The following is a 55,514-nucleotide window of genomic DNA, read 5'->3' as shown; positions in this document are numbered from 1 at the left end:
GATGCTTGCCTTCACGGCAGCGGTGTTTCTCGGCGTGCTTTATTTCGTCCTGCGGCGCCGGGTTGCGCTGCCGCTGATCCGCATGACCGGCATCGTCAACCGTTTGGCCAAGCAGGACTATGCCGTCGAAGTGCCGCCCGACCGCCGCCGTGATGAAATCGGTGAGATGAACGACGCCATACAGATCTTCCGCGAGAACGGCCTGGAGCGCAACCGGCTGGACGCCGAGCGCAAGCGGGACCTGGAGACGAAGGATCTCATCCTGCAGATGATGCACCGCCTGCAGGCCTGCTACGCTCAGAACGAGCTTGCCGAAGTGGTCGCGCTGTTCGTGCCGCAGATCTTTCCGGGCATCGCCGGATGCCTCTATACGATGAACGAGAGCAGGACGGCGCTAACGGAAGTCAGCCGGTGGCTGGAGCCGGCCCATACCGAGCTTTCTTTCTCCGCTTCGGCCTGCTGGGGGCTTCGGCGCGGCCGGCCGCATGTCAGTCATGTCGCGGATAATGATATTCCCTGCCAGCATTTGGATGGTTCCGGCGTGCCCGGCCTTTGCGTTCCCTTGACAGCGCTCGGCGAGGCGATCGGCCTGCTTTATTTCGAAGATCGATCGAAGGACGCGACCGCGGCCGACGCGCCGCGGCTTTACCTGGAACTGATTGCCGAAAATATCGGCCTTGCCATCGCAAACCTGCAGCTGCGCGACAGGCTGATCAATCTTGCCGTGCGCGACGCGCTGACGGGTCTGCTCAACAGGCGCTCGCTGGATGAGATGCTGAACAATCTTTACCGGGATCATTCAGCCCGCACGGTCATCTGCATGATGATCGACATCGATCACTTCAAACGCTTCAACGACGAGTTCGGCCACGATGCCGGCGACGAAGTGCTGCGCCATGTCGGGCAGATCGTCGCCGATACGGTTGCCGAGACCGGCACGGTCTATCGTTTCGGCGGAGAGGAACTGACGGTCATCGCCACCGACATGGCCGACGAAGCGGGCTTCGTGCTCGCCGAGCGACTGCGCGCGCGCGTCTTCGCCACACCGTTTTCCTATCGCGCACGCATCGTCGGACCGCTCTCCGTTTCCGTTGGCATCGCCTCATCCCCGGCTTCCGGACCTGCCAAGACACTGATCAATCGTGCCGACGGCGCTTTGCTGAAGGCCAAGCTCGACGGACGCAACAGGACGGTGGCGGCCTTTGCGATGGAACCAGAGGAGGAATTGAAGAGAGGGCAGAGCTGATTTTAAAGGGCGCGAATATCACGCCGAAATCCGGTTTTGCCGCCTTGTCGAATGCGCGTCTCGATTGTAGCTTGAGGCCGGAAATCGCATAAATGGAGGGCGCGATTTATGGGAATGACGCGGAATGCTTCGGATAGCGAGACCCTGCAGTCGGTAGGCTTCGATCCGGCCCTTCACCGCAAGTTTGCGGCTGGCATCGAATCCGGCTTGCTGCGTGATCTGCATGTCGTACTCGCCGCTCGTTCCCAGCAGATCTTCATGGAGTATTACGGCGTCGGTTCCGATGAAAATTGGGGCACGCCGCTCGACAGCGTCGCATTCGATGCGGACACGCTGCACGATCTCCGCTCGGTGACCAAGAGCATAGTCAGCCTCCTTTACGGCATCGCGCTGGACAAGGGATTGGTGCCGCCGCTGGATGCACCTCTTTACGAGCAATTTCCGGACTATAACGATCTCGCCAAGGATGCCGTACGCGCCAAGATCACCATCGGGCATGCACTGACGATGACGCTGGGGATGGAGTGGGACGAGGATCGTCCCTACACCGACCCGTTGAACAGCGAAATAGCCATGGAAAACGCGCCGGATCGCTATCGCTTCGTTCTGGAGCGCCCGATGGTCGCAGAGCCGGGAACACGTTGGATTTATTCCGGCGGCAGTGTCGCATTGGTCGGCGCCATCATCGAGCGGGGCACCGGCCAGCGCTTGCCTGATTTCGCGCGAACCGCCCTCTTCGAGCCGCTGGATATTACAAAGTTCCACTGGTCGACGGGATATGACGGCGTGGCGTCGCCCGCGTCCGGATTGCGCCTGACGGCCCCAGATTTGCTGAAGGTCGGCATGCTGCTTCTGCAAAATGGTGTCTGGAACGGCCAGAGGATCGTTTCGGAAGAATGGATCGCGCGATCCTTCACGCCGGCCATTTCGACCGGCGACGGTTTGCACTATGGCATGCTGTGGTTTTGCGGGGATGCGCCCGCGCCGGCGTTTGCCAATCCACGCCCTTGGCATGCGGGCTTCGGGAACGGCGGTCAAAGGCTCTGGCTGATGCCCGATGCGGGAATTGCCGCCGTCATCTATTCCGGCAAATATAATGCATGGGATGCCTGGATAACGCCCACGCGTGTCTGGCGCGAGATCATCCTCGCCAACTTCCTGAAAGCCTGAAGAGTGGTTTCGCCAAAAGACAGGTTTCCCGAGCTTTTGACGGAGCGGCTGCGGCTTCGCGAAGCAAGCATGGAGGATCGCGGCGACTTCCATGCGTTGATTTCGATTCCGGAAGTCACGCGGTTCTCGAACTGGGTCGATGCGCCGAAAATGCCGCAGATCGAGCGCTCCTTGCGATGGATGATCAAAATCTTTCCCAAAGGAACAGGCTGTTCATGGATTATCGAAGATCGGGTTTCCGGCCAGTTGCTCGGCGCGATCCGCTTCAACAGTATCGACCGGCGCGCCAGGTGTGCCGAACTCGGATACGAGCTGCATCCCTCCGCCTGGGGCAAAGGACTCATGAGTGAGGCGGCAAAGGCCGTCGTTCGATGCGGCTTTGACGTTTTTTCCCTCAATCGCATCGAAGCCTGGACGCTGCCGGGAAACACCGCCTCCGATCGGGTTCTTGAAAAGGCAGGGTTCCAATATGAGGGCACGCTGCGCCAGAAGGCGCGGTTCAAAGAGGCCTTCCATGATTTCCGCATGTTCGGCTGCCTGGCGGGCGACCGGTAGAGATCGTCCTGTCAGAATAGCCTAGCCGGTTTCGCTCGCTCTATCGGCCGTGAATTGGCCGATTGGATCAATCGATTGGCCGCAGCCAGCCACGATAGTGAACGACCGGGCCGATGAACGGCAAAGCGATCGACACGTCGAAATGAAATCGATCGTTCTGCGCCCACTCATGAGCCGTGCTTCGGGGTGCAAGAAGGAGCGGCAGCCGGATGCGGAGGAACGACCAGCGCCGTATCTCCATGCTGAGCCTGTTGCCGCGCGGCAGAAGGTCGAATGCGAAGCGGAAGGGGCCGAAGCGCTCGACAAGCCGTTCGTTTTCCTCGCTCAGACGGCTGGAGAAACACTGACCGGAAAAATCCCGGGTCCATTGCTCGATCCCATTGCGTTCCTCAAAGGATACATGCAGCGCGTGTTTTCCAGCTGCGGGGAAGCCGAACAATTTCGCGGTCAGCCGGGCAGCAAGCGATCGCCCACGGATCACGACAGCCTCGCCCTTGGCGCCGCCATCTCCGAAGACGTCGTGCATGGTGCGCACTGGCTCGGACAGATGCGCGAACGCGGAACCCATGACACGCTGATAGAGCGGCGTGTAGAGCGCTTCCGTTGTTTCCTCGCCGATCGTCATATCGCGAAACAAGGTTCGAAAATCATCGAGGGACAGAAGCCCGCCTGCATGACGGGCGCCGGGCGAAAGCCGGTTATCGCGCAGCGCGCGGGCCAGCAATTGCGCCGGAAGGGTGGGAATTTCCACGCCGTCGCCGTTTTCGGCGATGAGCGTCCAGCGACGGGCTTGCATGGCGCCTTGCGCGATCCCCTTGATGTCGATGGTTACAGCAGAGCGCGCCGTGCCAAGCTTCGCCGTCGTGCTCTGCAGTGGCAGCAGAAAGCGGCCGATCTTCCTGAGCGATGTCAGCCAACCCCAGGCGACCGGCCAGGACAGCAGCCAGAGCGCCAGCGTCTGAAATGCAAATTCAGGCCCGGCCCGAAAAATGACGCTGGGGCGCCCGATAGCGCTATCGACCAGCAGATCGTGATCCGGCACATCGGCAAGCGCCACCAGCCGGCGCAGAGGGCGGTGGCCGGCGACCACATAGGTCTCGCACCTTAGCATGTGCCAGCCGGTCGCGTCCTGCCAGCGCCGTCCGCGCCAGAGCCGCACCGGCTTGCCGACGTAGCTCAGGATCGCCGCTGCGACTGAGGCGCCGGCGGTCGCGCGATTGGATGCACTGATCGACATGTCGATCGAGCGGACCGCCTGCATGCCCTTGCCGAGCTCCGTCACGACGGCACTCGACAAAGCCGGCACGCTCGATGCGCCGGAGATCACAGTGACGCCCTGAGCCTTGGCCTGTGCGTCGAGCGACCCGATCGCGCCGACGAAATCGCGCGCGTCGGCAAGATCGATGTAATGGACACCCGCCTTTATGCAGGCCCGCGCGACGCGGTCGTCGCTTTGCTGGAAGGGACCGGCCGCATCGATGAGCAGGAATGGCTTGTGCTCGTCGAGGATCGCAGCCATATCGCCGTTGCGGTCGGCCCGGAGCGCCCGAGCGTTGGGCAATTGAGCGGCGAGCGCCTTTGCCGCCTCAAGGTTACGCCCGGCAACCAGCACGTCGAAACCGTCGCCGGCAAGGCGCCGGGACAGGCGCGCGCCGAAGCCGCCATAACCGCCGAGAACGAGGATCTTTCTCAAAGAATGCGGCTCGCCTGTTCAGGTGTCGGCACCCAGCATGTCTCGCGCTTGCCGAAGATGCGGTAGCGATTGCGGGCAAGCCAATGATAGATCGGGTCGCGCAGCATGCCGGGTACAAGGCGCAAGAGGGAAATTGCCTTCCAGGGCCAGCCGAGGCCGGCATAGATCGAAAGCACCGCGTCGCTGTCTCGCAGCACCTTTGCCCCATCGACGATGATCCGGCTGTCCGGATTGGCGGGGTCTATCCCGCAGCGGCGATAAAGAGCAGCGCCGGTTTCATTCTGCATGGAGGCGAGGCGGAAGCGGCCGATGCGGTCGTGGCGAAGCACGAACTGAGCGTTGGCGGTACAGAGGACGCACATGGCGTCGAAGACGATGATCGGCCCTTGGGATTCGCTGATATTGCTTTTGCACATGCTGGCGTCGCGTTTTTCCGCCCCCGGTTTGTTCGCAGCTTTGTCCGGTTGAGCGGCCGTCGTCAATTGCCCGTTTCGGGGTGCTGCCATGCCAAACCAACACAAGAGCGTGAGGTTTGTGTCGCAGAGAGCAGGTTGTGGAGAGGGGCGGGACAAACAGGACCATCGAGCTGCCCCGCCGGCATGCGGCCCGATCTTGATGACCGGGCCGAATTTCCGTCAGAAAAGGGGCTTAGCGATAGCGCCAGCCGCCGTGCCACCGCTCGCGATGTAGCCAGTAGCGATGCCCGTCCCAGTAGCCGCGGCCGGGATAAAAGATACCCACCACCGGACCAGCCGGTACGACAACGACCGGCCGTCCATTCGGGCGGCAATAGCCGTAGGGGCCGCGATGGAAGCCGATGCCGCATCCGTCGCGAGCCTCGGCCGGCGAGATCGCGGCGAAGCAGGCAGTCGCTGCAAAAGCCAGCAAGATGATCTTTTTCATGATGTCCTCATTCGTCCTAGAAGAGCTTGACGCTGTTATCCCTTCAGCGCTTAAACGGCCGAGATCGGTAAATCCGTCGCTGCGTTTCGATCATTTTGCATTCACATGAGGAAAACAGGCATTTGCAGTGCGCAAGCCTACAAGCCACGCCGAGGAGCTGTGCCTGCTGCGGGATCAGGGCTGGATTTCAAAGATTTGGGATGCGGCCGGACTGTGACGGACATGTCTTTTCCGCGGGTGCCACCTTTTTTCCGATCATCGGCATACGCCGTATCAAAGTGCGCAGGACGGCCAGGATCGCCTTATACTGCTCTCCAGGACACAGGCGGCCATCGGAATCATAGGCAAAGAGCAGACGGCGCCGCGCGAATGCATGCGCCAGCCACAGGGCGAAGGCGACGCCGACGCCCCAGCCCATCAGCGTGTCGCTTGCCCAATGGGCGCCGACCCATTGGCGCGACAGGCAGATCAGGACGCCGACAGGCATGAAGACGGGGCGAAGGCGGGGGAAGACGAGCGCCAGCGACATCGCCATGGCGCCGGCCGTTGCCGAGTGTCCGGAAGGAAAGGATGCGAAGTCGGCGTGAAAGGCAAAGGGTTGAAAATAAAAGGCGCCATTCGTCTGCAGCAGTTCCGGTCTGGCGCGGCCGATAATGTTCTTGGCGAGCGAAGCGACAATGCCGCCGCCGGCGACGGCCAGGAAGACGAATGCCGTGGCAGTGGCGATGAGATCTGTGCCGGTTCGCACCGATTTGCGCAATTTGTGTGCGGGCGCGAGGATGGCGAACATCAGCAGGGCGCCGCTGAACGAAAGCACGAGCAACCCCGTGCCGAGGCTGCTGATCCATTTCGCCATTCCGCGCAGCTGCTCGGGGAACGACTTCATCCAGAGGCCGAGAGGGTAGTCTGAAGTCACCATCACGAGCAATGATAGGACAAGGAAGATGGCGATGATGGCGATAGGGCGTTCGAGAAATGCACGATTTTCGGGAGGCGCGACGGCAGGCGCTCTGAAGAAGCATCGAAGGCCGCCGGTTACGCGTCTGCGACAGGTTTTCGCAGAATGCCCCAGCGCTTCTTTCATGACCTCCTGTTTCCGCTGCCATGCCTGCATGAAGCCGACTTCCCATTGCTGTCGATCATTCGCTCATGGAGCCGGGCTCACCAATCGCCTTCAGCTCCGCTTCCCTTGGAAAAAGCTGCTACAACAACACGCTGACAGCCGCCTGAAGGCCGCGCGGCGCTGAAAAAGACTTTGTCGCCAACGAGGTAGCGGCGGAATTTCGCAGTCGCCCTCGCAAAGCGAGGGGAGGATTGCCTCAACCGCCTTTTTTAGCGACAATCAAGGCAGCGTTCGGTGGGAGGAGCCAGATGCACGAATATTCCGCGCATGCGGATCAGGTCTATGCGTCCGCGCAATCGGCGGCGGCAAGTTCTTCGGTAGTGGCTTCCTGGCGGCGCTGCATGACCATGCATCGTCTCGCGCCGGAGGATCAGCGTTTGCCGATGCGCCTGGCCGGTCAGGAGTTCCAGGTGGCATTGGAGCGGTCGCAGCGGCTGGTTGCCGAAGCTTCGAACGAACTGGATCGTCTTTTCCTTGCGGTCGGCAAGGCCGGTTGCTGCCTGCTGCTGACCGATCGTGACGGCATCGCGCTCGAACGCCGTGGTGCTGCCGGCGACGACAAGGAATTCCACGATCTGGGCCTATGGACCGGCTCCGTCTGGACCGAGGCTAGCATCGGCACCAATGGTATCGGCACGGCGCTTGCCGACGAGCGGGCCGTGGCGATCTTTCGCGATCAGCACTTCTTTTCCTCCAACATCAATCTCAGCTGCACGACCGCTCCGATCCGCGATCATCGCGGCCAGCTTGCCGGCGCTCTCGACATTTCCTCCTGCCGCGACGATATCAACGACGCGACCCTGGCGATCCTGTCGCAGACCGTGCGGGACGCGGCGGTGCGCATCGAGCTCAATCTCTTCCGCGGCGCCTTTGCAGGCGCCCGCTTCGTCATGGTGCCGACGGATACGGCTTCCACTTCTGCGCTGCTCGCGGTCGATCGCAACGATCTCGTGCTCGGTGCGACACGGGCAGCCCGTCTTGCCCTGCGGCTCGACGATCACCGTATCGCTGCGGGAATTCCCGCGTCCGATATTCTGCGCGAGCAGGGCGCCGGGAGTGAGGATCTCCTGGAGGCAGAACGTGCCGCCCTGCTCAGGGCGCTTTCCCGCGCCAATGGCAATGTCTCCCAGGCAGCCGCGGCGCTCGGCATGAGCCGCTCGACGCTGCATCGAAAGATGAACCGGCTCAATCTGCACTGAATTGCCGATAGAGGTACATTCCCAGGGGCACGTGTCGCAGAGTTGCGACACTGTGCGCCGCAGCACGTAAGGTCGCCCCTATCGCCGGTGGCCATATGCACGCAGACTTTTCCCATTGGGTTCGTTGACCGGACCCGCCGACCAAGGGAGGATGGCATGCTGCATCAGAAGATCGTCGAATCTCCGTTCAAGCTGAAATATGGCAACTATATCGGCGGCGAGTGGCGCGAGCCGATCGCCGGCAGGTATTTCGACAACCTCACGCCGATCACCGGCGCCAAGATCTGCGAGATACCGCGTTCCGACGAAAAGGATATCAACGCCGCCCTCGATGCCGCCCATGCGGCAAAGGATAAATGGGGCCGGACCTCCGTCACCGAGCGTTCCAACATCCTGATGAAGATCGCCCAGCGCATGGAAGACAAGCTGGAAGTGCTGGCGCAGGCGGAAAGCTGGGACAATGGCAAGCCGATCCGCGAAACCATGGCGGCCGACATCCCGCTCGCCATCGATCACTTCCGCTACTTCGCTTCGTGCATCCGCGCCCAGGAGGGCTCGATCGGCGAAATCGATCACGATACCGTCGCCTACCACTTCCATGAGCCGCTCGGCGTCGTCGGGCAGATCATTCCCTGGAACTTCCCGATCCTGATGGCGGCCTGGAAGCTTGCGCCGGCGCTCGCAGCCGGCAATTGCGTCGTCATCAAGCCGGCCGAGCAGACACCCGCCTCGCTGCTGGTCTGGGCGGAGCTCATCGGCGATCTTCTGCCGGCGGGTGTGCTCAACATCGTCAACGGCTTCGGCCTGGAGGCCGGTAAGCCGCTGGCGACCAGCCCGCGTATCGCCAAGATCGCCTTTACCGGCGAGACGACGACGGGCCGGCTCATCATGCAATATGCCAGTCAGAACCTGATCCCCGTGACGCTCGAACTCGGCGGCAAATCGCCGAACATTTTCTTTGCCGATGTCGCTGCCGAGGACGATGATTTCTTCGACAAGGCGCTCGAAGGCTTTGCGATGTTCGCGCTTAACCAGGGCGAAGTCTGCACATGCCCCAGCCGCGCGCTGATCCAGGAATCGGTCTACGACCGCTTCATGGAGCGGGCCGTCAAACGCGTGGAAGCCATCAAGCAGGGTAATCCGCTCGACCCCGCAACCATGATCGGCGCCCAGGCTTCGAGCGAGCAGATGGAGAAAATCCTCTCCTATCTCGATATCGGCAGGCAGGAAGGCGCCGAAGTGCTGACGGGCGGCGCGCGCTCTGATCTCGGTGGCGAATTGTCGAGCGGCTACTACATCAAGCCGACCATCTTCAGGGGCCACAACAAGATGCGTGTGTTCCAGGAGGAAATCTTCGGCCCTGTCGTATCGGTGACCACCTTCAAGGACGAGAAGGAAGCACTCGAAATCGCCAACGATACGCTCTACGGCCTTGGCGCCGGCGTTTGGACCCGCGACGGTAACCGCGCCTATCGCTTCGGCCGCGAAATCCAGGCCGGACGCGTCTGGACGAATTGCTATCATGCCTATCCGGCGCATGCGGCCTTCGGCGGCTACAAGCAGTCGGGCATCGGGCGCGAGACGCACAAGATGATGCTCGATCACTATCAGCAGACCAAGAATATGCTGGTCAGCTACAGCCCGAAAGCGCTCGGCTTCTTCTGAGACCTCCCAACGAAGCCATTGAGGCTCCCAGCGGCAGCTGGGGGCCTTCAGGTATTCGCATATCGAGGAGGGAGGATCATCATGGACGATAGTGGATCGGAGCCTCGGGTGCTTGCGACCGGCAAGGCGCTCGAGCTCATCCGCGAGATACAGAAGGAGCATCCCGATATCCTTTTTCATCAGTCGGGCGGGTGCTGCGACGGCTCGTCGCCGATGTGCTATCCGGCTGATGAGTTCATGATCGGCGATAATGACGTGAAACTCGGCGAGATCGGCGGCGTGCCCGTCTATATCAGCGGTAGCCAGTTCGAGGCGTGGAAGCATACGCAGCTCATCATCGATGTCGTGCCGGGGCGTGGCGGCATGTTCTCGCTCGACAATGGGCGGGAGAGGCGGTTTCTCACACGGTCGCGCCTTTTTGGCGGCGGCGAAGCCTGTACAATCCCGGACATCAGCCATCCGCCGAGGCAGTAAGCAGGGTCATAAACGGCGTGTAGTATTCTCTTAATACCCCCGCCGCCCGGCGTTTTGCTAGAGTGTCGTCTGTTGGTTTTGAGGGAGGAAGACAATGCCGGCAGCAAAGATCCTGATGATCACGGGTGATTTAACCGAAAACTACGAAACCATGGTGCCGTTCCAGACGCTGCTTGCCTGTGGTTATACGGTCCATGCCGTTTGCCCGGGCAAGAATGCCGGCGAGACAGTGGCAACGGCCATCCATGATTTCGAAGGCGATCAGACCTATTCCGAGAAGCGCGGCCATAATTTTGCGTTGAACGCCACCTTCGCCAGCATCCGCGCCGAGGATTACGACGCGCTCGTCATTCCGGGCGGCCGGGCGCCGGAATATCTGCGCCTGAACCCCGACGTCATCAATGCCGTTCAGCACTTCTTCGAGGCAGACAAGCCGGTTGCCGCCATTTGCCACGGGGCGCAATTGCTGACCGCAGCTGGTGTCCTCAAGGGGCGCACCTGCTCGGCCTATCCCGCCTGCCGCCCGGAAGTGGAGCTCGCCGGCGGCATATATGCCGATATCGCCATCAACGACGCCGTCGCCGACGGCAATCTCGTGACAGCGCCGGCCTGGCCGGCGCATCCGGCATGGCTGCGCCACTTCATGGCCGTGCTCGATGCCAACGCTTTGTCGGAAGCCAACGCCGCCTGAAACTGAAGGGGACACGCATGTGCGAATTGTTCATCAAGGCCGATGCCAGGCCATGGGAAAGCACCACGCGCTCCCTGCGCATCGACGGCATGGTGACCAGCGTGAGATTGGAAAACTTCTTCTGGTCGAAGCTGGAGGAAATCGCCCGGCGCGACGGTATGAACGTGGTGCAGCTGATTACGAAGCTGCACCATGAATCAATCGATGCCGGCCATGATCTCGGTAATTTTACCTCGTTCCTGCGTGTCTGCTGCGCGCGCTATCTCGACCTGCAGCTTGCCGGCGACATTTCGAGCGATCTTTCCCAGCCCATTGCCGGTGTCGACGCGCCTGCCATTCTTGGACGGGAACGGCTGAAATATCATTGATCGCATCGCGAGGCCGGCGTCCGCGTTGCAGGGCACTTGCTAAGTGCCGAGTGTCGATCGGACGTCGGATTGGCTTTGCGCTGGGATGCAACTTATGGAGAAGTCATCATGGACATTTATATCCTGGGTTATCCAAGCTTTAACTAACCTCTGGTAGTGCTGATCGTATAGACTATCGCATGAGGCATAGAGCTTTGCGCCAGGTCTCCATGAAGGGGAGGTTGAGCGTTGCGAGGATTCGCTATGACTTCCATCCCCAACACGCCGTCAGTGGCGTTGGTCATCCTTCAACGGCTGACGCCACCGGCACTGCGGCACCGCAGCGGGCACAATCGGGCACCGACAGCTTAATTGCGGTGGCAACCGGTCAGGCAAATATGGTGAGCGTCTCCAGGCAACCGACCCCTGCGCAGTCGAAAGTCTCCGAGGCCATGTTCAGCATGAGCGGGAATAGTATTGCGAAACAGAAGCTCGATCTTATCGAGCGCACGGGCAAGGCTCTTGGCATCGAGCGGAGCAGTTATGCGTCCATGGATGATTTTGTCGCGGCGATGAAAAAAGCCTTTGGCGAGATAAAGGTACAGCCGGGCGGAATGGGGGCTATCCACGGGCTGGAAAAGGAACTTGGTCTCGACAAGCTCGGTCTATCGCTTGAGGACGTCATCAACAGCGCCACGGATGGTGGCGACAATGACAAGGTGACCCGCGCGTTCGAAAAGCGGTCGCATAAGGACAAAGATAAGAAAGACGATACCGAGACGGACGATGGCAGCAAGACAACGCAGGAGGTGGTGGTCGATCAAGTTGCCGCTGGCCTATATGGTCTCCTGTCCTTTAGCTGATTTAAAGCGACCCGCTTGTCCTGTGGTATTTGAGGCAACCAGCCTACCTCTAATAAGTTCGGCGACCGCACCCGCGGCGGTTTCCATGTAGCTTAGATCGCGATGAAGCAGCACGACGGCAAACGAACCGTCGAGAAGCAGCATGATCTGGCGTGCGGGCGGTAAAGCATTATCGCTTGCTCCAGCCTCCGTAAGCACCGAGCCTAGCCAGTCCTCGACACGCTCGCCTGGCTGCGGGAAGGCCGCAATCCTTGGCCTTCCCGCGCGCTCCTGTCGGAGAATTCCTCGCACCCTTGAAAGCTTAGTCCCGCGTGGCAAGCGATCAGCGGATCAGCGACCGACCATTATCCGAATTCCCGAATTGTAAAATCGAAAATTGCGGCTTAATTCCTTTATTCGACGATCTTACATACCACATCGGATATGTATCGGCTTGCGCCGGCTGGGGGATAATGCATGCATCTTGGTGATTATGCCGCGCTCGGGCATTCGGAGTTGCGCGTCAGCCCGCTTGCCCTCGGAACCATGACTTTCGATGAGGATTTTGCCTGGCATTCGCGCGACAAGGCTGAGGTGATTCTTGATCGCTACCTTGATCTCGGCGGCAATTATATCGACACTGGCAACGGCGACGTAAAAGCGGGTGGCCAGACGGTTGTCGGCAATTACTTTGCGCAGAACTCGATCAGGCGCGATCGGCTTGTCATTGCTGCCAGGTTCAACGCGGATCGGAACGGCCAAGCATCTGGCCGCAAAGCCGTGATAAATGGCTTCGAACAGGCCCTGCGGCGGCTTCGTACGGACTATCTTGACCTCTATTGGCTGAACAATTGGGACATACAGGCTCCGCTGGAGGAGATACTCGCGGCGCTGCATGATCTCGTCCAATCGGGAAAACTGCGCTATTTCGGCATCTCCGATGCACCGGCCTGGAAGGTGGCGCATGCACATCTGCTCGCACAATCCAACGGCTGGCCGCCGTTCATCGGTCTGCAGATTGAATATTCGCTCGCCGCGCGCCTGTTTGAGGTCGAGCTCATTCCGATGGCGCGGGGATTGGGGCTCGGCGTCGTATCGCATTCGCCGTTAAACGGCGGGCTCATCAGCGGCAAGTATACGCGCACAGACAATGCACGGCTGAGGTCGGGTCAGGCTGCGCAATTGGCGCAGACGCCCGGCGAGGAGGATTTCGAAATCGTCGATGCCCTGATCCGCGTCGCCGGCGAGCTTGGCACCAGCACTGCTCGCGTCGCCCTTGCCTGGGCTATGGCGCGTCCGGCCGTGTCGTCCACCGTTATCGGCGTGCGGAGCATGGAGCAGCTTGACGAGGATATTGGTGCACTCGATGTCTGCCTATCGACAGAGCAGACGGTGACCCTCGATGCGCTAACGATCCCGAGTCATTCGCTTGCCCCATCGCTATTACTGCGCGACGCCGCTCCTGCCAGCGCGTGGATAACGCCCCGGTAAGCGGTCGGCCTTTGATCATTTGCCAATGCCGTCCCTGCCTGCTCACGCGACGGCTTCGCTTATCGATCATTCCTCCTATCTGAGTTGCCAATATCGAGACGAGGAATGGCATGAGCGGGAGGCACGTCGCCGCCACTGAATGTGAACGGGAACGCCCTATCCGGGCCGGTCCTGGCCTCAAAAAGGCTGTTTTCTACTAGTAGTCATGTTCGTTTCTGCTCTACACGCGCAGGCGTTGCCGCCCTACTTCATTGTCATGGCTTCGGGGAATGCCCGCGCTGCTTCTTTTGAAAAAGCTCAAGGAGACAGGAAATGGACAAAAACCGTGTCAAAGGCGCAGTCAGGCAAACAACCGGAAAGCTGAGCCGGAACGCGCTTCGTTGACGCCATGCGGCGGGCAAACACTTGTTCTTGCGACTTGTCGAGGCTTCCGATGCTTTTCCTGGCCAAGCTTTCATCGCTGATGACATCACCGGATCGAGGTGCGACCTGCGCGGCGATCCGGTGCCTGATTGCTTATGCCGAAGGACTCGAAGATTGCCGCATCGAGGTCATCGCCTCGGAGGGGGCCATCGTCCTGTCCGGGGTTGCGCCCTCCGATCAGGCACGTCAGCGAGCCATTGCGATTGCCGGCGAATATGCTGGGACCCGCATCATCAACAACATCGTTATCCAGGCTAATCGCGGATCTTCCATCGAGACCGGGATCGGCTCGTCGAGTTCCCCTGCGCCGTCCGGGCTGACCGCGGCGCTTAAACCGCCGAAGGAGGTGACATGAAAAAGACCATCATTGCGGCCGCGGCCATTGCCGTGGCGTTCGGTTCCGCGGCTTCCGCCGCCAGCAGCCAGCAACACCATCCGAAAAGGCAATCGGCGCAAGTCGCCTCCGAGCCCAGGCAACGCCTTGGAACGCTTTCTTGCGAAGTGGCAGGCGGCGTCGGCATGATCATCGGTTCCAACAAGCAGGTCAGCTGCACCTTCAAACAGCGAACCGGCAAGGTCGAACGCTATACGGGCGCGATCGGCAAGCTCGGGATCGACATCGGCGTGACCCGCAAGACCTATCTGAGCTGGATCGTCATCAACACCGCACCCACGCGCGTCGGCGATGGTGCCCTGGCTGGCACCTATGTCGGTGCATCCGCGGGTGCTTCCGTTGGCCTCGGTCTTGGAGCCAATGCGCTGGTCGGCGGCAATTCCAAGAATTTTGCGCTGCAGCCGCTGAGCGGCGAAGCGGGAACCGGCCTGAATGTCGCAGCCGGCGTTTCCCGCCTGCAATTGCGTCCGGCTAGCTGACGCGGCGATAGCGCTGCCGTATGGAAGCACGCCGTCAACATGATGTCCTCGCTGCGCGGTCGCGTACGCGGGTCATTCGTCAACCGGACGCGACCTGAAGCTGGTCGCGTCCGGAACTATTTTACTTCACTTCAAGCAATGTCGAAGCGGTCGGCGTTCATCACCTTGGTCCAGGCCGCAACGAAGTCCTGCACGAACTTCTTCTCGGCGTCGGATTGGCCGTAGAGTTCGGCGAGCGCGCGCAGCTGCGAGTTTGAGCCGAAAACAAGATCGACCCGTGTGGCGGTCCACTTGACGTCGCCGCTTGCGCGATCCCGTCCCTCGAAGACGTCCTTGGCATCGGAAACGGCCTTCCACTCCGTGCCCATGTCGAGCAGGTTCACGAAGAAGTCGTTCGTCAGTGCTTCCGGGCGCTTGGTGAAGACGCCATGCTGGCTCTGGCCGACATTGGCGTTCAGCGCACGCAGGCCGCCGACGAGAACCGTCATTTCCGGAGCCGTCAGTGTCAATAGCTGTGCCTTGTCGATCAGCAGCTCCTCGGAAGAGACGCTATAGGCTTTCTGCTGATAGTTGCGGAACCCGTCTGCCATCGGCTCGAGAACGGCAAAGGCCTCGACATCGGTCTGTTCCTGAGATGCATCGGTGCGACCCGGAGCGAAGGGAACAACCACATCGTGGCCGGCCTTCTTCGCAGCCTGCTCGACGGCGACCGAGCCGCCGAGAACGATCAGATCGGCGAGCGATACCTTCTTGCCGCCGCTCTGGGCATCGTTGAACTTCTTCTGGATGCCTTCGAGCGTCTGCAGCACGGAAGCGAGCTGGGCTGGCTGGTTGGCCTCCCAATCCTTCTGCGGAGCGAGACGAATGCGGGCGCCATTCGCACCACCGCGCTTGTCGGAGCCGCGGAAGGTGGAGGCGGAGGCCCAGGCCGTCGAAACCAGCTGCGGAATGGTCAGGCCCGATGCGGCGATCTCGCTCTTGAGGGTGGCGATATCGTTGGCGTCGATCGATGCATGATCGGCCGAAGGAATCGGATCCTGCCAGATGAGCTCTTCGCTGGGCACTTCCGGGCCGAGATAACGGGTGTGCGGACCCATATCGCGATGGGTCAGCTTGAACCATGCGCGGGCGAAGGCGTCAGCAAACTCGTCCGGGTTTTCGAAGAAGCGGCGAGAAATCTTCTCGTAAGCCGGATCGAAGCGCAAGGCGAGGTCCGTGGTCAGCATGGAGGGAGCGTGACGCTTGGACTTGTCGTGCGCGTCCGGGATGGAGCCGGCGCCGGCGCCGTGCTTCGGCACCCATTGATGCGCGCCGGCCGGGCTCTTCGTCAGTTCCCATTCGTAGCCGAACAGGTTCCAGAAGAAATTGTTGCTCCACTTCGTCGGCGTCGAGGTCCAGGTGACTTCGAGACCGCTGCCGATCGTGTCGCCGCCTTTGCCGCTGCGGAAGCTGTTCTTCCAGCCGAGGCCCTGTTCCTCGATGCCGGCTGCTTCCGGCTCGGGGCCGACATGCGCCGCATCGCCTGCGCCATGGGTCTTGCCGAAGGTGTGGCCGCCGGCGATGAGAGCCACGGTTTCCTCGTCGTTCATCGCCATGCGGGCGAAGGTGTCGCGGATGTCGCGTGCTGCTGCAAGCGGATCGGGATTGCCGTTCGGGCCTTCCGGATTAACGTAGATGAGGCCCATCTGCACGGCAGCCAGCGGGTTTTCCAGGTCACGGTCGCCAGAATAGCGTTTGTCGCCGAGCCAGGTCTCTTCCGCGCCCCAGTAAATGTCCTCTTCCGGTTCCCAGACGTCTTCGCGACCGCCGCCGAAGCCGAAGGTCTTGAAGCCCATGGATTCCAGGGCGACGTTGCCGGTGAGGATCAGAAGGTCGGCCCAGGAAATGCTGTTGCCGTATTTCTGCTTGATCGGCCAGAGCAGGCGGCGTGCCTTGTCGAGGTTGACGTTGTCAGGCCAGCTGTTGAGCGGCGCAAAACGCTGCGTACCGGAGGAGGCGCCGCCGCGGCCGTCGCCCGTGCGGTAGGTGCCGGCGCTGTGCCAGGCCATGCGGATGAAGAGCGGGCCGTAATGACCGAAGTCGGCCGGCCACCAGTCCTGCGAATCCGTCATGAGGGCGGTAAGGTCCTTCTTGAGGGCCTCCAGATCGAGCTTCTTGAACTCTTCCGCATAGTTGAATGCCTTGCCCATCGGGCTGGACAGCGCGGAGTTCTGATGAAGGATCTTGAGGTTCAGCTGGTTTGGCCACCAGTCACGGTTCGAACGGGCCGAAACGCTTGTGTTTCCATGCGGAAACGGACACTTGCCGGCATTTTCGACTTTTGTATCCATAATTTTCTCCCTTACGATGATGTGGACTGCGACGACTGGAGAAAGGGGTTGGTGACCCTCCCGGGAAGTCGTTTGGTTTTATGACAAGCGTAACGGCGGCATGTCCGACGCATGAAAATCTCTCATTGTATCGACCTCGCATAAAGCGGATTCGCGGAAAACCGACAAGTCAAATGCCTCGCTTTCCAAACGGTCCGCGCGTCGATGAATTGAACGCAGTCAATGCTCTCAATGTGAGCTTCGTATGACAGGCGGCCGCATCTCATCTCTGCGGCGGGACTATAGCCAAGGCTACCCATTAATTTAAGTTGGATTTCCTGATTGGTGCGATAAGATAAACTTATGACAAATTTGACTTTCAAGCAGCTTCGCTATTTCGAAGCCTTGGCCAGGCACGGCCACTTCGGACGCGCCGCCGATGTATGCGCCATCTCTCAGCCCGCTTTGTCGATGCAGATCAAGGAATTGGAAGAGCAGCTCGGCACGGATCTTTTCGAAAGAGGTGCGCGGCAGGTTCGGCTGACGAATTTCGGAGAGGCTTTCGCGGGCCGCGTCCGCAATATCCTGCGATCGGTCGATGAGCTCGGAGACCTTGCGCGCGCATCGCACAACCAGCCTGTCGGCCGACTGCGAATCGGGATCATTCCGACGGTCGCCCCGTATCTGCTGCCGAGCATCATCGGCAATCTCTCCCGCATCTATGACGGACTCGATATCCATGTGCGCGAGACCCTGACGTCGAAACTGGTGGAGGAGCTGGAGGAGGGGCGGCTTGACACCGCCATTGTCGCTCTGCCCGTATCCGAGCCGTCGCTGACGGAAATCCCGCTATTTGCCGAAAACTTCGTGCTGGTGCGGCCACGCGAGGATGAGGGCAAGCCGGTGCCCAACCGCGAAGCGCTCCGCGAAATGCGGCTGCTATTGCTGGAGGAGGGGCATTGCTTCCGCGATCAGGCTCTGTCCTTCTGTAATATACAGTCGGCCCTTCCTCGGGAACTGATGGATGGCAGCTCGCTGTCGACGCTGGTGCAGATGGTCAGCGCCGGCATCGGTGTCACCCTGATACCGGAGATGGCCGTCGCGGTGGAGACGCGCTCGGCTTCGGTTTCGACCGTGCGCTTCCAGAGCCCGCAGCCCTCGCGAACGATCGGCATGATCTGGCGCAAGACGAGCCCCCTGGCCAGGCAGCTCGCGCAGATTTCCGAGGTGGTTCGCGAAGCCGCCGACGCAATGCGCGAGCAGCACGATTCGATTTCGCGCACACAGGATCTGGAATTTGACGGTCGTTTGCAGCTGCCGGCAACCAGCCGAGACGGCCGGTGATCCCTCGCGAACCAATCATCTTTACACGCGCATGTTAACGCAGCTCCATTCTTTTCCACAGGGGAGGATGTTTCAAACGATTAAAATTATTTCAATCGTTTAAATGATTTAACGCCTTGATTTACAAAGAAACTCTTCCATGTCATGCCGTAAATGCATGGCAATGGAGGTCGTGATGCAAGAGTTTGAAAACGTAAGAGATGAAATTCCTACGTATGTGATTGATCGCCTAGAAAATGAATGGCGGCTCATGCAAGCTGAGAACGTGCCGTCCAAGACCGGACTGCGGGCTGAAACGCCCGTCAACACCGCGCCGGCAACCTCCGATGGTCTCCGATCCCTCGATAAGTAATCGTTTCCGGAGGCCGGATCGCGCTGCACCGACAGGCTGTAACTCCTGCAATGCTGTCCGCCGGCACTGCCACTTTTCCCATTGCAGCCCCTAAAAAGAAACAGCCCCGGCCTAAGCCAGGGCTGTCGTTTCTATCGCTTCAGGCGTCGAGATAACGTTCCGTCAGCCGTGCCCACATGGCAGCCCCCACGGTGAGGCTTTCGTCGGCAAAATCATATTTGGCGCTGTGAAGGACGGCGGAACCGATGCCGTTGCCGAGGCGCAGGAAACTGCCCGGCTTGTGCTCCAGATAATGCGAGAAATCCTCGCTGCCGGGGATCAGGCCACAGGTGGCGACCTTGTCGGCGCCGACGAGCTCTTCGGCCACCATGCGCGCGAATTTCGTTTCCTTCTCCGAGTTGACGACGACCGGATGGCCGTGGACATAGTCGATCTCGACGGTCGCGTCGTAGCCCTCTGCGACTGATTGGGTCAGCTTGCGTATCCGGGCCTCAAGCAGCTCGCGCACCTTCGGATCGAAGGAGCGGACGGTCAGCAACATCTTGGCGCTTTCCGGAATGACGTTCGAAGCTTCGCCGGCATGAATGGCGCCGACCGTCACGACCGCGGTCTGTGTCGGATCGATGCTGCGGGCAACGATCGTTTGCAGGCTGACGACGAGATTGCAGGCAACCACGACGGGATCGACGGTCAGATGCGGGCGCGAGGCATGGCCGCCCTTGCCTATGATGGTGATCTCCACTGTATCCGCCGCCGCCATCAGCGGGCCGGAGCGCAGCAGCCAGGTGCCTTCCGCCGCGCCCGGGTGATTGTGCAGGCCGAAAATGACATCGAAGGGGAAGCGTTCGAAGAGGCCATCCTTGATCATCGCCGGAGCGCCGCTGACCGCCCCTGCCTCTTCGGCTGGCTGGAAGATCAGGTTCACCGTGCCGTTGAAGCGGCGGGTGCGAGCGAGATATTCAGCAGCCCCCAGCAGCATCGTCGTGTGGCCGTCGTGACCGCAGGCATGCATCTTCCCTGGCGCCTTGCTGGAGTAGGGGCGACCGGTTTGCTCGGTGATCGGCAGGGCGTCCATGTCGGCGCGGATCGCGATGCTCTTCTTGCCTGCCCCGACCGTCAGACGGGCGACGACACCGTGGCCACCGACATTGCGCGTCACCTCATAGCCCCAGGCTTCCAGCTTCTCGGCGACGAAGCGCGCGGTTTCCGCTTCCTCGAAGGAGAGCTCGGGATTGGCGTGGAGATGCTGTCGGATGCCGGTCAGTTCGGCCTTCATCGGCTCGAAGTCCGAGAGGCGGGCGAAATCGTTGTCGAGGGTCATGGCTATTCCAATAGTTCGCTTGAGCCGCCATCCGCCATAGAGCGTGCAGGCCTCACTGATGATGGGCCTGCCGCGCTAGATGAAGCGCGACAGGAAGCTTCTGGTGCGCGGATGCTGCGGATTGCCAATCACATCTTCCGGCTTGCCCTGTTCGACGATCTTGCCGCCGTCCATGAAGACGACGCGGTCGGCCGCTTCGCGGGCAAAGCCGATCTCGTGGGTGACGACGATCATCGTCAGGCCCTGGCTGGCAAGATCCCGCATGGTCGACAGGACCTCGCCGACCAATTCCGGATCGAGCGCCGAGGTCGGTTCGTCGAAGAGCATCAGCTTCGGCTTGATCGCCAGTGCTCTCGCAATCGCGACGCGCTGCTGCTGGCCGCCGGAAAGCTGCCTTGGATAGTTGTTCGCCTTGGCCGAAAGCCCGACGCGGTCGAGCAGTGCCAGCGCATTCTCGGTCGCTTGGCTGCGGCTCTCGCCATGGATGCCGATCGGCGCTTCGATGACATTCTGCAGCGCCGTCATATGCGGGTAGAGATTGAACTGCTGGAACACCATGCCGATTTTGCGCCGCTGCAGCGCGATCGCATGATTGGACAGTTTGACCAACCGCCCTTTGTTCAGCCGATAGCCGACCTGCTCGCCATCCAGCTCGATCGAGCCGCGATTGATCGCTTCCAGATGATTGATGCAGCGCAGGAAGGTCGATTTGCCGGAGCCGGACGGTCCCAGAATGACGACCACTTCGCCCGGCATCACATCGAGGTCGATGCCTTTCAAGACTTCGAGATTTTCGAAGGATTTATGGACGTTGCGCGCCAGCACCAGCGGCGACAAGTCGGCAACAGTGCTCACTGGCGTAGTATTCATCGGGGCGTTCATTGGTTCGCCTCCTGCGCCGGCGCGCTGTCCTTTGCGGCCCTCATCCCACCGGAGCGGCGGTCGGCGCGGCTATAGTAGCGCTCGATATAGCTCTGGCCCATGTTCAGCACCGAGGTGATCAGCAGGTACCAGATGACGGCGACGAGCAGCATCGGGACGACTTCGAAGGTACGGTTGTAAATCGACTGCACGGAATAGAGCAGATCGGCCATGGCGATGACGCTGACGAGCGACGTCGCCTTGATCATGCTGATGAGCTGGTTTCCCGTCGGCGGCACGATGGAGCGCATGGCCTGTGGAATGATGATGCGGCGCAGCGCGCGGATGCGCGTCATGCCGAAGGCTTCGGCGGTCTCGAACTGGCCCCTGTCGACCGAAAGCAGGCCGCCGCGAATGATCTCGGCCATATAGGCGGCCTCGTTGAGGGCAAGGCCGGCAATCGCCGCCGTCATGGGACTGATCACCGAATTCGTGTCCCAGCTGACGAAGGTTGGGCCGAAGGGAATGCCGATCGACAATGTGGGGAAGAGCGTCGAGAGATTGTACCAGAAGATCAGCTGCACGAGGAGCGGCGTGCCGCGGAAGAACCAGATGAACAGCGAAGCAAGCGAGCTTGCCAGCGTATCCTTCGACAGCCTGGCGATCGCCAGCAACAGGCCAAAGGCGATGCCGAGCGCCATGGCGACGACGGTCAGGCCGAGCGAGACATAGAGCCCGCTGATGACGACCGGATCGAAGAAATACTGGACGACGACATGCCAGCCGAAATTCTCATTATGGGCGACCGACCAGGCGCAATAGGTTGCGATCGATAGCGTTACGATCCAGGCTGCTACGCGGCCCTTCGGAAACGGTGTGTGGGCGTTCGCCACATCCCGCTCGGACGCATCGCCGGATGGCGATGCGATGTTTCCGGCATTGGTGCTCATTTCGGCAAGGTCCCGCCAAGATTGATACCCGGCTCCTTGATCATATTGTTCTCAAGGCCCCATTTCTTCATGATGGCGGCATAGGTGCCATTATCAATCAGAAGCTTGACGGCATCCTTGAGAATAGGCCCTAGCGGCGAGCCCTTCGGTACCACCGCGCCCTGATAGAGGTCTTCAAAGCCGTTCTTCTGGCCGACACCGGTCAGCGCCAACTGGCCGTTCGCCTGCGAAACGAAATAGGTGAGCGGCGCCTGCGAGGAGAAGAAAGCATCGGAACGCTTTGAGCGGACCGCGAGAATCGAGCTTGGCTGGTCGGTGAAGGACTGAATCTCGATTGCGCCTTTGCCATCGGTCTTGCATTTTTCCGCCTGGACCTGGATCACCTTTTCGGCCGATCCGCCCGCCATGACGGCGATGCGCTGGCCACAGGCGCTGTCCAGCGAGGTAATGCCCTTCGGATTGCCCTTTTGAACGGCGAAGACGACGAATTCCTGTACCCAGTCGACGAAGTCGTTTGCTTCTTCGCGGCTCTTGAAATCGCCGATCGGGCCGAAGGCGAACTGATAGCGGCCGGAATTGATGCCGGCGAGGATGGCAGGCAGTCCGCTGACGCTTTCATGTTCGATCTTTAGGCCAAGCACTTCGCCGATCGCGTCGGTCAGATCGGCGCTGGCGCCGGTCAGCTTGGTGCCGGTGACGATCTCGTAGGGAGGGAACGAGCCGTTATTGACTGATATCATCTTCCCTGCCGTGCGGATCGCGTCCGGCAGCTTGGCCTGCAGGTCCTTGTTGACCGAGAGTTTCGGCAGGCTGGCATCCTCCGCATAGGCGGCGGCGGACATCATCAGACTTGCGAGTGCGAGGTAGGTTATCTTTTTCAACGACATATTCATTCCCCTTTTTGCTTTGCGTCTTTGAAATTCAGTCGGTGATCAGGCAGCACTTGTCCTGCTGCCGTCGACGTCGAAGGCAAAGAGTTCCTCCGGCGCCATCAGCCGCGGCAGGATGCCCTGCACGTGCAATTCCCCAGCGAAATCGGCGACCATCTTGCGGTTGGCGGCAAAGCCGCTCGCATCCCAACCCTCGGGCAGCTCGGCCGCCGATTTCAGCAGTTCGTCGAGCATGAATGGCGTGGTGTCGGCATATTTGCGCCGCTTGCTCAGCCAGACGCGCTGCGATTCATCGATGAGAGCGCTCAGCTCGGCCATGACCCAGGGATGCTCGGCGACAAACTCCGCGTTCAATCCGATCAGGTGCATACCCGGTACATAGCCCACGTCAGCAAAATAGCGATGCTCGGCCGCGCGGAAATCCGGGAGGACCTGGCGGAAACCGGAATTGCCGGCGAAATAGCCGTCCGGCATGAACGGTGTGAAGATCGCGTCCAGCTCGCCTTCCTTGAGCAGATCCACCATCGGCCTTTCACCCGGGGCCGCCTCGATGCGGCCGGGGCGGCCGAAGCCGTCGAGGCGATCGGTGATCGGATGGGCTTCGGTGAGACGGCCGGCATACCACATGGCATCCTCGACGCCGACGCCTTCGCGCCGGAGGGCTGCGCGCGTCCAGGTATTGCCGGAGTCGCGCCATCCGGTGACGCCGATGCGCTTGCCGGCAAGTTGGGCGAAGCTCGTGATCGGGCTGTCCTTGGAGGTGATGACGCAACGGTGGCGGAAGCCGCGCATGATGAAATTCGGTATCCCGACCACGCTGTCATCGCCATCTATGCGCAGCTGCGTGTAGCGGCTGAAGGAGGTCTCGGCAGCATCATACGCATCGCTCTTGCCGATATGTGAGATCAAGGTACCGACGCGGTCCACCTTGATGTCGAGTTTCGGAGAAGAGACATCGCCCAAAACCAAAGGCGTCATGTAGTCCCAATCACGGAGGGCAAGGCGGAGAGTAAGGGGCATGAAATTCACTCGCGGGAAAACTTATTTTCCCATTGATTAAATGTTCAAAATAACACGATCAAATGTTATTACGTTATTGAACATTAAAAATGGCGCGGAAATGAGCGAAATCCGAGACGCGAAATGGTTTGCCGAAAAATTGAACGATCGGACGATCCGCGGTATCGCGCTGGAGACCAGCGCGCTTATTCGCGCCGGCGCGCTGCCTGTTGGTACCAAGTTGCCCCCGATCCGGGATCTCGCCTTTGTCCTTGGGGTGAGCCCGGCAACCCTATCCGAAGCCTGGAGCGAGCTCAGGCGCCAGAAGATCATCAGCGGGCGCGGCAGGAACGGTACATGGGTCAGCGGCGATCGCTTCGTTGCCAAGCCGGCGCGGCTCGCAAGCGTCGGTGACTACGGCTCCGACGCTCTGAACCTGACAGCCGCCGTTCCCGACGTGCGATTGCTGCCGAAGCTGGAGGCGGCGATGGCCTATGGAGCCTCCGCTGAAAATCTCAACAGCTACGAGCGCAGCCGGATCTTGCCGGAGCTGGAGGAGCAGGTCAGGAAGACGTGGCCCTACGAACCCGAGGCGTTTCTGGCAACCAATGGCGGCTATAATGCCGTCTATACCTTGATCAACGCCCTGGTGATGCCGGGAGCGACCGTTGCGATCGAGGACCCGACCGCCATGCGCCTTCTGGATATCCTCGAGGATCGCGGTGCGCGCATCATTCCGGTGAAATGCGATGAGGAGGGGCCACTGCCGTCGTCGCTGGACGAGGCGCTGCGATATCGTCCGGTCGCTTTCATCTTCCAGCCGCGCATTCATTCCGTCACCGGCCAGAGTGTGAGCCCGGCGCGCATGGCGAGCATCGCCGGGATTCTTCGCGGCAAGGATACATTGATCGTCGAGGACGACGGCGTTGCCGATATCTCGACGGCACCGCGTCATTCGATGGGGCAACTCTTTCCCGATCGCGTCATCCATATTCTATCCTACTCGAAGACGCATGGGCCGGATCTGCGGCTGGCGGTGTTGTCGAGCTCGCGGGCGATTGTCGAGCAGATCCAGTCCTATCGCAGCTTCAGTGCCGGATGGACGAGCCGGATTCTGCAGGCGGCCGGTGCCTGGCTGCTGCGCGATCCGGCGACGGCGGTATGTCTCGACCACGCCCGGCAGACCTATCGGCAGCGCCGGGCCGGCCTCATCGATGCGCTCGGCGAGCGCGGCGTCAATGCGCGCCACGGCGACGGGCTGTGCGCCTGGATACCGGTTTCGTCGGAGCCCTTCGCGGTGGTGACGCTTGCCGCCAGAGGCATCGCGGTGCATCCCGGCGCCAAGTTCTCCATTCTGCCCAGCAGCCACTTGCGCGTGGCGACGGCCAATCTCTCGGAGCGGCTGGAAGAAGTTGCCGATGCCATTGCGCTGGCGGCCGTCCATACGTGACCGGCCATGTTATCGGCTCGGGGTCGCGCCTATGCTTTTGGGTGCGCCTTTCCAGGGTGATGCATATTTTACCAGGATCGCGGCAAGCTTTGCCGAGAGGAATGCAATCACGGAAATCGCGACGAGATAGATCGCGATGTAGATCGGCTGCGGCAGTTGGACGTCGCGCATCAAATGCCCGTAGATCTCGGTAAAGCCGCGATGGCACATGTAGATCGGATAGGAGAGGTAGCCGAGAAAAATGCCGAGCCGCTGCAGCCTGGCCGGCAATTCGAGCATCGTGCCGGCAAGGACGATGAGCGGCGAGATCAGGATGCAGAAAACAAGCGCATATTTCAGCGAATAGGTCGGAAGAAACAACAAGGCTGAGATCGCCACGATCGGCAGCAGGGCGGCATAGCTGTTCATGGTCCAGCCAAACGCTGTGCTGCTTCGCAGCCGATAGATGATCATTCCGAGCGTGAAGGAGAAGAAAACGCGGGCAAAGCCGCCGTCCACCGAGCGCCATTCCCAGCCGAGATCAAGCGATTTGTGCAGGAAGACGGAGCCGATCAGCAGCGCCAGCGATGAGGCAGCAATGAGGATGAGGCTCCGTGTTGTCAGCCTGAACAGCGCGAGCGCGAAGACGAGGTTGGCGAGCAATTCCCAGAAGAGCGACCAGGCTGGACCGTTCAGCGGATAGAGCGCCCAGATATCACCCGCCGATCGGGTCAGAAAGCTCGGCGAAGGCAGCATGAAAACCGTCGTGAGGATGCTTGCCCAGAGATCGGCCTGTCCGACGCCCGCCGCCTGCCAATGTAATAGCAATTGCACAAGACCGTAGACGCTGCCGATCAGGAAGAGCGGGTAGAGGCGGGCATAGCGCGCCTTCATGAAGGCAAGAACGGTCATGCCGCCGGCGAGTTTCTCACTATAGGCCCTGGCGATGACGAAGCCGCTGAGCACGAAGAAGAAGTCGACCGCGATATAGGCCGATGGGGCATAGGGCCTGTCGAGGTGATAGACGACAACGGCGAGGGCTGCCAGGCCGCGCATCGCATCCAGGGCGGCGTATCTATGTTTCGTTGCGTCAGCCGGCATTGGTCGAAGCCTCGTTGAGCGGAAGGATTGCGCCTGCTATCCGGCGGCGCGCGCCCCGAAAAACTCATTTCTCAAGTTTCGATCGAGCGGGCGCACCCGCGAAAGATTGCCCAGGAATTGGCGGGGACTTGTGAGTACCGACCGGTTGAGGAAATGGGTCCTGATCAGACCGGAGGATTTGCTATGGGCGCCGCTATGGCCGACCCGATAGATCGCACCGCGGAAGGGAAGGGACCCGAGCGGGGAGCCGGCATCGGCGAGCAGCTTGCCGATGCGCACATGGCTGCCGAGCATGGATTTGATATAGTCGACCTCGGCGTCCGCGAAGCTTGCCGGCAATCGGTAGAGATCGGAGCGAATGATCAGCGACGTGCCGCAGTAATTGGCGAAGTCGTTATGGTGCAGCAGCAGCCGGCCACCTTCGTTCCAGAGATAGCCGCGATCGATTTTCCAGCCATTGGCATCGGTATTTTTGGCCGCGAAGTCGACGATGTTGGCGCTGACGAAATCATCGTCGTCGACGATCATGAAGAAGCGGGTGTCGCGCGCCGACAGCATGCCGCTCAGAACGCGGCGGCCCTTGTCCAGCCGGAATGCGTCGTAGACCTTCTCCCGGTCGGCGCCGTTGATGTCGTGGAGCTGGTTCGGCGGAAATGTCACGCGCGCCGCCGTAAAATTCGGCGGCAGGTCGGGCAGATCTGCGCCCTCATTGGCAACAACGACACCGCGCCAGTTGCTGTTGGATTGTCCGGAGATCGAGGCGATCGTTTGCGACAACCGCCGTTTCAGCGCGGGCCAATCATTGGAGTTGGCCTGGTGGCGAACGGGAATGATGAACGTAACCAGTGTCATGATGCGCCTTTCCGACGTTTGCCATTATCATTGCGGTGACCGAAAGCATCCACCTGGGATTTTGCCGCGCTTCGATCTGTTGCTCGCCATGGCCTGCTACTGTGCCTTTGCGCGGCGACCTTGCAGTGTCGTCCGCGCGAGGAAGAGGATCCTCTCCTTGCACAGGAGAAGGATAAGACCCGAATAGGTGAGACCGCCGACCAGGACTTCGCAGACGAGACGGGCTGCGAGAGACCAGTCGTACAAGGCCGACGAGGTTGCCAGCACCGCGACGAGCATGCCGAGATAGGCGGCTATGGGCCGCACGAACTGGCCGAAATATTCCGCAATGCTGAGGCCGATCAGTCGCGAGACCATCCACAGCGTCACCGGCCACAGCACCAGAACGCCAACCATGAGCCCGAAGACGACGGTGGCCACGCCATATTTGTGGAGAAGAAGAACGGTGAGGATCGAGACGACGTTGCGCACCAGCTGGTAATAGAACCACCAGTCGGACCTGCCCTGGCTCGTGATCAGGGAGGCCTGGATGACGCCTATTCCGGCCATCAGGCCGATCACGCAGAAGAAGCGGACCGGCCAGACGGCGGCTGCCCAATGCGGTCCGAAGATCAGCGGAATGGCATCGTCGGCAACGGCTGCAAGCCCCATGAAGGCCGGGAAAGAGACCAGCGAGCAACCGAAGGTCGCCATCAGAAAGGCTTCGCGCACCTTGTCCTTGTCGTGCTGCAGGGAGGAGAGCAGCACGTGGCTGACCGAGTTCAGCCCGCCCGACAGGACATTATTGAGCATCTCGTAGAGCCGCCGGGCGAAATTGTAGATACCGAGCGCGGCCGGGCTCACCAAGGTGCCGATGATCAGCTGGTCGAGATTCATGGTCTGCAGAAAGCGGTTGCCCGAAGCATAGATGCCATAATGCAGCAGTTCGCGCAGGCTCGAGAGCTTGATCCTGAAACCCGGCAGCCATCTTGCGCCCCAGAACGCCGCGACGCAGGCAGCCGCCGGCGCCGCGATCTGGGCGATTGCAAGCGCCCAAAGGCCGAAACCGGCGAAGATCAAAGCCAGACAGATGGACGCCGAGACGATCGTGGCGATCGCGGTTCGCGCCGCCGCCAGATGAAAGGACATCGTCCGGCCGATCAGGGCATTGGGGACGATGATCATCATGTCGAAGAAGATTTTCAGCCCAATGATCAGCAGCAGGCTGACGATCTCGTCATGTCCGACCCAGTGGGCAAGATGGGGTGAAAGCAGGAACAGCGCGGCATAGAGGATGGCCGCGGAGAGGAATGACAGCCAGAAAACCGTATCGAGGTGACTGCGCCGAATGGATTTTTGCTGGATCAATGCCTCGCCGAAGGCCGTCGGCCCGAAGCCGGCGGCAAAGCTGACAATGGCGAAGGCGAGCGCGACCAGGCCGAAATCCTGCGGCAGGAGAAAGCGCGAGGTGACGATGAAGACCAGGCTGTTGAGCGCCGTCGGGATCATCGTGTCGAGCGCCGACCAGAAGGCGCCCCTCAACGCGGCCCGCGATCGGTTTTCACTCAGATGTTCAAAGACGATTTCATCCGCTTCAGAAATCAGCAAACATATACCTCGTCGTCCAGATCTCGGAGCCGGGATTCCGACGTCCGTCAATTGCCGTGCCGCTATCGCCCGCTCGGCAGGACGGCTTACGGATGCTTGATCTAGGCCAGCCCCACGATTTGTCTAGGGACGATTGTTGCATTGCAACATTGCGTTGCCGAAAATGATCACACCATCAAGGCATACGCGAAATCCGCCTCCTCGGGGCGACTAAAAAGCGCCATTGCTATTGTGCGGCAGCGCGGACCTGGGGCTTGTCCCATTCGATCTCGGGTGCTGCATCGAGCTCTTCTCGGATTTCGTCCATCACGTAGAGATAGCCTTCGAGCATATCGCAGGCACGTTCGTTGGCGCCGATCTTCGCCTCCGTTTCGCTGATGGCGGTCGCGATCGCCTTGATGCGGGCGCGCAGCATGTGGCCCACCACATCCTTGCCGGGACGCTTGCCAAGCCGGTCGAGATGGAGGCCTATGCGGCTGGAATGACGCTCGAGCTCGCTTTTGCTGAAATTCGCCTTGCGAATTTCTTCGAGAAGGCTGGCGCGCATCTTGGCGACCGGGTCGAAGGTTCCCGGTTCGCGCTCGTCCAGCACCATCTCGGTAATGAGTTTTTCGATGGCGACCAGCGCCTGCAGATCGACGGCGTCGGTCAGCTCCACATCATAGCCGGTATCGTCGAACACTTTGCGGCGCACGGGATCGAGAAGCAGCTCGTAGGCCTTCTGCAGCATGGCAAAAGCCTCCGTGTCGCCGCCGGAATCCGGATGGGCTGCCTTCACGCGCTTGCGATAAGCCGCCTTGATCTGCTCTTCTTTCGCATCGCGCGCAACGCCGAGAATATCGTATGGATCAGTCACTCCAACTCCTGCCGCCGCTTATTCCTGTTTCGAGGCCCTAGCCGCTGATCTTGCCGGCGGGGTTTAAACTTGCCGCTTGCCTGTTTCAACCGGCCCCGGCGCTATTTGTACCATCAGAAAGGCAGAGTTTGGACAAAAAGAGTCCTATGTCAAAGCAGAGCTGCCTCTTCTGTGGAAATTCAGCGTCTCAGATCGTTCGGTTGAAGAAGACGGTCGAGCGTGCCTGCTTGAGCCGATAGAGCTGGGCGGGGCGGTTGCTGGCGCGGCGCATTCGCCTGCTATCGGCTCGATGAAATCCGCGATGCGCTTGCGGAAGGCCGATTTATCGAGAAGACGGCGGAGGAGCCGTCCGAGCCAAAATGAAGATTGCGAGATCGAGCCGATGACCGTCGTCTCCGAGATGGCGTCATCTTCAGTGTCGGCATCGAAGCCGACTTCCTGCCTTTCAATGCCGGCACGCTGGCGACAATCGGCCTTGCGGAGCGCCAGGGATTACTGGTGACGTAACGGCAATCGGCCCGCTGCCTGGGAGGAAGCGGGCCGACTGGAGGACGTTTCGGCTTTTCAAGCGGCCGAGAACGGCACGGCGACGAAGGTCTTGTTGCCGTCGCGCTCGATCAGGAGCAGCACGGACTTGCGGCCATCCTTGCCTGCCTGCGCAACGGCCGTCTGGACCTCATGGGCGTTGCGGACGGGCTGGTCGTTGACCGAGACGATGATGTCGCCGGCCTGGATGCCAGCTGCGGCGGCCGGCTTGTCCGGGTTGACGCTGGCAACCACGGCGCCCTCGACGCCATGCGGCAGGTTCAGCTGCTGACGAACATCGGGCGTGAGATTGGCGAGGCCAACGCCGATGCTCGGCTGGTTGGAGGGCTGCACCTTGCCGTCGCCATTGTCGTTGGCAGCCTGCTTGCTGTCGTCATTGCCGCCGATGGTGACATTGACGTCCATGCTCTTGCCATTCCGCCACAGCGTGACCGAGCGCTTGTCGCCGGGGGAGAGATCGGCGACCAGCCGCGACAGGTCCTTCGGTGTCTTGACGGCCTCATTGCCGACAGCGGTGACGATATCGCCGCTCTTAATGCCGGCGCGCGCGGCCGGCGTATCGTCGTTGACGTTGGCAACGAGCGCGCCCTGGGTCTGCGGCAGGCCCATTGCATTGGCGATATCGGAGGTCACGGGCTGGATCGCGACGCCGAGATAGCCGTGATCGATCGAGCCGCTCTTTTCCAGCTTGGCGACGATCGCCTTGGCCTCGTCGGACGGAATGGCGAAACCGACGCCGACGCTGCCGCCATTCGGCGAGTAGATGGCGGTGTTGATGCCGACGACATTGCCTTCACGGTCGACCAGCGGCCCGCCGGAATTGCCATGATTGATCGGGGCGTCGATCTGGATGAAGTCGTCATATGGGCCGCTGTGCAGGTCACGGCCACGGGCCGAGACGATACCGGCGGTGACCGTCGTGCCAATGCCGAACGGGTTGCCGATCGCCAGAATCTGATCGCCGAGCTTCAGCTTGTCGGAATCACCCCAGGCAATGGTTGCGAGCGGCTTCGGGGCCTGAATCTTCAGAACGGCAAGGTCGGACTTGACGTCGGCACCCAAAAGCTTGGCGGGCAGTTCGGTGCCGTCATCGAGTGTGACCTTGATGTCGACGGCGTTCTGGATGACATGGTTGTTGGTGACGATGACGCCATCGGTGCTGATGATGAAACCGGAACCAAGCGCCATGGCGCGCTGGCTCTGCTGTTGGTGCGGCATCTGCTTCGGGAAGGGGATGCCCTGGTTTTCGAAAAATTGCCGGAACTGCTCGTCCATTGGCGAATTGTTGCCGTCGGCGCTGGTGTCGGTCGCCTTCATGGTCGTGGTGACGGTAACGACGGCCGGCTTGTCGGCATCGACGATGGGAGCGAAAGAGCCGCCGGGCGCGATGATACCGGCAGGCTCGGCTGCAGCGGCGACGGTGGCAGACGTGCTGAAGGCAAAGGGCAAGGCGCCAGCGCCGGCGATGATGGCGGCGCCTATAATGGCAGCGGTGCGATGCTTGCGGAGAAGAGATGACATGGCAAAAGTCCCTTGCGAGGTCGTTGGCGAATTGGCGTCTTGTCCATGTCCGGGACAGGCGTCGGATGGGGCCGCGTCAATTCGTTTCGGGGAGCCTTTGCTTCCCTTTACTCCGGGAGGCGAAGTATAAATATGAATTGGCGCTGACAGATAATATGATCCGCAAATTTACTTTTGCAAATTAAATATTGATCATGTTTCTATTGCAAAAATTTAAGATATTACATGAATTTAATGTTGATCTGCCGGAATTTTTCCACATTTATCTTTGAGGCGTCGGCCATCTCTTGAGCGCTTCTGTTCCAAGCTCCGTCAGCGCGTAGATGCCGCGGTCGATGCGCTCGAACCAGCCATAGACGTTATCTCTCAGAATTTGCGGCGCTTTCGGTGCCGCGTCGCGCATATCCTTGGGGCGGCGCACGCCATTTTCGATCGCGGATGCGCAGGCAAGCGCCTGTTGCCGATAGGCGGTCATGATCGGCTTGCGCGTGCTGCCGCCAAGCGCCGGATCGCCCTTGCGGCGGCGGTGTTCTTCGACAAGGCGTGACCTACGGCGGGTATTCTTGCGCGGCATCGGCGAGACGGGGCTGACGACGATATCCACGAGATCGCCGTCCGATACGGTCAGCATGCCGAAGCCGAGCCGGCGGCAAAGGTCGCGGAAACGACGATCGCCTTCCCGTCCCTTGCCCTTTGCCGAGACGCGCGCGGCGATCCAGACCTCGTCGCTGGCCGCGGCGCGATCGACGGCCTGCAGGATAAGCTCGAGATTGAAGCTCAGCTTCAGCTCGCAGATGACGACGACGGGCAGCTCGCCTTCGCTCAAACCGACAAGGTCGCAGCCGCCGATCTCGCCCTTCACGGCATAGCCGGCCGCTTCGAGAAATGACTTGATCGGGAGATAGAGCGCCGTTTCCAAATCCGCCTCCGGCCTTTGAATATCCGGCTACTTCTATCCGATTCGGTTAACCAGAAAGTCGATAAAGGCGCGAATGCGGGCGGCCAGATGCTCATGGCCGGCATAGACGGCATGGATATGCTCGATGTCATCCGGATTGAAATCGTCGAGAACTGGCACGAGCCTGCCGGCATCGAGATCGGGCTGGACGTGGAATTGGCCGACGCGGGCGAGTCCTATTCCTTCGAGGCAGAGACTGCGCACGGTCGGGCCATTGTTTGCCTGGAAATTGCCCCGCACCAATTTGACGAAGTGTGAGCCTGTCAGCGGATCACGGAATGGCCAATCTTCCGCGGTCGGGCGGAAATTGAAGGTCAGGCAATTGTGACGATCGAGCTCATCCGGCGTCGCCGGCAAGCCATTTCTCCCGATATAGGCGGGGGAGGCAACGATGATGCGGCGGCTGTCGAGTAGCTTGCGGGCCTTGAGGGAGCTGTCGCGCAGCGATCCGACGCGGATGGCGACATCGGCCCGCTCACCGACGATATCGATGACACTATCGGTAAGGGAGATATCGAGTTCGATTTCTGGAAAGCACTGCAGAAAATCGGGAACGATCGGCACGAGACAGCGGACCCCGAAAGCGACGGAGGCGCTGACACGCAGTCGGCCGCGTGGCACCGCCGTCCCGCCAGCGGCGACCATACGCTCCGTCTCATGGATGTCGGCAAGAATGGCCTGCGCGCGCTCGAAATACACTTCGCCTTCCGGCGTTAGTTGCAGCGAGCGTGTCGTCCGCACCAGAAGGCGCGCGCCGAGCCGATTCTCCAGCCGGGTCACAAGCTTGCTGATGGCTGAGGGCGAAAGGCGCAGCTTGCGCCCTGCAGCCGAGAAGCTCCGAAGTGCGGCCACCTGAACGAAGACATCCATTTCGCCGGCGCGATTGTCCATTTCCAACTCGCCTTTTGAATTCAATTCACAAGTGTTGAGTTGATATAGCCGATTATCGATTGAATGTCGCGGAGGCATATTCTGCCCGAACAAGAACTCGCGCATCCGGCGTTTCCGGCTGCCATTTGATCGGGTGCTCTCATGCCTCTCGCTTTGTTTGCCTTGACGATCGCTGCCTATGCGATCGGCACAACAGAATTTGTCATCGTCGGTCTTTTGCCCACCGTGGCGAACGACCTCCATATCAACCTGCCGCTTGCAGGTCTCATTGTCAGCGTCTATGCGCTCGGGGTTACCTTCGGCGCGCCGATCCTCACGGCACTTACTGGCCGTATCGATCGCAAGCCGCTGCTGCTCGGCTTGATGGCCCTGTTCATCGTCGGCAACGGCATGGCTGCCCTGAGCCCTGGCTATATGCCGCTGCTCGTCGCGCGCGTGCTTTCGGCCTTTGCCCATGGCGTCTTCTTCTCGGTAGGATCCACCATTGCCGCCGACCTCGTTCCGGAAAACCGCCGTGCTTCGGCGATTGCCATGATGTTCATGGGCCTGACGGTTGCCATCGTGACAGGTGTTCCGCTTGGCACTTTCATCGGTCAGACCTTCGGCTGGCGCGCGACTTTCGCGGCCGTCGCGGGCCTTGGCGTCATTGCCTTTGCCGGCATCCTTTTGCTTCTGCCGTCCAGTCTGAAGAAGGCGCCGCCGGCAAGCATCGGCGAACAGGTCCGCGTGCTTGCAAGCGGTCGGTTGCTGATCGTCTTCGCCATGACGGCGCTCGGCTACGGCGGCACCTTCGTCGCCTTCACCTTCCTGGCCTCGATCCTGCAGGAAGTCACCGGTTTTGCCGCCTCCGCCGTCAGCCTCATCCTCGTACTCTATGGTATCGCCATTGCCATCGGCAACGTCGTGGGTGGCCGTCTCGCCAATGGCAATCCTGTCCGTGCGCTGACGTGGCTCTTTGTCGCCCAGGCTGTCGTGCTTGTCCTCTTCAGCTTTACGGCGGTCTCGCCCTGGCTTGCCATCCCGACGCTTGCGGCGCTTGGCTTCCTGTCCTTCGCCAATGTGCCGGGCCTGCAGCTTTATGTCGTCCAGCTTGCCCGGCAGGTTCGGCCCGCCGCCGTCGATGTCGCCTCGGCGCTCAATATCGCCGCCTTCAATCTCGGCATCGCAGCCGGAGCCTGGATCGGCGGGCTGGTGGTCGAATCCTCCCTTGGCCTTAGCGCCACGCCTTGGGTCGGCGCGATCCTGGTAGTCGCGGCCCTGGTGCTCACCCTGTGGAGCGGCGCGCTCGACCGCCGCTCGGCTTCCGCTGCTCAGGCCGTCTCCTGCGCCGCCTGATCGAACCCTGCAATCGAAAGGATCATTCATGAAAACCGTCAGCGCCAATGGCGCATCCATTCCCGCTCTTGGTTTCGGCACGTTCCGTATGCCAGGCCCGGACACCGAACGCATGGTCGCGCATGTTCTCGGCAATGGTTATCGCCATATCGATACCGCGCAGATCTATGGCAACGAGGCCGAAGTCGGCGGCGGCATCCTTCGTTCGGGCATGGCTCGCGCCGATCTGTTCCTAACCACCAAGGTCTGGGTCGAAAATTATCGCCGCGATGCTTTCATCGCCTCGGTGGATGAAAGCCTGAAGAAGCTGAAGACTGATTATGTCGACCTCCTGCTTCTGCACTGGCCGAATGATGCCGTGCCGCTGGCCGAGCAGATCGGCGCACTGAATGAGGTCGCGAAGGCTGGCAAGGTTCGCCATATCGGCGTGTCCAACTTCAACCGGGCCTTGGTGCGCGAGGCGGTTCGGCTCAGCGATCTGCCGCTCGTCACCAACCAGGTCGAATATCATCCCTATCTCGACCAGTCGCCTATCCTGGAGACCGCCGCCAGCCTCGGCATATCGGTGACCGCTTATTACGCCATGGCGGATGGCAAGGTGCTTACCGATCCGGTGCTGAAGGACATCGCTGGCCGGCATGGCAGATCGATTGCCCAGATCGTTCTGCGCTGGGTCGTGCAGCAGGGGCTGATCGTCCTTTCCAAGACCGTGTCGGAAGCCCGCGCGGCGGAAAATGCCGCCATTTTCGATTTCGCGCTTTCGCAGGAGGAGATGGCCGCGGTCCACGCTCTCGCGCAGCCGAGCGGCCGCATCGTCAGCCCCGACGGTCTGGCACCGGTCTGGGACGAAGCGGCCTGACGCTGATAGTCCAACGAATAAGGGAGCCGCTCAGCGGCTTCCTTTTTGCGTTTGATAGCTCAAGCCTTGAAGTCCAGCTTGACCTCGCAGGCGCCGATCGAGGCCGGCAATAGTGGCTCGCGGATGCGCTGGCCGAATTGCCGCTTGAAGCCGAAGGCGTTACCGATCAGGCTCTTGGTATAAAGACCGGGGCCGCTCGAATAGATGCGCCAGCCGCCATCGACGGCAATATCGCCGGCCTTGACGCGCGACCATTCCGACGACGCCTGATAGCGGTCGTCGAAGGCCGCGTCGCTGCTGCTGAAATAGGTGTTGCGCTGGCGCAGCGACGCACGCTCCACTCGGCCGCTGACGGCGATCGGGTTGGCGAGTGCCAGCGCCTGCCACACGGCTTCTGCATCGTCGTCAAGGGCGAGCGCTTCGCAGTAGCGCAGATGCGCGTGCACATACATGAGCCCGATCTCGCGACCGAAGAAGGACGAGGATTCGGCGCGGCGGAAGAGCTTTTCCGGGCCTCCGGAATAGGTCGCCGGTTTTTCCATCAGCCGCACGCCGTCCGGGAACAGCAGGTTCTCGCGAATGATCTTCATGTGGGCGTGGCGCTGATCGGGCGTGAACAGGCCGCCGATCATCGGCTGCGTCATCGCGATCAGCGAATAGTGCAGCCCAGTGCGCGTATCCTCAGGATGCAGCAGCAATTCCACGCCGTCATGGCTCGGATCGAAGACGCCGTAGCCGGCAACGATGCCGTCGCGCATCAGCAGCCGATTGAAATCGGCGCGCATGGCGACCGCGGTTGCCTGAAGCGATTGCGCTTCCTCGTTGCGGCTGGCGAGCGTCAGGATGCTGGCGTAGCGCACCAGCTGCTCGTAAAGCAGCGATACTGTCCAGCTGCTTACCATCCAGTCGCGCAGATGCGGATCGGCCGGCTGCAGGCTGTCATTCCAGTCGCCTTCGCCGTAGCGGATGAGGCTCGTGCCCGGCACGAAGCGGCTGCGCACCGTTTCCAGCAGCTTCTCAATGTGATCGGAGATTGTTGCGTGCTCGGCGGTCAGCTGCATCGTGTCGTCGGCGCGCCACGGCACCGTTTCGGCAAGGAAGGTGATGTTGCCCGTCGCCTCGATATAATCGCAGAGCGCCTTCAGCGGCCAGACGACGATATCGCCATGCGCCTCGCCGGCGCGGATATTGGCATAGGGCTCCAGCATGAACCATTGCGGCCAGTCGCCGCGATCGCGATACTGCTCGGAAAAGAGCGTCAAGAGGATCTGCCGGGCCTCTTCGTCATGCTCGTAGGCAAGCAGAAATTCGATCGGCCCCTGGCAGACGTCGCGCGTTCCCCAGGCAGCCCCCGTATATTGTTCGAGGCCATGCGGCACGCTCAGATGGATGATGGCGTCATGCGCGATCCAGGGCAGCATCACGGCCTGCGCCGCCACATCTCGGCCATCACCCTCGATGCGCGCGCCCCGCGTCACATGGCTCCAGAAGTGGCGCGCCGGCGCCAGCATCTCTTCGCTTTCGACACCGGCACTATAGCGCGCGGCAAGAGCTTCGGCCGCATCCGGATCGGTCATCGAGCCCGTGACGGCAAAACGCAATTCCTTCGTCGAGTGCGATTTCAGCGCGATGAACGCGCCATTGCGGGCGGTGCCGTCGCTATAGAGTAGTTCATCGCCGCCAACGGCGTCGAACGCATCCGGGGTCGAGGTGACGAGATGGTAGCTCGCTTTCGGGTAGCGATCCCAGAGCCAGGATGGTTGCGGCCGGAAAGAGATGCGCTTGGCCGCCGCGTCGACTGCGATATTCGCCAAGGCCTCATAGTCGCGCTCGCCGAGGACGATGTGACCGAACACGAGGAAGCGGCAGGCTTCGCCCTCCACCGTAACGCTCCATTGCATGGCCGGATCGTCGCCGGATGCGATTGCCGAGACTGAAATGGTGCGGCCGGAAAGCCGGTAGATCCAGCGTGTATCGCTCAAGCCCATTTCGAAGGCAGCGGGCACACCAAGCAGGCGCCAGCCATCGCCGAGGTCGACGAGGATGCGAAGGCCGCTCGATCGTGTCAGGTTGTAGGGGTCGCGGGAAACGGAGAAGAGCTTGTGGAAGGACGTGTTGCCGATGGTCAGCTGCGCGGCGAAGATGCCCTGCATCCAGCAGGTGGCGGCCAGTGTCTGGTCATCGAGCAGCATGTTCTGGCCGCTGCGGACGATGGCGCCGTGGCGGCGCGCCACCAGCCGCTCCTTTTCGCGCAGCACGATGTGCCTGTTATGCGACCCATCCGGCACGAAGAAGGAGAGCAGTTTTCCATCCGCATGCTCTTCCAGCATCCGCTTGGGGTAGAGCGCATCGATCGCGGCTTGGTCGAGGCTATCGCTCTCGGCAAGCGGCGCGTCCTGCACGAGACTGCGCACCGACCGCGCGGCCGATATCGCGTCTACCGCGAGCTCGCTCTGAAGCTTCGGCAAGCCATCGAGATGGGCGAGATCGGCATCGCTGGAGGCGGCCGGATGATCGGCAATGAAGAGACCGAAGAAGGTCGTCGTGGTCGTATCCCCGGCTGCGAGCGAAAGCGGCTTTGACTGGATTGCCGGGCAGGCGACCTCGTGCTGGCGGCGCATGCTCGGCAGATCATTGCCGAAACCCGGCACCATGACGCCGTCGTTGCCCTTTGATGGCACAAGGAGCTGGATCGCATCGGTCGCGTAAGCCGCGGCACCTTCGAGGCAGCCCTGCGCGAGCCAGGGATTTCGCCCGCCGCCCTGCTTGAGGTTCTGCCGGTTCATGACGACGGGACCGAAGGCGGCATGGCTGGCGATGTGATGATCGATATATTGCGAGGCATAGGCTTCGCTGTTCATCAAGAAGCCGCGGTCGCCGAGGCCGACGTCCTGAAGGAGGATGAGATCGGCCGAAACCGTGGCGCTCGTGGTGTTCTGCAGCGATACCTGCCAGAACCATGCGGTCTCGCTCGGGTGCAGCCGCAGGCTGACCGTATGCTTCACGCCGGCCGTCTCGCCGCTCCAGGAGAAACCGTTTCCGCCATGGCCGAACTGCACGGCAGCCTTGGGCCCGACGATTTCGGCCGTTGCCGGCTTTGCGCCGCCGACGCGCAGATAGAGCCGGCCGATGCCGCCATAGACAGGCGAACCGAGCACCTGGTTGATCATGATGCCGCCCTGCTGGTCGGCGAAGTCGATCGAAAACAACGTGCCGTTCGGCAAGACCGAAGCCGAAAGCCCGGCGGTGTTACCGAGCGTGATAAGACCGAGTTCTTCGCGACGGGGCGTTTGAAAGCTGCGATTGGAGTCCGAGGACATAAGCGTGGTCTCGCTGATTCATGGATCGGATGAGGGCACTAAAGCATGTCGCGTAAAAGTGTGCAGCGGTTTTGCGACAACGACATGCGAAAAAAATGATTTGAAGGGCAATGAGCGAATCTGCAAAATCGCGATGTCCTTCAGATCACAAGGCGGTGCCCGATCATAGGCATTTTCCTACTCGCACCCGCAATTCCTGGCGATGAATTGCGGATGCTATGAGGACATATCCGGCGCAATGCGCCGGATAATCCGATCGAAGCGATCCCCGGTTTCAATGGTGCGGAGGCTGGGCAACCTGATTGGCCGTGCGTAGGATCGCCGACAGGTCGGCATCGTCGAAGGCCTCCTTGGAAAGGCCTTTGACCTTGAACCTCCTGCTTTCGCCGGGCGTGAGATTGACCAGCATGTCGTCGACTTCGGCATTTGGGCTGATGCGATCGACGAACAGGCAGAGATCGCGCAGGAACGACTGTGCCGTGATGGTGACAGCAATCCCGTCGGTCGTCTGGGTGCTCTCGAGATCGAAGCGAGGCTGTGGGTATTGCAGCTTCATATCCTTCTCGAAGAACCACCAGGCTTCTGCGTCGCCGAGACGGGCGCGCAAAAATTCCCGACGCGGATCGGCGGGGGTCGCGACCTCGGCCGGGATCTCGATGTCGGTATTCTCGAAGCGATCGCAAAGGATGCGCCAGACGTGATGACGGGCAAGCAGCGTGCCGTTGAAGTCGAAGCGTTCGACGGTGAAGGGCACGCGCCAGAACAGGGTTGCGTCGTTGATTGCGACCGCAGCCAGGCCATCGCCGCGCGGCTGGATGGTGAGGAGATGTGGTGCATAGCTCTGCTTCAAGGCATACCAGAGCGGCTTCTTCCTGCCGGCGCCATCGATGGCTGCCCAGGAGGTGACCGGCCAGCAGTCGTTGAGCTGCCAGACGATGGTGCCCATGCAGGTCGGCCTATGCGAACGCATATGGTCGATACCGTAGCTGATCGCACGCGCCTGGTTGAGCTGCGTCACGAAAAGCCAGTCGTCGAAATTTTCCGGCGGCGGGAACCAGCCCTCCAGCCCCATCAGCAGCTTGTCATTGCCGGTGGTCGCCTTTTGATGATGCAGGACGCCTGGCGAGGCCGGCGCACGGTCCTTCTCGCGAACGGACTGAGCCAATGTTGCGAAGGTCGGCGGCGCCTGCCATCCGAATTCGGAGCAGAAACGAGGGATATAGTTGCGATAGGTCTCGTAGCCGACCTCGTTCCAGACATCCCAGATGTGCTTGCAGCCGTGCTCGTCCGCGTTCGGCGCGATTTCCATGGAACCGGAATAGGGGCTACCAGGCCAATAGGGACGTGTTGGATCGATCTCGGCCACCAGCTTCGGCAGAAGGTCGAGATAATAGCCGGCGCCCCAGGGGCGATTGCCGAGCACATCCTGCCAGCCCCAGTCGAAATAGCCCCAGATATTCTCATTGTTGCCGTTCCAGATGACTAACGAGGTATAGGGCATCAGCCGTGTGATCGCCTCGCGCGCTTCCGCCTCGATCTCGCTATAGACCGGCTCTTCTTCGGGGTAGGTGGCGCAGGCAAACAGGAAGTCCTGCCAGACCATGATGCCGGCGGCGTCGCATTCCTCGTAGAACGTATCGGTCTCATAGATGCCGCCGCCCCAGACGCGCAGCATATTCATATTGGCATCGCGGGCCTGGGCGATCCGCTCGCGATAACGCTCGCGCGTTACGCGCGGCAGGAAGCAATCGTCGGGGATCCAGTTGGCGCCACGGGCAAAGACCGGCACGTCGTTGACGACGAGGGTGAAGGCAGAGCCGATTTCGTCGACTGTCGTATCCAGCCGCACGGAACGGAAGCCGACGCGTCGCTTCCAGCCATCGAGCGCCGTGCCATCCGAGCCGAGCAGCTGCAGGTCGAGATCGTAAAGCGGCTGGCCGCCCATTCCATGCGGCCACCAGACCTGCGGATTGTCGATCCGGCATTCGATCAGCGCGTGGGTCTCGCCCTGCGCGACGCGAACTTCCGCGCGCTTGCCGCCGATGGACAGGATAAGTGCCGCGCTATCCGTGCCCTTGTCAGCCCATTCGATCTCGACGTGCAGGCGCGCGACGCCCTGGCTGCCCTGCAGCGTGATTTCCGGGCGGATGCCGCCGAGGCGCGCCTTAGACCAGCTCTGGATGAGGATCGGTTTCCAGATACCCGAGGTGACGACGCTCGGACCCCAGTCCCAGCCGAAATTGCAGGCCATCTTGCGGATGAGATTGCTCGGGCCGGGATAGTTCTGGGGGATGTCGGCGGCGCTGCCGAGCTGCTTGCGCACGTCCTCGCCATGCTCGTAGGCCGATTGGAAATCGACGATCAGCTCGTTGCGGCCGTTTTTCAGGTGACCGCCGATATCGAAGCGGTAGCTGCGATGCATGTTGCGGGTTTCGCCGAGGGGGGTGCCATTCAGCTCCAGGCGTGCCGCCGTATCGAGCCCGAGGCAGGCAAGATCGATGCGCTCGGCGTCCTCGCCATTCCAGTCGAAAGCCAGGCGATAGCGCCAGGCGGAATGGCCGATCCAGTCCTGCGAAATTTCGTTGACGTCGAGATAGGGGTCGGTGATCAGCTGCGCTGCCATCAGGTCGAGGTGCACGTTGCCCGGCACGGCGGCGGCGATCGAATTGGGCAGGGTTGGCGCAGTCGGGGGTGCGCGAAGGCGCGAGAGGGTCCAGCCGGTGTCGAGCGTCTGTCTTTTCATGTCATGCGTCCGTTATGAAATGGATGTCTCAAACAGCCTTTGGCGTGATGAATTGCCGGCCTGCCTGCAGATGGCGGTTCATGGGATAGACGTAGGCGATTCGGTCGCGTTGTATCAACGCCTTGATCATCTTCCGATATTCATTATAGGCGCTATCGATGGCCTTGCGAGAGCGCTTGCCCGCCTCCACGGGCCACTGCAACAATGGCCGCAGAATGCCATGGACTTGTGACAGGCTCTGATTGCCGAACGCAGGCGTATGGACGACGCGCGGAAGGGCTGAACAGGCGAGGCCCGAAAAAACAAAAAACTTCAACCGCCATTGTCGGAAGTCGTGATCGACCAACGTCCTTGGGACAGCCCATCATAAGGGCGGATATGCAGAACCGTTCCCAAGGAGACGAACATGACCGATGCAGTAGAACAATCGCAATCTCAGCAGCCCCGCGTGCCAGTTCGTGGTGGCGTGGTGGCCTATCTGACGGTGGACGGCGCCGCGAAAGCTGCCGAATTCTACAAGCGCGCCTTCGGCGCAGAGCAGGCCTTCATGTTTCCGGTCGACGAAAAGGGCCGGACCATGCATATCCATCTCTACATCAATGGCAGCTCGGTGATGCTGGGTGATGCCTTTCCCGAATATGGTCATGCGCTGGAGAAGCCGCAATCTTTCGTGATGCAGCTGGTCGTGGATGACCTCGATAGCTGGTGGAAGCGCGCCGTCGATGCCGGGGCCGAGATCGTCGTCGGGCCGCAGGTGATGTTTTGGGGCGATCGCTGGGGCCAACTCCGCGATCCATTCGGCGTTCTTTGGGCGATGAATGCGCCCGTCGAAAGCTGACAATATAATGCCCTCGGCCTGAATGGCGTCGAGGGCATATTCCTGTGGTAATGGGAGATTGCTATTCCGCGAGCAGGGTCCGCGTTAGTGGATGATCGGCGTCGATAAGGCCGTCCAGAACCGTGTAGTGATTTTTGTCCGGCTCGACCACGACCTCCGTCGCCGCACCGAGCCCGGTCCAGATATTGGCCAGCAGCGCGTTCTGGCGGATGAATTCGGCCCGTTCGGCACCCCCGACCCAGCACGTGAGGCGTACGGCTTCGACCGGCTCCAGCAGGGCCGGGCTTTCGGCCCTTGCCTCGATGAAATCGATGCGAAGCTGCTCGTTCATGGCGCGCTTCATGATCGGGCGCAGGTCGTGCACGCCGGAAATGGCAAGAACGTGGCGGATGCGCTTGCGGGTGGCCTCGCCGAGCGGCGATGTCGTCGTCATCATGCGGGCGACAAGCTGACCTCCGGCCGAATGCCCGGTCAGGATGATTGGCCCATCGACCATCTCGGCTACCGCCATGATCGCGGTTGCGATCTCCTTGCCGATTCCGCCGATGCGATTTTCCGGGCAGAGCGTGTAGGATGGGATTGCGACTGCGTAGCCGGCCGCAATCGAGCCGGCGGCGAGGTGCGACCAGTAGTTTTTGTCCAGTTGCAGCCAATAGCCTCCATGGACGAAGACCACCAATCCCGTCGGCTGGCCTTCGGGCAGAAAGAGATCGAAGCGATTGCGCTCGGCGGAACCATAAGCGAGATCGAGCTTTGCCCGTCCCGCTGCCATCAGGCTATCGCGGAAGGCTTTGGCCGGCTCGACCCAGGCCGCCGGCCAGCTGTCACCGTCGACGATATAGGCGCCGTTGGTATAGGCGCTCTCCCAATCGGTGACCTTGAAATAGCTCATGTCCAGCTCCCTCTTTCCGGCTACCCGTCTCTGCGGCTCAGGTCACCGCCGAACGTACGGCAAAGCGCGCGTCCTGCCACGATCCGCTGCTCAGGATTTCCTCCAGTACGGTGACGGCTCGCCAGACGTCACGATAGCCGACGTAAAGCGGCGTGAAACCGAAGCGCAGCGTCGAGGGAGCCCGGAAATCGCCGATGACGCCACGCTCGATCAGTGCCTGCATGATCTCATAGCCATTGTCGTGCTTGAAGGAGACCTGGCTGCCGCGTCTTTCGCTGTCGCGGGTCGTCTCGAGCTCGACGCCATATTGGCCGCATTTCGCTCCGACCAGCCGGATGAAGAGTTCGGTAAGCGCGATGCTCTTTGCGCGCAGGGCCTTCATGTCCACTTCAGCCCAGATGGCCAAGGCGCCCTTCAACGCTCGCAGCGACAAGATCGGCTGCGTGCCGCAGAGAAAACGCTTAATGCCGGCGTCGCCATCGAAGCCCCGTTCGAAAGCGAAGGGGCGGGCATGGCTCCACCAGCCGCTGAGCGGCTGGACGATCGACGCGTGATGACGCTGCGCGGCATAGATGAAGGCCGGCGCACCGGGGCCGCCATTCAGATATTTGTAGGTGCAGCCGACAGCGAAATCAGCGCCTGTTCCGTCGATATCCACGGGCAGGGCGCCGGCGCTGTGGCACAGATCCCAGATGACGAGTGCACCGGCGGCCTGTATGCGCTTCGTTAGCGCCGCCATGTCGCGCAGCTCACCGCTCTTGTAGTTGACATGGTTGACGAGGACGACGGCGACGCTGTCGTCGATCAATTCCTCGATCGTGCCGGCATCGCGACCCTCGAGGCGGAGCGTCAGGCCAGATCGTGTCGACGCCACACCCTCCGCCATGTAAAGATCGGTCGGGAAACTATCGCCCTCCGCCACGATGACATTGCGATCGGGCCGCATTGCCAGAGCAGCGTGCAAGGTCTTGTAGATGTTGATCGACGTGGAGTCGGTCACCACGGTCTGGCCTTCGGCTGCACCAATCAGCCGGCCGATACGGTCGCCGAGCTCGAGCGGCAGATGAAACCATCCGGCGCTGTTCCAGCTACGGATCAGGCCGTTGCCCCATTCCTCCATGGCGGCCTGGCGCACTTCGGCAAAGACTTCGTGCGACGCAGCGCCGAGCGAATTGCCGTCGAGATAGATGACGCCCGCCGGCAGGGCAAAGCGGCTGCGAAAAGCGCGCAGCGGGTCGGCCTCGTCCATGGCCTCGACGGCCGCGAGATCGGGAAGGCTGTCCATAAGTCGTTGCCTCGTAAACTTATTCGCGAATGGTTTCTCGGGTGGCCGCTCCGCCGCGGCTGCGACGAATGCTTGGCAGTGCCAGCATGATGAGCACGAACAGGCCCGTGGCGAGCTTCAGGTTCGGCGGCGGCATGCCGGCGGCAAGGCAGAGCGAGACGAGCTGGTAGTAAATGATCGAGCCGACGAAGGGCGCCAGCAACTGTCTAAGCACGGTCTGCTTGCCGGTGAAGGCTTCACCGATCATCAGGGCTGCCAGGCCGTTGATCAGGATGCCGATGCCCATGTTGACGTCGGCAAAGCCCTGTGACTGGACCATGAGCGCGCCGCTGGCGGCGGAAAGGGCGCTGGCGATCCCGACACCGCCGATGGTCGCTGCCCAGACATTGATGCCCTGCGCCTCGGCCATGTCGGGATTGGAGCCGACGGCACGCATGGCCGTGCCTTTTTCCGTCTTGAAATAGAGATTGAGGGCCATCAGCACGATAAGAGCAAGGATGCCGGCGACCACGATCTTACTTGTGGGGAAGCCCGGGGTCGCGAACGGCACCCAGTCGAATACCGTCGGCGAGCCGAAGACGGAAAGGTTCGATTTGCCCATGATGCCGAGATTGACGCTGTAAAGCATGGTCGACATCAGGATGCCGGCGAGCAACGTATGAATACGGAAGCGCAAATGGATGATGGCCGTGCAGCAGCCGGCGGCCAACCCGACGACAAAGGCAACGGCGATCGCGAGCGGCGGCGCGACGCCGGCGGCCAGCAAAATGCCGCAGACGCAGCCGCCGAGCGGAAACGCGCCTTCACTGGTCAGGTCGGGAAAGCTCAGCATCCGGAAGGGGATCATGATACCGAGGACGACGAAGCTCAGGATAAAGCTCTGCGCCAGCGTGACCGGAATGAGCGAGACGAAGCTTGAGACGGTTGTCTGTACGAAATCCATCATGATATCAGCTCACCAGCAGCATGCGGTCGGTCTTGACGGCGAAGTGGCCAATCAGCTCGGGCACGGTGATGCGCCGCTTGCCTTCCCCGGCAATTTCGAGATGCACGCGGCCGGCATCGAGCATGATGATGCTGTCGCCGAAATCGACGGCGTGCTGCATGTTGTGCGTCACCATCAATGTCGTCAGCTTCAGCGCCTCGACGGTGCGTACCGTTGCCTGCATGACGATGTCGGCCGTGCGCGGATCGAGCGCTGCGGTATGTTCATCGAGCAGCAGCACGTCGGGCGAGCCGCCGACCGCCATGATGAGGGACAACGATTGACGCTGGCCGCCGGAAAGCAGCTCGACCTTCGTATCCAGCCGGTTTTCCAGGCCGAGGCCGAGAACGGCGAGGCGCTCCTTGTAGGCGGCAAGACGGGCGGCATTCAGGCCGGGGCGAAATCCTCTGCTTTTACCGCGCAGTTCCGCCAGGAGCATGTTCTCACCGACCGTCATGCTGGCGGCGGTTCCCTTCATCGGGTCCTGGAACACGCGGGCGAGGCGCGCGGCGCGCTTATGGACCGGCGTGCCCGTGACATCATCGCCATTGATGAGGATCTGACCGGAATCGAGGCTGAGAGCACCTGAGATCGCATTCAGCATGCTGCTCTTGCCGGCGCCGTTCGAACCGATGACGACGCCGAATTCGCCAGACTTGAGGGAGAGCGTCAGGCCATTGAGCGCGACCTTTTCGTCGGGCTGGCCTTTGTAGAAAACCTTGCGCGCGGATTTGATATCAAGCATCCGTGCCTCCCCTGCGGAATAGGGTTATGAAATGGCGGCGTCCTTGACGCCGCCATGGATCGGATTATCCCTAGAAGATGCCGCCTATCACTTCGTGAAGCAATTGCAATCGGCAAGCGAAGCCGGAACGTCGGCGCCGAATGCCTTCAACACGGTCTTGTTGATCAGCGGCGCGTGGTCTTTATAGGCCGGAACGGCGGGCTTGATCGTCTTCGGATCGGCGCCTTTAAGGATCTGCGCGGCGATCTTGCCGGCATTTTCACCGACCTGCTCGTAGTTGACGGCAAAGCTTGCCGGCACGACGCCGTTGCGAACCGCGGCGTCGTCGGAATTGACGATCGGGATCTGCGCCTGGCGGGCAGCGGCGGCAACGGCCGGGATTGCCGGCTGCAGCAGGTTGGAGGCGGGCGTATAGATGACATCCGCCTTGCCGGCGAGCGACGCGATGCGCTGCTGGATGTCGTTGACGTTATCGACGCCGACCGGAACCACTTCGAAGCCCGCTGCCGGAGCGGCGGCCTTGACCTTGTCGATCAGCGCGACGTCATTGGCCTCGCCGGGATTGTAAGGCACGCCAAGCCGCTTGGCGTTCGGCAGCAGCTTCTTGGTGAAGGTCAGGATGGCGGAAATGTCCTGCAGGTCGCTCGAGCCGGTGATACCGACGTCACCCGAATCCCACGAAGGAACAAGCTTGGCGGCGACCGGATCCGTGACGGCGGTGAAGACGATCGGAATGCCGGAGCCGGCGAGCGCCTTCTTGGCGATCTGCGATACGGGGGTCGTGACCGTATACATTAGCTTCGGATGTTCGGACTGCAGCTTGGCGATCATCTGCGGCACGAGCGACGCGTCGAAGCTCGTGTTGCTCTCGGAGTAGACGACGTCCTTGCCTTCGACGAAACCGTTGTCGGCAAGCGCTTTCTTGAAGCCGGCGATCGAAGCATTGAGCTGCGGATGTTCACCGAAATTGGCGATTGCGATCTTAATGGGTTCGGCCGATGCGGTGGCGGCACTGGCCACGAAGGCGCCGGCGACCACCAGGCTGGACAGCCATTTGGATGTAGATCTCAGCATATTTTCCTCCCGGATGTGACAAGGAGCCGTGTTCCTTCGGGCCTCTTGCAGGGGATCATAGCGACTGCTGCAAGCCTGTCAAATTGAGATATATGATGTGCACTATCTGCACCTTTGATATATATATTTCTGCATAGGGGAGTTTTATATATAATCCGGACGTCGCGGAGGAAGGACAGGCCGCATGCAGGACACCGACGCGTTGAGCAAGACCGAGGCGGCCTATTGGCTGTTGCGACGCGATATCCTCAATACGAAGCTCAGGCCTGGCGCATCCCTGCGGCTCGGGGCTCTGCGGGAGGCCTATGGAGTCGGCTGGACTCCGCTTCGCGAGGCTCTGTCGCGGCTGGAAGCCGAGAAGCTGGTGACGGCCGTCAGCAATCGCGGCTTCGCGGTCGCCCCTGTTTCCAGGGCGGAGCTGGAAGACCTTATGCGTGCGCGGATGGTCGTCGAGCTGCCGCTGTTCATGGAATCGATTGAAAAAGGCGGCCCGGATTGGGAATCTGCCGTGGTGACGGCGCATTACCGCTTGTCGCGCTGCAAGATCGTGCCGGATTCTGCTTCCGAAGAGATGGCCGACGAGTGGGATGAGAAGCATTCTGCCTTCCATGCCGCGCTGGTAAGCGCTGCGACATCAAATTGGCTCAAACGCTTCCAGTCCACCATTACCGATCAACTTCGGCGCCACCACCGTTTCCTCGGTCTGGCGCCGACGCAACGCGCGACCGCGGGCCTTTCCGCCGGTTATGAGAAGGCGGTGGCAGCGCTCAAGGACGCGATGGCGATCGAGCATCACACGGCGCTGATGGAGGCCGCCCTCGACCGCGATCTCGAACGCGCCAAGGCGCTGATGACGGAGCACATCGGCTACACGCTGCAGGTCTACATCCGCTCCGAGGATCAAAATAGGTAGCCCTACAATATCCCATGGTGCTAAATATAACTACTATTCAATAACTTAGATTGACGACGCAGCCGATTGAACACTATGATTATCCTTCAGTTCTCCCTCGCGGTGGTATCCCGTTCCAAGCCTTGGAGGTAGTAGATGGGGAAACGAAGTGCCGTGCCGTTGACCAAGCGCATTGTCGAGGCAGCTCGACCCGATCAGGACCCCTGGGACCCGGCATGGGGCCGATTGGAGTGATCCGAACCGAGCCGGCGTCTTTCTCGTGTAGTGAAGAGGACCTTATCGGCCCGGCCAATGCTGGCGGGCCTCTTCTGTAATCTCGGGTTTGTGCGGGCGCTTCCGTGCAGGGGGTCGCATGGCTTCGACGGGTGAAGCAAGCCCGAGCCGCTCGGCCAGCCGTCGGGCATCGAAGGGTGCCCTGACTTTCACGTCATTGTCGAAATAGACATAGACGTCGCGGCCTTTCGCGGACGATTTCAGCGGCTGCAAGACGCGCTTGGCGTCGGCGGGCTCGCGGCCGTGCGCCCAGGCGCTGATCCGTCTTGCCCATAGATCCAGGGCATTGTCGTCGTAGCCGCTGACATAGAGCTCTTCCGAGCCATGGAGGCGGCAATAGACAAAATCCGCCGTAAGATCCATGAGCAACGGCCATTCGACCGTGTCGGCACAGACGAGTCCCATCTTGTGTTCCCTCAGCAGCCTGATGAAATCGGCCTGCGCAAAGCTCTCGTTGCGGATCTCGAATGCATGGCGCAGCGGCCTGTTTTCGTCGATCTCCAGCCAGTCGCAGCCTTCCATCCATGCATCGCGTCGCCTGGCAAGACTGGCTGCCGCACGGGTGTCCTTCGGCAGCATTGCCATGAAGGCGGAAAAGAGTCCGGGGTCGAACCGCAGCCGCGGCGGAAACTGCCAGAGGATCGGGCCAAGCTTCGGCCCAAGGCGCAGCAAGCCCGAAGCTATGAAATTGGCGAGCGGTGTTTCGACATCGCGCAGCTTGCGCATATGAGTTATGTAGCGCGAGCCCTTGACGGCAAAGACGAAGCCATCCGGGGTCTCGTCCCGCCATTTTGCAAAAGTCTCGGGACGCTGCAGCCCGTAGAATGTTCCGTTGATCTCGATGGAGGGAAACTGCCGGGAGGCATAGGCCAGTTCGCGCTTCTGCGTCGTGCCCTTCGGATAGAAAACACCGCGCCAGGGGGCGTAGGTCCAGCCTGAAATACCGATACGGATCGCACCTGTCTTCATCATCTATTCATAGCCATGTCTGGAGCGGCTTGCTTCGGGACGCGGCAAAGCCGGTGAGCCTCCCGCTAGGTGACATTGATGGAGGGGAGAAACGACATAACTTCGTTGCGTTGCCTTGGTTCGAGTATCTCGATCTTCCGTCTCCAGAAGGTCTCGGCTTCCGGGGTGTCTGCTTCCCAGCTTTCGGTCGACAGGATATTGTCATCCATGACCAGAAGCCTGTGTCCGCCGAGCCGCAGATACTCCTTCGCAAGTTCCTGAGCACCGTTTCTCATGGGGGCTGGGCTTTTCATGGGGTTTGCTCCTCGATTGCTGCATTGCCGCCTTCAAACGCGACAGCCGCGCAATTGTTTCCAAGTTTTTGGATTTCTGCGCTCCGGAACAAGCCGGTCCCACGGAAGTTAGAGGTGTCTTTCCTATGGAGAACGGGCCATGTCTTCCTTCAAAGACCGTCCTGTGATCAGTGACTTTCAACATCCTGGTGAAGCTCCAGGCGGCGATCCATTTATGGGGACGATCAATAGCGAACTTGCAGACAAAGGCTTTCTTGTCCCCAGCACGGACGAGCTCGTCACCTGGGCGCGCACGGGATCGCTGACGTGGATGACGTTCGGGCTCGCATGCTGCGCGATCGAAATGATGCAGATGTCAATGCCGCGCTATGATGTCGAACGCATCGGCGCTGCGCCAAGGGCCAGCCCGAGGCAATCGGATTTAATGATTGTCGCAGGCACGCTTTGCAACAAGATGGCGCCGGCGCTGCGCAAGGTCTACGATCAAATGCCCGAGCAGCGCTACGTTATCTCGATGGGCTCCTGCGCCGATGGCGGCGGCTATTATCACTATTCCTACTCGGTCGTGCGCGGCTGCGATCGGGTCGTTCCCATCGATATCTACGTGCCGGGCTGTCCACCGACCGCGGAAGCCTTGCTCTATGGGCATCATGCTTCTCCAACGCAAGATTCGCCGCAACGGGACAATCGAGCGATAGCCGAATTCCGGATCGGCTCGCTTCTTTTTCGATCTCTTCCCCAGCTACATCTGGCAATTTTTGAAATTGGATGGAACAAGCGCGGAATACAGCCGTTTCCCAGCCAGATGTAAATGGCGTCTAAAGCCCGAGAGGCAATCCAAAGCATCCCGGTAACACATCGCGACTTACGGCGAAAAGTAAAGACTAATCAGATCAAGACCAATGGCGATTGAGCCGGCACCTGCATGGATGCCGATCTTCATCGCGCATGGCAGGCGTTGAACGAGATCGGGTGCTGCATGCAGTGCGGGCGAGGAGGCGCTTCATTGGAACCTGTCGAGGAGGAAAGTTGTGACCGACCTGTATTCAACAACCGGTCTGCAAACCGAAATAGTCGAACTTATTCCCGCCCTTCGCGCCTTTGCGCGGACCTTTCACAGAAATACCAACGATGCCGACGATCTGGTTCAGGAGACCTTGGCGAAGGCATTGGCCAATCTCAATCAATTCGACCGTGGCACCCGGCTGAAATCGTGGCTGTTCACGATCATGCGCAATACGTTTTGCACGAAGTTCCGCATTGCCAAGCGCGAGGCCCCGGGCAGCAAGAAATGTGTTTCCGGTGAAGGCATCGCCTTGCCGTCGCAGGAATGGACGATCCGGGCAAGGGAGTTGGAGGAGGCTTGCAATCACCTGCCTGAACCTTATCGGGCGGTGCTTGAATATGTTGTCATAGAGGGGCGATCCTATGATGCCGCGGCGGAAAAATTCGGCTGCGCGATCGGCACGGTGAAAAGCAGGATCAATCGGGCACGGCAACAGTTGGCCGTCCGCCTTGATGAGGATCGGCGCTAGAGATCTTGGTTTCGGTTACCGAACAAGGCCTTGGCGATGTGCTCCATGGCAACCGATCTCCCGCATAGCACAAAGCCGGCAAAATCCGCGATTGCGCCCGACGGCTCCCGACCAAGGGCGAAGACATAGGGAAGCCTGCGCCTTTCAAGCTGCTCAACGAGAGAAAAGGCGGGTTCCGTAACGAGATGCAAATCCAGGATTGCCGCATCAGCGTCGCCTGTCTCAATGAGGTCGACGGCGTGTTCGATGTCATCGACCGGTCCGACTATGATCGCGCCGAGCTCTTGCAATTTTTGCCGTGCGTCGTCGGCGAGGAAATAGCTGTCCTCCACGATCAAAAGCCGTTTGCCCCGGAACATCTGGCTATAGGGGCCCGTCGAATTGTCCATCGGTCAATCCAGAGTGAGTTGATCGCTTATAAATGGTTTCGCGTGAACTGAAAGTGAACCGCAAGGCGAGACAAAGGCTGGCGTTCGCCTCATGGGACCTGCGCCTCGTGAGACCTAGCGTTCAGAACATTCTGGGCCGATAAAAGTTTCCAAATCGGAGCGAAAGAATCTCACGAAGCCGGATTGCTGCGGGCTTCAGGAACAAACGGCCGCGTCTGCGGTTCTTCACAAAGGGAGGGACCTCCACGAAGTGGGAGGATCGCATGCACGAAGTCATTGATGTCGAATTTAAAATGCTTTGGAACGCGCCTGTCCGGCTTACCGCGGGAGATCAGGTCTACCAGACTGTCCGGGGGCCGGAAGATGCAATCCATTTCCTGTCGCGGCGATGGCCGTGCGAAAGAGGCTCCTCCTATGCCCATGCGAGGGAGCGCTGTGTCGCAGCCGTTTCGCACCGAATTCCGGTCGAAGCATCCAGACCAGCCTTCGTGATGGCCTGTCTCGATGCACGCTTGATGACAACGGGCGGGTATCGGCCATGAGCAAGGACGACGCGATTTCCGAGACGGACGCTTATGAACTCGGCAGGAAGGCCTTCCAAAAGGGTGCAACAGGCGACAGCAATCCCTTTCCGGAAAGCGACCACCGTCGAGACGAGTGGGCGCACGGGTTCATGGACGCGCAGAAGATCCCAAGCGATGAACACCTCCCAGGCCGGCCGTCGGGTTGATAAGCAAGGTCGTTGCAAATTCATCCGGGTTAATTCAGCTGGAGATATCCAGGTATCGGTTGTTCCCGCACGGCAAGGGGAACGGATCAACTGTTGCGTTCGTTGAGGTCTATCTGACCTTTCTCAGCCAGGATCGGCAGGGCGATGTTGTGCTGGGCCTCGTTCATTTCCTGTACGGTTACCAGTGTTCCGCCCTGTTCGAGAGCCGCCGCATAGGCGGCACGCTGTTCCTCGTGAAAGAAGATCCCGGTCAGCGCATCGAGAAAGCCCATATGATCGATCGGCGATGTATCCGGTCGATTGCCCGGCGTCATGGTGATTGCATCCTTGGGTATGCCGGCATCCATGAGTGCGTGGGCCGCTGCCTCCGCATCATATTCGTCATTGAAGAATGCGCTCAGCGCAAAGGCGCCGATTTTGCTGTCGCTGTTCATGACGGGTTCCTCCGTTCTCATCGTTTCATCGTTCTAACGAACGGCGGAGACGTGGGTTCCCCTACAGTGGGCACCCGAGCATGGAACAAAGAGAACTGCGATTAGTTGATCGTCGTAGAGTCTGGAACCATTGCGAGCCCCCAATGCTCGATAGATTTCCTTTGGCCGGTACAGGTCCCTCGCTGGCATATGAACATGCGGACGCAGAATCCCTCGATGAACTGCGCGACGATGCTCGCTCGTGCACGCGGTGCGACCTTTATCGCAATGCTACCCATCTCGTCTTCGGCGAAGGCCCTGATACGGCCGATATCGTGCTCGTCGGCGAACAGCCCGGCGACAAGGAGGATCTGGCCGCGCAGCCTTTCGTCGGGCCGGCGGGCCGGCTTCTCGATCAGTGCCTCGAAGAGGCGGGGGTGGACCGGGATCGCTGCTACGTGACCAACGCCGTCAAGCATTTCAAATACCAGCTGCGCGGCAAGAAGCGCCTGCATGCGCGGCCCAATGCCGGAGAAGTGCAGCGTTGCGCCTGGTGGCTCGGAGCTGAGCTCGAGCTCCTGAAGCCGAAGCTGGTCGTCGCACTCGGCGCGACAGCGGTGTCCTCGCTGCTCGGCTCGAAGGTCAAGGTCATGCGCGACCGTGGCCATGTCCTACATTCCTCAGGAAAGCCCGATGTTCTCGTGACCATTCATCCCTCGGCACTTTTGCGGATCAGGGAACAGGATGAAAAGGAAAAGAGCCGGCTTGCCTTCGTTCGGGATCTGAAAAAGATCCGACGCTTTTTGCAGTATTGACCATCGTTTCAACCGATTGACCGGGAGCTGAACCCCTCACGACAACAAGCAAAGGTCATGTCATGGCTGACAATCAACCCAATATCATGGAAACCAAGCCGGCTCGGCGGAAACAGCGGCCGTTTGAGGATGCGGACCGTCAGGCCGATTCCTCGGTGGAAAAGCGGCCTTCATTCGTCCATCGTCATCCCTTCTGGATTCTTTCCGGCATCGTGGTGCTGGTGGCTCTGATCGTTGGCGCGTGGTTCGGCTGGAAGATCTATTTCTATCCTTACGAGTCGACGGATGACGCTTTCGTCGGTGCGCGCAGCTTTTCCGTGGCTGCCAAGGTTGCCGGTTATGTCGCGGAAGTTCCCGTGACCGACAACCAGCATGTCAAGGCCGGCGATGTCATTTTGCGGATCGAGCCGCGTGACTATCAGATTGCGCTCGATCAGGCGAATGGGCAGGTCGAGGTCGCCAGGGCGGCCGTTGATAGCGCCGGCGCGCAGATCGAAGCAGCCAATGCATCCGTCGACGTCGCCAAAGCGCAACAGAATTCCTCCGCCGCCGCCCTTCAATATGCGCAGCAGGAATCCGCTCGTCAGCAGCAATTGGTCAAGAGCGGTTCCGGCAGCGAGCAGGCCGTCCAACAAGCGGCCTCGACCCTGCAGCAGGATCAGGCAAGTCTTGCGCAGATGCAGGCGAGCGTAACCTCCGCATTGAAGAACAAGACCGTCGCGGAAGCGCAGAAATCCAGTGCGCTTGCCAGTCTGAAACAGGCGCAAGCGCAGGCGGAAGAGGCACAGCAGAACCTAAGCTATACGACGATCACCGCAGCCCAGCCGGGCCGCGTCGTCCGCCTCACCGGCGCCAAGGGCCAATATATCGATGCGGGGCAGGCGATCTCGACTTTCGTTCCCGACGACATTTGGATTACGGCAAACTTCAAGGAGACGCAGCTGACGGATATGCGGCCGGGCCAGCCCGTGGAGCTCACGATCGATGCCTATCCGGAGCATAAGCTCCACGGCAAGGTGGCATCCGTCCAGCCGGGCTCCGGAACGGCTTTCTCGCTATTGCCGGCCGAAAACGCGACCGGCAATTACGTCAAGGTCACACAGCGCGTGCCGGTCAAGATCATCGTCGACAAATGGCCCGCAGATGTTGCCATAGGCCCCGGCATGTCCGTGGTGCCGACGGTGACGGTGCGCCCGAGGAGCTGATATGAGCGGCGCAAGCGCAACGGCGGGCGGAGCGGGGGCGTCCTCAGCGCAAGCCACAAACCCCTGGCTAATTGCCATCGTGGTGTCGCTGGCAACCTTCATGGAAGTGCTCGACACGACGATCGCCAACGTCGCCTTGCGCTATATTTCCGGTGGCCTCGCTGTCAGCTCTGACCAGGCCTCCTGGGTGGTCACGACCTATCTGGTCTCCAATGCGATCGTGCTTGTTGCCAGCAGCTATTTTGCCGAGCGGTTCGGCCGTCGCAGGTTCTATCTCCTGTGTCTGGCGACCTTCACGATCGCTTCAGTCCTGTGCGGGCTGTCCTGGAATCTGGAAACTCTGCTGGTGTTCCGGATGATCCAGGGCTTTGCCGGCGGCGGCATGGTGCCGACCTCGCAGGCGATCCTCGCCGATGCCTTTCCGCCCGCAAAGCGCGGGCA

55 protein-coding genes and 2 pseudogenes (2 of these 57 running past the window's edge) are annotated in these 55,514 nt (G+C 60.7%); 27 read left to right on the top strand and 30 right to left on the bottom strand.

The window, feature by feature from the left end:
- The 3 genes from HGP12_RS07705 to HGP12_RS07695 form a co-directional block, all read left to right on the top strand.
- Positions 1 to 1,246 carry the 3' portion of a sensor domain-containing diguanylate cyclase gene (locus HGP12_RS07705; RefSeq protein WP_168839493.1) on the top strand. Its footprint begins 563 nt before the window's first position, so the window shows 1,246 of its 1,809 coding nt (coding positions 564-1,809); the start codon falls outside the window, past its left edge; the stop codon is at positions 1,244 to 1,246.
- Positions 1,247 to 1,360: 114 nt separating this feature from the next.
- On the top strand, positions 1,361 to 2,416 hold the full coding sequence (locus HGP12_RS07700; RefSeq protein WP_246703282.1) for a serine hydrolase: 1,056 nt from the start codon (positions 1,361 to 1,363) through the stop codon (positions 2,414 to 2,416).
- A 3-nt stretch (positions 2,417 to 2,419) separates the two neighbouring features.
- On the top strand, positions 2,420 to 2,971 hold the full coding sequence (locus tag HGP12_RS07695; RefSeq protein WP_168839495.1) for a GNAT family N-acetyltransferase: 552 nt from the start codon (positions 2,420 to 2,422) through the stop codon (positions 2,969 to 2,971).
- Between the two features lie 67 nt (positions 2,972 to 3,038).
- Here the strand turns inward: HGP12_RS07695 and HGP12_RS07690 are convergent, their stop codons facing one another.
- From HGP12_RS07690 to HGP12_RS07675, 4 genes are all read right to left on the bottom strand, one after another.
- On the bottom strand, positions 3,039 to 4,664 hold the full coding sequence (locus HGP12_RS07690) for an SDR family oxidoreductase (protein ID WP_168839496.1): 1,626 nt from the start codon (positions 4,662 to 4,664) through the stop codon (positions 3,039 to 3,041).
- Positions 4,661 to 5,080 carry a thiol-disulfide oxidoreductase DCC family protein gene (locus HGP12_RS07685; RefSeq protein ID WP_168839497.1) on the bottom strand — a complete coding sequence of 140 codons (420 nt, stop codon included), beginning with the start codon at positions 5,078 to 5,080 and terminating at the stop codon, positions 4,661 to 4,663. Before HGP12_RS07685 ends, HGP12_RS07690 begins: the two co-directional genes overlap by 4 nt.
- Before the next feature lie 232 nt (positions 5,081 to 5,312).
- Positions 5,313 to 5,567: a GCG_CRPN prefix-to-repeats domain-containing protein gene (locus tag HGP12_RS07680; RefSeq protein ID WP_168839498.1), complete on the bottom strand. Its 255-nt coding sequence runs from the start codon at positions 5,565 to 5,567 to the stop codon at positions 5,313 to 5,315.
- Between the two features lie 187 nt (positions 5,568 to 5,754).
- Positions 5,755 to 6,651: a phosphatase PAP2 family protein gene (locus HGP12_RS07675; protein ID WP_246703281.1), complete on the bottom strand. Its 897-nt coding sequence runs from the start codon at positions 6,649 to 6,651 to the stop codon at positions 5,755 to 5,757.
- A gap of 287 nt (positions 6,652 to 6,938) precedes the next feature.
- Between HGP12_RS07675 and HGP12_RS07670 the strand changes: the two genes are divergently transcribed.
- The 9 genes from HGP12_RS07670 (at position 6,939) to HGP12_RS07630 (ending at position 14,695) form a co-directional block, all read left to right on the top strand.
- Positions 6,939 to 7,889 (top strand): GAF domain-containing protein, encoded by a 951-nt coding sequence (locus HGP12_RS07670; RefSeq protein WP_168839500.1) that lies wholly within the window; start codon positions 6,939 to 6,941, stop codon positions 7,887 to 7,889.
- Between the two features lie 156 nt (positions 7,890 to 8,045).
- Positions 8,046 to 9,554: an aldehyde dehydrogenase gene (adh, locus tag HGP12_RS07665; protein ID WP_168839501.1), complete on the top strand. Its 1,509-nt coding sequence runs from the start codon at positions 8,046 to 8,048 to the stop codon at positions 9,552 to 9,554.
- Positions 9,555 to 9,635: 81 nt separating this feature from the next.
- The gene (locus tag HGP12_RS07660; RefSeq protein WP_168839502.1) at positions 9,636 to 10,028 is read left to right on the top strand and encodes a DUF779 domain-containing protein; all 393 of its coding nucleotides are present in this window, start codon (positions 9,636 to 9,638) and stop codon (positions 10,026 to 10,028) included.
- Positions 10,029 to 10,122: 94 nt separating this feature from the next.
- Positions 10,123 to 10,719, top strand: a complete 597-nt coding sequence (locus tag HGP12_RS07655; RefSeq protein WP_168839503.1) for a DJ-1/PfpI family protein — start codon at positions 10,123 to 10,125, stop codon at positions 10,717 to 10,719.
- 17 nt (positions 10,720 to 10,736) lie between these two features.
- Positions 10,737 to 11,087: a ribbon-helix-helix domain-containing protein gene (locus tag HGP12_RS07650; RefSeq protein WP_168839504.1), complete on the top strand. Its 351-nt coding sequence runs from the start codon at positions 10,737 to 10,739 to the stop codon at positions 11,085 to 11,087.
- A gap of 221 nt (positions 11,088 to 11,308) precedes the next feature.
- Positions 11,309 to 11,929 carry a hypothetical protein gene (locus HGP12_RS07645; RefSeq protein ID WP_168878697.1) on the top strand — a complete coding sequence of 207 codons (621 nt, stop codon included), beginning with the start codon at positions 11,309 to 11,311 and terminating at the stop codon, positions 11,927 to 11,929.
- A gap of 456 nt (positions 11,930 to 12,385) precedes the next feature.
- Entirely contained in the window at positions 12,386 to 13,399 is a 1,014-nt protein-coding gene (locus HGP12_RS07640; RefSeq protein WP_168839506.1) for an aldo/keto reductase, read from the top strand.
- Between the two features lie 433 nt (positions 13,400 to 13,832).
- Positions 13,833 to 14,177: a BON domain-containing protein gene (locus HGP12_RS07635; protein ID WP_168839507.1), complete on the top strand. Its 345-nt coding sequence runs from the start codon at positions 13,833 to 13,835 to the stop codon at positions 14,175 to 14,177.
- Complete coding sequence (locus HGP12_RS07630; RefSeq protein ID WP_168839508.1) at positions 14,174 to 14,695, top strand: DUF992 domain-containing protein; 522 nt, start codon at positions 14,174 to 14,176, stop codon at positions 14,693 to 14,695. The genes HGP12_RS07635 and HGP12_RS07630 overlap by 4 nt, the downstream gene beginning before the upstream one ends.
- Before the next feature lie 131 nt (positions 14,696 to 14,826).
- On the opposite strand, the gene katG is transcribed toward HGP12_RS07630, so the two are convergent.
- The gene (gene katG / locus HGP12_RS07625) at positions 14,827 to 17,025 is read right to left on the bottom strand and encodes a catalase/peroxidase HPI (protein ID WP_168839509.1); all 2,199 of its coding nucleotides are present in this window, start codon (positions 17,023 to 17,025) and stop codon (positions 14,827 to 14,829) included.
- Positions 17,026 to 17,367: 342 nt separating this feature from the next.
- On the opposite strand from katG, the gene HGP12_RS07620 reads away from it, so the two are divergent.
- Positions 17,368 to 18,348, top strand: a complete 981-nt coding sequence (locus HGP12_RS07620) for a hydrogen peroxide-inducible genes activator (RefSeq protein ID WP_168839510.1) — start codon at positions 17,368 to 17,370, stop codon at positions 18,346 to 18,348.
- Between the two features lie 175 nt (positions 18,349 to 18,523).
- Positions 18,524 to 18,700: a hypothetical protein gene (locus HGP12_RS07615; RefSeq protein WP_168839511.1), complete on the top strand. Its 177-nt coding sequence runs from the start codon at positions 18,524 to 18,526 to the stop codon at positions 18,698 to 18,700.
- 139 nt (positions 18,701 to 18,839) lie between these two features.
- Here the strand turns inward: HGP12_RS07615 and HGP12_RS07610 are convergent, their stop codons facing one another.
- The 5 genes from HGP12_RS07610 to HGP12_RS07590 all read right to left on the bottom strand — a co-directional run bounded on the left by HGP12_RS07610 (position 18,840) and on the right by HGP12_RS07590 (position 23,742).
- The gene (locus HGP12_RS07610) at positions 18,840 to 20,021 is read right to left on the bottom strand and encodes a M20 aminoacylase family protein (RefSeq protein WP_168839512.1); all 1,182 of its coding nucleotides are present in this window, start codon (positions 20,019 to 20,021) and stop codon (positions 18,840 to 18,842) included.
- A gap of 75 nt (positions 20,022 to 20,096) precedes the next feature.
- Positions 20,097 to 20,903 (bottom strand): amino acid ABC transporter ATP-binding protein, encoded by an 807-nt coding sequence (locus tag HGP12_RS07605; protein ID WP_281408208.1) that lies wholly within the window; start codon positions 20,901 to 20,903, stop codon positions 20,097 to 20,099.
- Positions 20,900 to 21,832 (bottom strand): amino acid ABC transporter permease, encoded by a 933-nt coding sequence (locus HGP12_RS07600; RefSeq protein WP_168839513.1) that lies wholly within the window; start codon positions 21,830 to 21,832, stop codon positions 20,900 to 20,902. The genes HGP12_RS07605 and HGP12_RS07600 overlap by 4 nt, the downstream gene beginning before the upstream one ends.
- Complete coding sequence (locus HGP12_RS07595) at positions 21,829 to 22,719, bottom strand: ABC transporter substrate-binding protein (protein WP_168839514.1); 891 nt, start codon at positions 22,717 to 22,719, stop codon at positions 21,829 to 21,831. The genes HGP12_RS07600 and HGP12_RS07595 overlap by 4 nt, the downstream gene beginning before the upstream one ends.
- 45 nt (positions 22,720 to 22,764) lie before the next feature.
- Entirely contained in the window at positions 22,765 to 23,742 is a 978-nt protein-coding gene (locus HGP12_RS07590) for an ABC transporter substrate-binding protein (protein WP_168839515.1), read from the bottom strand.
- A gap of 100 nt (positions 23,743 to 23,842) precedes the next feature.
- On the opposite strand from HGP12_RS07590, the gene HGP12_RS07585 reads away from it, so the two are divergent.
- The gene (locus HGP12_RS07585) at positions 23,843 to 25,171 is read left to right on the top strand and encodes a PLP-dependent aminotransferase family protein (protein WP_168839516.1); all 1,329 of its coding nucleotides are present in this window, start codon (positions 23,843 to 23,845) and stop codon (positions 25,169 to 25,171) included.
- A 9-nt stretch (positions 25,172 to 25,180) separates the two neighbouring features.
- On the opposite strand, the gene HGP12_RS07580 is transcribed toward HGP12_RS07585, so the two are convergent.
- From HGP12_RS07580 to HGP12_RS34750, 5 genes and pseudogenes are all read right to left on the bottom strand, one after another.
- Complete coding sequence (locus HGP12_RS07580) at positions 25,181 to 26,251, bottom strand: acyltransferase (protein ID WP_168839517.1); 1,071 nt, start codon at positions 26,249 to 26,251, stop codon at positions 25,181 to 25,183.
- Positions 26,252 to 26,287: 36 nt separating this feature from the next.
- The gene (locus HGP12_RS07575; protein ID WP_168839518.1) at positions 26,288 to 27,103 is read right to left on the bottom strand and encodes a galactosyl transferase; all 816 of its coding nucleotides are present in this window, start codon (positions 27,101 to 27,103) and stop codon (positions 26,288 to 26,290) included.
- Between the two features lie 96 nt (positions 27,104 to 27,199).
- Complete coding sequence (locus HGP12_RS07570) at positions 27,200 to 28,690, bottom strand: lipopolysaccharide biosynthesis protein (RefSeq protein WP_168839519.1); 1,491 nt, start codon at positions 28,688 to 28,690, stop codon at positions 27,200 to 27,202.
- A 226-nt stretch (positions 28,691 to 28,916) separates the two neighbouring features.
- Positions 28,917 to 29,546: a J domain-containing protein gene (locus tag HGP12_RS07565; protein WP_168839520.1), complete on the bottom strand. Its 630-nt coding sequence runs from the start codon at positions 29,544 to 29,546 to the stop codon at positions 28,917 to 28,919.
- 187 nt (positions 29,547 to 29,733) lie between these two features.
- Positions 29,734 to 29,891: pseudogene (locus HGP12_RS34750) on the bottom strand (NrtR DNA-binding winged helix domain-containing protein); the annotation flags it as partial.
- A 21-nt stretch (positions 29,892 to 29,912) separates the two neighbouring features.
- On the opposite strand from HGP12_RS34750, the gene HGP12_RS07560 reads away from it, so the two are divergent.
- Positions 29,913 to 30,053: a hypothetical protein gene (locus HGP12_RS07560; RefSeq protein ID WP_246703280.1), complete on the top strand. Its 141-nt coding sequence runs from the start codon at positions 29,913 to 29,915 to the stop codon at positions 30,051 to 30,053.
- Positions 30,054 to 30,110: 57 nt separating this feature from the next.
- On the opposite strand, the gene HGP12_RS07555 is transcribed toward HGP12_RS07560, so the two are convergent.
- From HGP12_RS07555 to HGP12_RS07545, 3 genes are all read right to left on the bottom strand, one after another.
- Positions 30,111 to 31,613 (bottom strand): DegQ family serine endoprotease, encoded by a 1,503-nt coding sequence (locus HGP12_RS07555; protein ID WP_168839521.1) that lies wholly within the window; start codon positions 31,611 to 31,613, stop codon positions 30,111 to 30,113.
- Positions 31,614 to 31,875: 262 nt separating this feature from the next.
- Positions 31,876 to 32,532, bottom strand: a complete 657-nt coding sequence (locus tag HGP12_RS07550; RefSeq protein ID WP_168839522.1) for a DUF2161 domain-containing phosphodiesterase — start codon at positions 32,530 to 32,532, stop codon at positions 31,876 to 31,878.
- 33 nt (positions 32,533 to 32,565) lie between these two features.
- On the bottom strand, positions 32,566 to 33,462 hold the full coding sequence (locus HGP12_RS07545) for a LysR family transcriptional regulator (protein ID WP_168839523.1): 897 nt from the start codon (positions 33,460 to 33,462) through the stop codon (positions 32,566 to 32,568).
- 141 nt (positions 33,463 to 33,603) lie between these two features.
- On the opposite strand from HGP12_RS07545, the gene HGP12_RS07540 reads away from it, so the two are divergent.
- Together HGP12_RS07540 and HGP12_RS07535 are read left to right on the top strand one after the other, a co-directional pair.
- Positions 33,604 to 34,797: an MFS transporter gene (locus HGP12_RS07540; RefSeq protein WP_168839524.1), complete on the top strand. Its 1,194-nt coding sequence runs from the start codon at positions 33,604 to 33,606 to the stop codon at positions 34,795 to 34,797.
- A 28-nt stretch (positions 34,798 to 34,825) separates the two neighbouring features.
- Positions 34,826 to 35,656, top strand: a complete 831-nt coding sequence (locus HGP12_RS07535; protein ID WP_168839525.1) for an aldo/keto reductase — start codon at positions 34,826 to 34,828, stop codon at positions 35,654 to 35,656.
- A 59-nt stretch (positions 35,657 to 35,715) separates the two neighbouring features.
- Here the strand turns inward: HGP12_RS07535 and HGP12_RS07530 are convergent, their stop codons facing one another.
- The 3 genes from HGP12_RS07530 to HGP12_RS07520 all read right to left on the bottom strand — a co-directional run bounded on the left by HGP12_RS07530 (position 35,716) and on the right by HGP12_RS07520 (position 42,035).
- Positions 35,716 to 38,976 (bottom strand): GH36-type glycosyl hydrolase domain-containing protein, encoded by a 3,261-nt coding sequence (locus HGP12_RS07530; protein WP_168839526.1) that lies wholly within the window; start codon positions 38,974 to 38,976, stop codon positions 35,716 to 35,718.
- Positions 38,977 to 39,250: 274 nt separating this feature from the next.
- A complete protein-coding gene (locus HGP12_RS07525) occupies positions 39,251 to 41,719 on the bottom strand; it encodes a glycoside hydrolase family 2 protein (RefSeq protein ID WP_168878696.1) in 2,469 nt (822 codons plus the stop codon).
- A gap of 28 nt (positions 41,720 to 41,747) precedes the next feature.
- Positions 41,748 to 42,035, bottom strand: coding sequence for an FCD domain-containing protein (locus HGP12_RS07520; protein WP_205926371.1), 288 nt, complete (start codon positions 42,033 to 42,035; stop codon positions 41,748 to 41,750).
- A gap of 90 nt (positions 42,036 to 42,125) precedes the next feature.
- Between HGP12_RS07520 and HGP12_RS07515 the strand changes: the two genes are divergently transcribed.
- Entirely contained in the window at positions 42,126 to 42,557 is a 432-nt protein-coding gene (locus HGP12_RS07515; protein WP_168839528.1) for a glyoxalase/bleomycin resistance/extradiol dioxygenase family protein, read from the top strand.
- A 61-nt stretch (positions 42,558 to 42,618) separates the two neighbouring features.
- On the opposite strand, the gene HGP12_RS07510 is transcribed toward HGP12_RS07515, so the two are convergent.
- The 5 genes from HGP12_RS07510 to HGP12_RS07490 form a co-directional block, all read right to left on the bottom strand.
- Positions 42,619 to 43,449 (bottom strand): alpha/beta hydrolase, encoded by an 831-nt coding sequence (locus tag HGP12_RS07510; protein WP_168839529.1) that lies wholly within the window; start codon positions 43,447 to 43,449, stop codon positions 42,619 to 42,621.
- A 37-nt stretch (positions 43,450 to 43,486) separates the two neighbouring features.
- Positions 43,487 to 44,734 carry a kynureninase gene (gene kynU, locus HGP12_RS07505; RefSeq protein ID WP_168839530.1) on the bottom strand — a complete coding sequence of 416 codons (1,248 nt, stop codon included), beginning with the start codon at positions 44,732 to 44,734 and terminating at the stop codon, positions 43,487 to 43,489.
- Positions 44,735 to 44,753: 19 nt separating this feature from the next.
- Positions 44,754 to 45,677 (bottom strand): ABC transporter permease, encoded by a 924-nt coding sequence (locus HGP12_RS07500; RefSeq protein WP_168839657.1) that lies wholly within the window; start codon positions 45,675 to 45,677, stop codon positions 44,754 to 44,756.
- A 7-nt stretch (positions 45,678 to 45,684) separates the two neighbouring features.
- Entirely contained in the window at positions 45,685 to 46,464 is a 780-nt protein-coding gene (locus tag HGP12_RS07495) for an ABC transporter ATP-binding protein (protein WP_168839531.1), read from the bottom strand.
- 87 nt (positions 46,465 to 46,551) lie between these two features.
- Entirely contained in the window at positions 46,552 to 47,538 is a 987-nt protein-coding gene (locus tag HGP12_RS07490) for an ABC transporter substrate-binding protein (protein WP_168839532.1), read from the bottom strand.
- A 184-nt stretch (positions 47,539 to 47,722) separates the two neighbouring features.
- On the opposite strand from HGP12_RS07490, the gene HGP12_RS07485 reads away from it, so the two are divergent.
- Entirely contained in the window at positions 47,723 to 48,451 is a 729-nt protein-coding gene (locus tag HGP12_RS07485) for a GntR family transcriptional regulator (protein WP_168839533.1), read from the top strand.
- Between the two features lie 276 nt (positions 48,452 to 48,727).
- On the opposite strand, the gene HGP12_RS07480 is transcribed toward HGP12_RS07485, so the two are convergent.
- A complete protein-coding gene (locus HGP12_RS07480) occupies positions 48,728 to 49,696 on the bottom strand; it encodes a DUF72 domain-containing protein (protein WP_168878695.1) in 969 nt (322 codons plus the stop codon).
- A 62-nt stretch (positions 49,697 to 49,758) separates the two neighbouring features.
- Positions 49,759 to 49,986 (bottom strand): hypothetical protein, encoded by a 228-nt coding sequence (locus tag HGP12_RS07475; RefSeq protein ID WP_246703279.1) that lies wholly within the window; start codon positions 49,984 to 49,986, stop codon positions 49,759 to 49,761.
- A gap of 139 nt (positions 49,987 to 50,125) precedes the next feature.
- Here HGP12_RS07475 and HGP12_RS07470 point away from each other — a divergent pair.
- Together HGP12_RS07470 and HGP12_RS07465 are read left to right on the top strand one after the other, a co-directional pair.
- A pseudogene (locus HGP12_RS07470) lies at positions 50,126 to 50,684 on the top strand (NuoB/complex I 20 kDa subunit family protein).
- Between the two features lie 333 nt (positions 50,685 to 51,017).
- Complete coding sequence (locus HGP12_RS07465; protein ID WP_168839535.1) at positions 51,018 to 51,521, top strand: sigma-70 family RNA polymerase sigma factor; 504 nt, start codon at positions 51,018 to 51,020, stop codon at positions 51,519 to 51,521.
- Here HGP12_RS07465 and HGP12_RS07460 read toward each other — a convergent pair.
- Positions 51,518 to 51,910: a response regulator gene (locus HGP12_RS07460; RefSeq protein ID WP_168839536.1), complete on the bottom strand. Its 393-nt coding sequence runs from the start codon at positions 51,908 to 51,910 to the stop codon at positions 51,518 to 51,520. The genes HGP12_RS07465 and HGP12_RS07460 overlap by 4 nt on opposite strands.
- Before the next feature lie 263 nt (positions 51,911 to 52,173).
- Between HGP12_RS07460 and HGP12_RS07455 the strand changes: the two genes are divergently transcribed.
- Positions 52,174 to 52,452 (top strand): DUF982 domain-containing protein, encoded by a 279-nt coding sequence (locus HGP12_RS07455; protein ID WP_168839537.1) that lies wholly within the window; start codon positions 52,174 to 52,176, stop codon positions 52,450 to 52,452.
- Entirely contained in the window at positions 52,449 to 52,640 is a 192-nt protein-coding gene (locus tag HGP12_RS07450) for a hypothetical protein (RefSeq protein WP_168839538.1), read from the top strand. The genes HGP12_RS07455 and HGP12_RS07450 overlap by 4 nt, the downstream gene beginning before the upstream one ends.
- A gap of 86 nt (positions 52,641 to 52,726) precedes the next feature.
- Here the strand turns inward: HGP12_RS07450 and HGP12_RS07445 are convergent, their stop codons facing one another.
- On the bottom strand, positions 52,727 to 53,074 hold the full coding sequence (locus HGP12_RS07445; protein WP_168839539.1) for a hypothetical protein: 348 nt from the start codon (positions 53,072 to 53,074) through the stop codon (positions 52,727 to 52,729).
- A gap of 143 nt (positions 53,075 to 53,217) precedes the next feature.
- Between HGP12_RS07445 and HGP12_RS07440 the strand changes: the two genes are divergently transcribed.
- From HGP12_RS07440 to HGP12_RS07430, 3 genes are all read left to right on the top strand, one after another.
- A complete protein-coding gene (locus HGP12_RS07440; RefSeq protein ID WP_168839540.1) occupies positions 53,218 to 53,868 on the top strand; it encodes a UdgX family uracil-DNA binding protein in 651 nt (216 codons plus the stop codon).
- 62 nt (positions 53,869 to 53,930) lie between these two features.
- On the top strand, positions 53,931 to 55,073 hold the full coding sequence (locus tag HGP12_RS07435) for an HlyD family secretion protein (protein WP_168839541.1): 1,143 nt from the start codon (positions 53,931 to 53,933) through the stop codon (positions 55,071 to 55,073).
- Between the two features lies 1 nt (position 55,074).
- Positions 55,075 to 55,514 carry the 5' portion of a DHA2 family efflux MFS transporter permease subunit gene (locus HGP12_RS07430; RefSeq protein ID WP_168839542.1) on the top strand. 1,171 nt of this gene lie beyond the right edge of the window, so the window shows 440 of its 1,611 coding nt (coding positions 1-440); its start codon is at positions 55,075 to 55,077; its stop codon lies beyond the right edge, outside the window.

The organism is Rhizobium sp. P28RR-XV (assembly GCF_012641385.1).
Lineage (GTDB): Bacteria > Pseudomonadota > Alphaproteobacteria > Rhizobiales > Rhizobiaceae > Rhizobium.
This window is presented reverse-complemented; position numbering and strand designations above follow the sequence as displayed.

Bases quoted from the DNA above. Each gene is read 5' to 3' on its own strand.
- HGP12_RS07485 (WP_168839533.1), top strand. From the start codon at position 47,723: ATGCAGGACACCGACGCGTTGAGCAAGACCGAGGCGGCCTATTGGCTG.
- HGP12_RS07445 (WP_168839539.1), bottom strand. From the start codon at position 53,074: ATGAACAGCGACAGCAAAATCGGCGCCTTTGCGCTGAGCGCATTCTTC.
- HGP12_RS07655 (WP_168839503.1), top strand. From the start codon at position 10,123: ATGCCGGCAGCAAAGATCCTGATGATCACGGGTGATTTAACCGAAAAC.
- HGP12_RS07545 (WP_168839523.1), bottom strand. From the start codon at position 33,462: ATGGACAATCGCGCCGGCGAAATGGATGTCTTCGTTCAGGTGGCCGCA.
- HGP12_RS07680 (WP_168839498.1), bottom strand. From the start codon at position 5,567: ATGAAAAAGATCATCTTGCTGGCTTTTGCAGCGACTGCCTGCTTCGCC.
- adh (WP_168839501.1), top strand. From the start codon at position 8,046: ATGCTGCATCAGAAGATCGTCGAATCTCCGTTCAAGCTGAAATATGGC.
- HGP12_RS07575 (WP_168839518.1), bottom strand. From the start codon at position 27,103: ATGACACTGGTTACGTTCATCATTCCCGTTCGCCACCAGGCCAACTCC.
- HGP12_RS07600 (WP_168839513.1), bottom strand. From the start codon at position 21,832: ATGAGCACCAATGCCGGAAACATCGCATCGCCATCCGGCGATGCGTCC.
- HGP12_RS07510 (WP_168839529.1), bottom strand. From the start codon at position 43,449: ATGAGCTATTTCAAGGTCACCGATTGGGAGAGCGCCTATACCAACGGC.
- HGP12_RS07580 (WP_168839517.1), bottom strand. From the start codon at position 26,251: ATGCCGGCTGACGCAACGAAACATAGATACGCCGCCCTGGATGCGATG.
- HGP12_RS07685 (WP_168839497.1), bottom strand. From the start codon at position 5,080: ATGTGCAAAAGCAATATCAGCGAATCCCAAGGGCCGATCATCGTCTTC.
- HGP12_RS07700 (WP_246703282.1), top strand. From the start codon at position 1,361: ATGACGCGGAATGCTTCGGATAGCGAGACCCTGCAGTCGGTAGGCTTC.
- HGP12_RS07630 (WP_168839508.1), top strand. From the start codon at position 14,174: ATGAAAAAGACCATCATTGCGGCCGCGGCCATTGCCGTGGCGTTCGGT.
- HGP12_RS07490 (WP_168839532.1), bottom strand. From the start codon at position 47,538: ATGCTGAGATCTACATCCAAATGGCTGTCCAGCCTGGTGGTCGCCGGC.
- HGP12_RS07675 (WP_246703281.1), bottom strand. From the start codon at position 6,651: ATGAAAGAAGCGCTGGGGCATTCTGCGAAAACCTGTCGCAGACGCGTA.
- HGP12_RS07495 (WP_168839531.1), bottom strand. From the start codon at position 46,464: ATGCTTGATATCAAATCCGCGCGCAAGGTTTTCTACAAAGGCCAGCCC.
- kynU (WP_168839530.1), bottom strand. From the start codon at position 44,734: ATGGACAGCCTTCCCGATCTCGCGGCCGTCGAGGCCATGGACGAGGCC.
- HGP12_RS07540 (WP_168839524.1), top strand. From the start codon at position 33,604: ATGCCTCTCGCTTTGTTTGCCTTGACGATCGCTGCCTATGCGATCGGC.
- HGP12_RS07605 (WP_281408208.1), bottom strand. From the start codon at position 20,903: ATGAACGCCCCGATGAATACTACGCCAGTGAGCACTGTTGCCGACTTG.
- HGP12_RS07440 (WP_168839540.1), top strand. From the start codon at position 53,218: ATGCTCGATAGATTTCCTTTGGCCGGTACAGGTCCCTCGCTGGCATAT.
- HGP12_RS07660 (WP_168839502.1), top strand. From the start codon at position 9,636: ATGGACGATAGTGGATCGGAGCCTCGGGTGCTTGCGACCGGCAAGGCG.
- HGP12_RS07515 (WP_168839528.1), top strand. From the start codon at position 42,126: ATGACCGATGCAGTAGAACAATCGCAATCTCAGCAGCCCCGCGTGCCA.
- HGP12_RS07455 (WP_168839537.1), top strand. From the start codon at position 52,174: ATGCACGAAGTCATTGATGTCGAATTTAAAATGCTTTGGAACGCGCCT.
- HGP12_RS07650 (WP_168839504.1), top strand. From the start codon at position 10,737: ATGTGCGAATTGTTCATCAAGGCCGATGCCAGGCCATGGGAAAGCACC.
- HGP12_RS07635 (WP_168839507.1), top strand. From the start codon at position 13,833: ATGCTTTTCCTGGCCAAGCTTTCATCGCTGATGACATCACCGGATCGA.
- HGP12_RS07555 (WP_168839521.1), bottom strand. From the start codon at position 31,613: ATGTCATCTCTTCTCCGCAAGCATCGCACCGCTGCCATTATAGGCGCC.
- HGP12_RS07620 (WP_168839510.1), top strand. From the start codon at position 17,368: ATGACAAATTTGACTTTCAAGCAGCTTCGCTATTTCGAAGCCTTGGCC.
- HGP12_RS07460 (WP_168839536.1), bottom strand. From the start codon at position 51,910: ATGGACAATTCGACGGGCCCCTATAGCCAGATGTTCCGGGGCAAACGG.
- katG (WP_168839509.1), bottom strand. From the start codon at position 17,025: ATGGATACAAAAGTCGAAAATGCCGGCAAGTGTCCGTTTCCGCATGGA.
- HGP12_RS07480 (WP_168878695.1), bottom strand. From the start codon at position 49,696: ATGATGAAGACAGGTGCGATCCGTATCGGTATTTCAGGCTGGACCTAC.
- HGP12_RS07595 (WP_168839514.1), bottom strand. From the start codon at position 22,719: ATGTCGTTGAAAAAGATAACCTACCTCGCACTCGCAAGTCTGATGATG.
- HGP12_RS07435 (WP_168839541.1), top strand. From the start codon at position 53,931: ATGGCTGACAATCAACCCAATATCATGGAAACCAAGCCGGCTCGGCGG.
- HGP12_RS07530 (WP_168839526.1), bottom strand. From the start codon at position 38,976: ATGTCCTCGGACTCCAATCGCAGCTTTCAAACGCCCCGTCGCGAAGAA.
- HGP12_RS07535 (WP_168839525.1), top strand. From the start codon at position 34,826: ATGAAAACCGTCAGCGCCAATGGCGCATCCATTCCCGCTCTTGGTTTC.
- HGP12_RS07475 (WP_246703279.1), bottom strand. From the start codon at position 49,986: ATGAAAAGCCCAGCCCCCATGAGAAACGGTGCTCAGGAACTTGCGAAG.
- HGP12_RS07585 (WP_168839516.1), top strand. From the start codon at position 23,843: ATGAGCGAAATCCGAGACGCGAAATGGTTTGCCGAAAAATTGAACGAT.
- HGP12_RS07450 (WP_168839538.1), top strand. From the start codon at position 52,449: ATGAGCAAGGACGACGCGATTTCCGAGACGGACGCTTATGAACTCGGC.
- HGP12_RS07615 (WP_168839511.1), top strand. From the start codon at position 18,524: ATGCAAGAGTTTGAAAACGTAAGAGATGAAATTCCTACGTATGTGATT.
- HGP12_RS07610 (WP_168839512.1), bottom strand. From the start codon at position 20,021: ATGACCCTCGACAACGATTTCGCCCGCCTCTCGGACTTCGAGCCGATG.
- HGP12_RS07590 (WP_168839515.1), bottom strand. From the start codon at position 23,742: ATGCCCCTTACTCTCCGCCTTGCCCTCCGTGATTGGGACTACATGACG.
- HGP12_RS07525 (WP_168878696.1), bottom strand. From the start codon at position 41,719: ATGAAAAGACAGACGCTCGACACCGGCTGGACCCTCTCGCGCCTTCGC.
- HGP12_RS07640 (WP_168839506.1), top strand. From the start codon at position 12,386: ATGCATCTTGGTGATTATGCCGCGCTCGGGCATTCGGAGTTGCGCGTC.
- HGP12_RS07670 (WP_168839500.1), top strand. From the start codon at position 6,939: ATGCACGAATATTCCGCGCATGCGGATCAGGTCTATGCGTCCGCGCAA.
- HGP12_RS07500 (WP_168839657.1), bottom strand. From the start codon at position 45,677: ATGGATTTCGTACAGACAACCGTCTCAAGCTTCGTCTCGCTCATTCCG.